Genomic DNA, 57,671 nt, shown 5'->3' on the forward strand with positions numbered 1-57,671 from the left:
CACCAACATTTCCGACACTACCTGGGTGTACCAGCGGGTGGACCGTTTCGATACAAGACGACCATCTCCTGGAGTCTACAATCACAACAAGCCAGGTTCGGAGCGAATAGGCCGTTACGCAACTTCCCGTAGCCTATCCCCTCATCAATTCTCGCCCCGATAACTCGAGCCAAGCCGTAACGTTCGATTGCCCACACTCCTCGCCCGTCGCACAACCGCCCCCAATTTCCCGCGTACAAAACGCCTGATACGATTCCATATGCTAGGCTCGAACGTCCACTTGGCCATCATGTCCTCAACGGTCATGTCCCCCGCTACATCATGCAGGAACTCATCACGCCTCGGATGCGGTGCCACGCTCCTTGTAAGCGATGGATTGCCCACCATTACTTCATCCCATGTAGCATCGCCATAGGCAACCAAGCCCCGCAACCCCTCCAACACCACACGGCCCTTGTCGCTGTTGCATGTGACGGCAGATACGCCCAGCCCATCCTCAATCTCGGGATGGATATTCTGAATCCCCCAGAAGTCGCCAAGGGTCATATCACTCCCGCAGCATCGCTTCGCCGGACAGTCTAGGCAGCTCTTCCGTAGTGATGCATTGCCCAGGAAGGCCTTCATATACCAGTCCGCGCTAAAGACGGATGTCCTCACCTCCTCTGATGCAGAAGAATACGCAACGGAAAACGTCAGCCAGCCAGATGACTTGCTTCGAAAGTTAATCTCGTCAATTTTGGCCCCCGTAGTGTGACTCATCCAATCAACCCACATGCGCCACAATCTGGGAGACGGCACCCCATGGCAAATGACATCCACCAGCAAAAGTCTCTCGCAAGGCACGCGCCTCAACGACAGATAGTTACGCATCGCCGCAATCTGGCATGCGGTCCCCGAGAACAGCACGCTCTTACCTGCACCAAGATCCCTGCTCACCCCCTCATAGATTGCTCGCGACATAGTGCTTTGTACGTACTTTGAACGCATGAGACGATCGAGCGTGCACTCGTCATCCGCACGTCTGTGCGCGACTGCCCTGCAGCCATCGACAAATGCCGCCCCATAAACGGTGCCACCGTCATCACTCAGGACCTCCTTAGCCAGTAGGCCAAAAATCGCTCCAGAGGAAGAACGCCGCCGCAAGCCATCCTCCGATGCCTTGGCCCAAGCAATCGAAGCGACACCATCTGTCTCCCCCATTTCCAGAACAGGACAGGCCTTGGCGCAGAGCCCACACCCAGTACATCCTCCGTGATACACCGGGTGCACAAAGCCAAGGTCATCAGGGGTCATATCAAGACATGACACGGGGCAGATGGCTGCACATGCCCCACACCCACAACAGCGATCGCCCACACAACTGATAGATGGTACGTTTCTAGCGGCATGACCGCTGGTTTCAGCGCCCGTCATCTACGACCTCCTAGCACACCGCGAAGCCTGCCCAGCATGTCACGTACAATGGAGCGCTCATAGTCGGTAAAGAACTTCGCCCAACCCAGCGCAAAGAACACAGAGACGAAGAACAGAGCCTTGACAAGTACACTGATGTATGAGGGTCCTAAGCCTGACGCATTTGAGAAGAGCATCGTTGACACAGTGGTAAGGGCGACTGGAGCTAGCACAGGAATGACATTGCGCCAGAACGCTAGAGTGTCGATTCCAATCTTTGCATGGTAGTACCAGTTCATGATGGGCCCTGTCCCCACAAAGAGGAACAGTGCTGCAGTAATTGCACAGCCGACAACCCCAAATTGAGCAGAAGCAGGAATTGAAATCAGCAAATCCATCAGCGCTATTACGATATAGACAATTGCTCTAAAGCCCTGCTTGTCCTTTGCCTGCAGAACAGTAATGCCAAGATTTTGCACCAAGGCAACAGAGAGGCCTACCATAAGGATGAGCACAGCCCAAAAGGCGTCACCATATTCGGGACCAGCCCATACATAGATGAACTCTTGGCCGACAGTTGCAAAGCCACCACAAAGCCCCCAGACAATAAGCGCCTGAATATGTCCGATGCGGTCGAACAGATCGTTGATGGCACCCATATCCTCCGTTTCGGCGCTCATGGCTGTCAGCTTAGGCAAAAAGACATTCGTCACACCCGTAGATACCTCCATGTAGCCACTCGTCACCAGCTGGGTGGCAACGCCATAGACACCAACCGCCGCCGCCCCAACGACCGCGCCAAGAACAACCTGTCCCGTTTTCCAAAATATCTGGTCAAAGACCATATTGAGGAGGATGTACCCTGAGAAAGAGAAGATATGAAGCAATAGGCGTCTATCCCAATGATAGAGCTTCGCCCGTACCCGCAGCCTTCCCCTGCAATATACGACATAGGAAAAAATCGTAATGGCATTTATCACAACCTGCACAGCAAGTACCCATAAGGCACTGGCGCGCCACTCAAGCACAGCGATAATGCCGACGAATTGCATGAGATACTTTGCAATGCGTGCAGTTCGAGCAAATACGAATCGCTCATTTGCATTGATAATTGCGAGAAACCAGTTTCCCGGCAGTACGATCACGCAATTGATCACCACAAGGAGCATCATGTGATGGGCGAGCCCGAGCTCACCTGCCGTAAAGGACTGTCCAAAGAGAACCGGCAACAGCAGATCGAATCCAATGCCTACCGCTACAGCCAGCGCTGTGAGCACACCATAGATCACAGCAGCCATGGCAAGCAGATTCTCGACATGGCGCTCATCTTCCTTGACTCGCTCCTCAACATAAAAGCGACTCAAAGTGGTAGAGAGGCCCATGTCCATAACAGAGAGATAGGCGATTATTGAACCGATGAGTTGATAGACACCATACTCAGCAGACGAGAGAAAGCCAAGCAACAAGGGCACATAGACAAACGACGTCACAGCATTGATGACAAGCCCCACATAAGAGAGGATCGCGCCAGCTCTCCTTTGATTAATTCTCACATGCGCCTCCTTAGCAGCCCTTGAGGCAGGATTTGAGATAGCTCATGAAATGATCCTGCTCAAGGCGTATGCGGGAATTGACCCCTCGATAGTCGCCCGCATGATCCAAGCTGAATTGCGGACTTCCATAGATTCGATCTTCAAGCCCCATCATGGTAGACAGGCTGTCAAGGCGCGAGAACATACCACCTCCATTACCTCCACGCTTAACGATAGACAGAGGGGTCTCCATGAGAATGGAGAAGACCGACGCATGAAACGAATCCGTCACGACGTGTTTGGCGTGGTCTATCAGGTCGATAAATTCTGCTGGTCCGGCAGGTAGATCTCCCTTATTCTCCCGATCGTTAAGGGCAATTGTTTGGATACGTCCGCCATCGGTAATCTTATCCAGCAGTGTCCTGTAGGTGCCGTCATCCCTTCCAAGCAAATAGGTAAAAACATATGGCTCGACAGGGGTAATCGCATCCGACGAGAGACTCCGCCACACCCCCTTGTCAATCACGAGTGTAGGATCGCATATCACTTCAGCATCTCTACCTGTACACTCATAGATGAGCTCGGCACCACGCTGCTCCCTCACAGAAAGCCGGTCGAATCCTTGGATTCCATGGCTTATTGCTCGCATTTGCCTTTTGTCAAGCGTGCTTAACCCAATACTTGGTGCCAAAGCAATGCGCTGCGATGGATTGGCAAACTTTAGGAAATACCAGTCTTGATAGTCGTGAAAATAGTACGGATTCCATACCTGATCACTGCCCACGGATACTGCATGGAAACTACGTGCTGTTTTCCTCTCACACCGTTTTGGAACCACAAGGGTATCCATAAGAGACGAGAAGCGTCTGAAGGCATCAAGACGCTCCGGAGACATCATATCCTCAACCTTGCTGGGGGCGCTCTCTTTACCCAAGAATGATTTAGCGGCACCCTTAATGAGGCTTGAAATGCAGGCGCCATCTCTGCCTTCAGGCACAAGTACCGTAGGTTGAAACCCCAGCATGCTATACACAGCATATGAGGCATACAGCTGCAATCTGTTGCCGTAATTGAAGTTACCAGTAAGGGTGACTATTCCAATAGCCTTATTCATAAGTCATCGCAATCCCTGTATACACACCGTTCCTATGCATCCAGACCAGCTCTATTCATGTCATTTGACTCTTGCTCTAGAAATTAAATTCAATATTTTGCATAATACAACCTCAGGCAAGAGAGTGTCGTGCCTGAAAAGGAGAGCTCTCGCCCATACATCGAACCTGCCGTGGCGTTTGTGTTTGGGAAGTGCCAGCCACGTCTTGCAGGCATTGTCACAAAACGGCTCATACCTAAGCTTTCGGATACACGCGATAGACTGTCTAACGCTCTTGTGCATCACTAGGGCCCTCATCTCAAATGCAAGCATGCCCATGTAGTTGTTTATGAGTCCCTCTATGTCATCGTTTGAATGGCCCAAATGAGCGAGAATCGTCGACTCAGCGAACGCTTGCTGAAGGCAGTAGGCTATGTCAAGAGCCTTGTGTGTCGTAGACTCGCCGTTTGAGCGATAGTAGTAGAGAGCTCGATCAAATAGATATATTGACCTTGCCTTTTGGAGGGCATTGAAGACCTCAACCCTATCCTCGGCAACACGAAATACAAAATTTGGAGTCGCAATGTCATCCATCAGCAGCTCTCTCTTTATGGCTTTGCTTGCGAGGTTGTTGAGCCTATAGGTACTCAAAAAGAGCGACAGACACTTCTGTGCATCCAAACTGATGGCCTCACCAGGACAATCTAATGCATTTCCAAACAGTTGTTCATAAGCAATCAGTCGATTGGAGCCATCAGATTTGTCTGATAAGTTGAAGAGGACGACATCCGGATAAACGCCATCGATTATCGTTGCAAGCTGCTGCAACGCATCAGTGCCGATAAGCGTGTCATCAGCATCCAAAAACAGCAGATAGGAACCGTGAGCGTGTGCGATTGCCGCTCTGCGGGCATAGTATGGCCCCCTATTCTGCGCAAAGGACACGACCTCGATCTTATCTGCCGGTATAATGGTCTGGCAGCTAAGAAGATCATACGTCCCGTCCGTCGAAGCATCGTCAACCACAATTACTTCCCAGCTAGGGCAGGTTTGACTCAAGACACTATTCAGGCAATCCACCAAAAAGTGTGAAGCATTTCGAGCGGGCACACACACTGAAAAGAGTGGACAATTTTCAGGAAGATGAGGAGCGTGATTATCTTTCACAGCTGCATATCTCCGCTAGAAAATGAGTAGGGGATGACTTCATGATTTCCCTGAATATCATAGTAACCATAACTCCATCCAAAGCTAAGCATCGAGACGCTGAGACAAAAAACGAGATAAGATCTGCCGTCAGAAATCTCCCTTGACATGAGTGCCATATATACCGGTAGGATATAAATAAAAACTAACCCGACACGATATAAGTACTTAGAAACGACCGTCAGAAGCAGGAGAGCCATACCCAGCAAGATGATAACGAGAAGTGAAAGAATATGTTGATGCGTGAAGCGATTCCTTTCGCACATCAGAAATAGAACCGTCGCTGCTATTACATAAAGTAATGTCATCATAAAAATACTGATAGAGCCATTTTCTGCGAGTCTCCCGTCAATGAGATAGCTGTCATAGACACCAACACCAGCAAATAGTTTTGGCTCCATAAAAATGAGGGACAAGAGGGCTGCCAATAGAACCGCAGTAAGGAGTAATTTCAAGCCGGCGCTAGCACGCGATGACTGCGCGAGCCTTACCAAGGGGTATATAAAAAGAGCGACAGCGGTAGAAGTATGAAATCCTATAGCAATGGAAATCCACACTACAAAAGGTACAATTCGGTTATTAACGGCATAGTAAATGGCAATCAAGACAAAACCCATGGCCATCATCTGTCGCATCATGTTGAAGCTCATGGGGAAGAAGAGCAGGCAGTAGACAAATATGGCTAATGGTTCCATCTCATCGCAAAAGAGATGGATGGAGCAGACTACCGGGACAACAATGACCGTTTCCATTAGAAACAGAAACCAAAACGAACTGTGCGTGGCATTAGCAGCTATCCAGATAAATACCTTGGCTAAAGGAGCCCAAGTTGAATAATACGACTCAAAGAAGAAAGATGTGAAGCTGTTCGATGTGGCGACCCGTAAGGATGGTATCCCATACACCAGCGTGTCCGTACCAACGGTAAAAGCTCGTCTGCCAGCAAAAAAGGATAGCCATACAACAAGGCTGCAAATCAGGAGGCCTTTTATGATGTGATTGCTTGCTCTCTTTTGCATTACGGACAGCAGAACAGCCCCGAGAGCTATTCCCAGATATACTGGCATCGTTAGCTCACCTCTCTCCAGTGCGAATCTCAGTAGGCTCAAGCAGTGCCTGAGCAAAAAGCTGAAGCTTGTCGATTGCCCCATCCACTGAAAAATCCTTTACACGCTCATACGCTTGAGTGGAGTACCTTTGATACATTTCTTTGTCCGTGAGTAGCTCGAACACATGCGCTGCCATTTCATTGGCATCCTGAATTTTGCACAATAAGCCATATTCATTATTACCGAGAATCTCACGGGGCCCTGTCTTGGAGTCGGTTGCAACTACGGGCTTGCCAAGTGACATCGCCTCAAGCATGGCCGTAGGCAATCCCTCCCCCGCCACGCTAGCGTGAATTACCACCGATGCAGCGGCATAGTACGGCAGAGGATTATTCTTATAGCCGACAAAGACAACTTGGCTAGAGATACCGAGGCCTTCTGCCAAACGTCTAGACTTATTCATATCCGGGCCATCACCAATAAACAGTAACTTTGGCTCCAGGCCATATGTGTGTTTTAGAGCATACAGCGCTTTGATAACAGTCGGTTGATCTTTGTGAGGGTAGGAAAAGCGGGCAACCATCAGTAAGTATGAGCCATACTTCTCTCTTAGTTGCTGGACTTGAGCAGCATCAATTGACTGGTTACCGATGGCTATCGGATTGTATATTTTTCTTATCGTAAGGTTCACGTGCTTGTTAGCGTAAAAGAACTCCTCATTGCCCTCATCTACGAGACAGACAAGATTCCGAATTTTTTTATAGAGATTGATATATCCATCACTCATCAATAGATAGCTTGAGATGGCTCCATGCATCCAGCCAATTGATACATGAGACTCTACATATTTATTTGCAACAAAGGTTAGATCGTTGAAGTGCCCCGAGAATGCTATAGAGACATCAACGGCAGGGAGCTTCCTTCTATAGAGGGGGCTCAATATCTTATTGGCAATGGATAGCACCATGAAAACGAGCGGATAGAGATATCTACCCCACCATCCGTATTTAATCAGTTGACAGTAACGCTCAGGCGCTCGACCTCTTCTAAAGTCCTTTTCGATATATGTAATGTCTGGCAAGAGCTGGTCAACAAATTCAGTCCTGGATGTATCGAGGTTTACCACGGTCACTTCGTGTCCACGGCGCACCAATTCGTTGCAATAATCTATGCCAACACGTTCGATGCCGCCGTATCCAAGACCATCAAATACAAAAGAGAATCTCATTTCCCCACCTCGGTAGCCCCGTAGGGATACAGATAGTCCGCCAGCTCCCGCTCAATATACGTAATGTCAGCGGACATTTGGGGGTAGTCCAGCCACTTGCAGGTATTCCCTTTTGACGTCATTGGGTCAAATGCAGTACGTGGATGCGTATGATCCTTCTCGTTGAGTCCCACAAAACTACGAATGCGTGCCGTTTCTTCATCATAGTGATAGATCAGATCTTCAAAGCGAACAAAAAGGGTTGTAGTTGGATCGAAGGTCTCAACGTCACGATGGTGCCTCGTGTAGCGAAACCACTTCACGAAGTCCTGGACGCTTTCATGTGGAATGATGCCGTCTTTCCATTCCATACGCTCGAGCAGATAGAGATCCCTGGGGTCCCTATCCACGATGATTACCTTTATATCATCGAAATAGCGGGTGTACCTAGCCAGATTGGTTGGCGGTACCATCTGGTCTACCATGATGGTTTTCTGTGAGCCATTACTTGCTACCGTCAGCAATTCACGAATATAGTCCCGGGTGGCGTCGACGAATTCTTGGTCAGATGGTGCGGCACAGTAAGTAGTCTCATTCTTCAATGTATTGAGAACACGATCTGGCTGGCTTCTCCATATCGTAGCATGCAACAACTTATTGGGAAGGCGCTTGCGAACATAGAACCAGGTGCCCCGATCGTATAAGTCATACATCCACCAGCCCTTATAGGTAAAGTCAGTCAGGCGGTCTATATATCTGTAGGAGATGTCCTTCCATTGTCCCCGAAAGAAAGGGGCGTATTTCTTACTCAGGAAATTGCCGTTGTAGAAATCCACGAGCCGCTTAAAGCGCTTGATCGCATGCCCGGAATTATGCCTGTTATGATTCTCTACGAGATGAAAGTAGAGGTCGTCGATGCCGTCAGGATCATGCAGGAATCGGAACTCTTCGTTCGTGAGAGAGTAGACATCTGAAAACTCCGACACATAGTCTGTAATGGCACTTGATCCAGTGCCATAGTAGCTGGCACATGAAATAACCCTCATGAAGCACGGTTTCCTTTCCTGCCAGACATATACGACATTGCCATTACATCTTGCCAAGCACACGGCATAATGTGCAAAACGCAGCAAATGGACTTTCACCACAGCATGCCACTGCCGCAGCCAAGCGTTCCCGTTTACGTGCATGACGATCGCACAGCACGGTATATCGATGCCTGGCCAGTACAGCCCAGAGGACTGCAGAGTCACATTTGTCCCTTTCAGTTGCCCGTTTACCCTTTGGTGACTGTGCATAGACCATGCGGCACACAGAGAAACATCGGGACGCCGCAGGCTTGGATAAGTTCGGATACCACTCACATACAGTACGAAAAAGTTCATGGGCAATATGAACTGCAGAAGTCGCTTTAAGGTGATAATTTGCTTGCTTGGTCAATCCGCCATCTCTTACCCGATAGGCATAGAGGTTGCACCCATCAAGCAGCGCGATTTTACTCACTCGATGAATAATACGGTATATGCACGCGAGATCCTCGTAGTAGATACCAGTCGGAAAAGGGTCGGTTCCCAAAAGGTCACGCTGATAAAGCCGCCATTGAGGCCCCGTCTCCATTTGCTGATAAAGCAATAGCCGTAATGCCTCATCGGTGCTACACGTTCGTGCGCTTCGCGTACCTATACTTCTATCATCCAAATGGAGCATGTCTCCATCTTGGAAATTCGTGCCATGAGGAATTGCGACGATTTTGCAATCGAGTTGCTGAGCGGCAGATAGTAGCGCTTCGATAAATGAAGGGGCAATATAGTCATCTGCGTCAACAAATGAAATCCAATCACCATGAGCCCATGAGAGTCCGTTATTGCGTGCTGCTGATGGACCAGAGTTGCTCTGGTGAATAACGCGAATGCGCGCATCTGATACTGCCAGCTCATCACAGAGCTCAGCAGTACCATCGGATGACCCATCGTCTACCAATAGAATTTCTAGCTCTGTATAGGTCTGGCAGCAAATACTTTCAATGCAGTGGCGAAGATATCTCTTTACATTGAAGGCTGGCACTATGACTGAGACAAGGGTTTCATTGATCACTAACCATCACTGCCCTTGTTGTTGAGTCACGTGAAATCCTCCCGCCTATGCAAGAATCCGTAAGTTCAGAGAACGCATCGCAGTAGTATGAGGTGAGCCTTTTTGCCACCCTGTGAATGTCATACTTCTCGTAAGAGCTGGCATTAGCACTGCGATTCCGCAGGATATTGTCGTTGGACAATAGATTCGATATGCTCGCCATCCATTCGTCTACTCCTCGATCAATTGGTAAGGCTATGTATCTTTCAGATAGAATAGCTTCACCCGGTATGCGATTAGAAATAAGACAAGGCAATCCTGCACACTGTGCTTCCAATAGAGCAAGCCCAAAACCCTCATAGAGTGAAGGAAAGGCAAATACATCCATTGCTTGATATATATCTGCCACATCCTCACGCTGCCCCAAAAATAGAACATCCTTTTCCACACCAAGCTGTAACGCCAGATGTTGCAGATTTGCTTGCAGCGCACCAGAACCAACAAAAAGCATTTTGGCATCGATGCCCTGCTTGAGTAGGCCCTGGAGCAGATAGAGAAGGAACCGTTGGTTCTTTGTCTTAACAAGTCGGCCAACATTGCCAATCACAAAATTCGATTGCTTGAGCCCCAGCTCTTCTCTCAATCGTATTCTTGTGCCATAGTTGTAGGCAAATCTGTCTATCTCAATGGCGTTTGGCACTACTGCAAAGGAAGCAGTATCACCAAATAGCCATTTGCCTGCATCACCACTGCAAGCAAATCGTTGTGTCGGATAAACATTTGCAAACATGCGAAACATATGCTTCACGATATTTCGTGAGAATTCCCCTCTGCCCATAGTCGCATGTGAATGCGCGATCCGCACGGGCACACCAGCGCGCTTGGCAGCTCGCAGCGAGAACACCGAGAGCGTGTTCAGATGGGCGTGCACGATTCGGTAGCCCTCATCCCTAAAGAGCCGCTCTAAAGAGCGTGAGTTCGCCGGCTGCCTTTGGTACGGCGGTACCGTGATCACACGTCCGCCCAATGACTCTATCTCGCTCTGCGGACACAGCTGGGAATCCTCGTCCACAATGAAGTCAAACTGCACGCGCGTGCGGTCGATGTGCCGGTAGTAGTTCATGACGACGGCCTCTACGCCGCCGCCGTTCATCTTGCCCATGACCTGTGCGACGCGGATGGGTGCTTCCATGGCGCTAGCAGCCCGTCCCGTTTCCCATGGCCCCAAACGTGCGGAAGAACACCTCAGCGTCCAACCCCAGCGAGGCATGCTCCACGTAGTACAGCTCCAGCTTCTGACGCTCGCCGGTCTCGTAGGTAGCATCATTGCGGGCCATCACCTGCCACCAGCCCGTAATGCCGGGACGCATACTCACGAGCAGCTCGCCGTCATCGCCATACTGCTCCAGCTCCTCCGTCACGATGGGGCGCACGCCAATCACGCTCATCTGGCCCACGAGCACGTTCAGGAACTGCGGCAGCTCGTCGATGGACAGCCTGCGGATGACCCTGCCCACCGGTGTGATGCGCGGGTCGTCCTCCACCTTGCGCTCGAACTGCCACTGCGCCAGCTGCTCGGCGCTCAGGTACTTCTCCACGTCGTCCGCATCGCGAACCATCGAACGGAACTTGAGCACGCCCAGCGGCCTGCCATCGCGCCCCACACGATGGTCCACGTAGATGGGCGATCCCTTGGACTGCAGGGCGATCACCAAGCTCAGGACGAGTCCGGGCACCAGTGCCACGGCCAGCACGATGAGGGAGAAGGCCACGTCAAACGCGCGCTTGACGAAGCGGAACAGGTAGCGCTCGCGGTTGCGCGCCATGACGGCCGCACGATACGCGGGCGTATAGGCCTCTCCCTCGGATGCAGGGACGTACGTGGAGGGCGTCAGCAACGCGCCGATGCCCCTCGAACCGGAGCGGTCGGACACAAGCCCCAGTGAGGGCCACGAGGAGGTGGAAGTGGCGGCGCTTCCCGTCTCGTCGACAACCGTGTCGAGAACATCAATCGCAGACACTGTTCGTCTTGCTCCCCTCGCGCAACACGTCTCATGCGCCGATGGCGAGACATCGACCCGAGCAGGCCATCGGCTCATGAGAAGATTGTTATCAGTAACCTATACGCTTCTATAGATACTTAAATACAATCTAACAGAAAGCGAACGGGCTGGTCGCACATTCAAAAACAAAGTGAAAAACTTCCCGGCGCCCGGGAGCTGCCGGTGGGCTGGCCCGGCCTAGTCCCTGAGCAGGCTGGAATACCTCTTCCAGGCGCGTGCGAAGGAGGCATAGTGCCTCACGACATGGGCGTCACTGGCAAGATAGCTGTAGAGTCCGGCCTTGAGCATACGCTTTGCCGGGCCCTTCTCCGCACCCAGGCGCCCCCCGGTGACGAAGTCCGTGGACGCCTGCAGCTTGCAGCCCATGCGCACGAGCTCCTCCGCCAGCCCCATGTCCCTCTGGATGGCCCTGTAGCGCTCCGGGTGGGCGATGATCACCTGGTAGCCCATGCCCTGCAGCTCGAAGATCGTGCGCTCGTAGTCCCCAAAGCGGCTGGGGCTCGCATTGACGGAGAGCTCCAGCAGAAACTCGTCCGAGCCATCCACGTGCAGGCTTTGTGCCCAGCCCATGCCCAGCTCCATGAGCTTGCGATGGTTGACCTCGAAGCCCATCTGCAGCGGCATGGCGATGCCCCGCGCCGCGGCGGCATCCCGCAACGTGTGGAAGGCCTCCCACATGACGTCGAAGTCGAAGTAGGGGTCGCGGCAGTGCGGCGTGCAGGTGACGGACGTTATGCCCGCCTCCTGGGCCGCCTGCAGCATGGCCAGGGAGTGCTCGAGGTCGGGCGCGCCATCGTCCACGCCGGGCAGTATGTGGCAGTGGAGGTCGCGCACAGGCTAGCCCTCGGGACGTTCCGCGCGTACCTGGGGAGCCACCCCCCTGCCATGGGCGACCGCATGGACATGGCGGGCCGATTGCACGGGTTGCACGCCAACGGCACCACGGGCCGGCGCGGCCTGCGGACGCTGGGCACGTGCGGGGGCTGCGGTGGGGCGCTGGGCCTGGGGCTTGGGCTGGGACGCGCGGGGGGCAGGCCGTGCCGCGGGGCGGGCGGGCTCCATCACGGGCCCCTCGGCCTGGGCGGCGCCCGTGCCCTCCTTGTAGTAGCTCTCGTAGTAGTAGCCCGAGCCCCTCGTCTCGCAGCCATTCATGATGACACCGGCAAAGTTGCAGCCCGCCTGGCGCAGCTGCGTTGCCGCGCTCGCCACGTCCCCACGCTTGGCGAAGCGCTCGCGCACCACCATGAACACGGCGTCCACCATGGTCCCCAGCACGGCGGCGTCCACGAAGGCGTCCACCGGGGGCGTGTCGAAGATCACGTAGTCGTAGGTCTGCCCCATCTGCTGCAGCAGCGCCGCGAAGTGCCTGGAGCCCAGCAGGTCCGAGGGGTTGGGGATGTGGGGCTCCGCGTCCAGAAAGTGGAGGTTCTTGGTCTTGGTGCCGATGACCGCCTGCCTGAGGGGAACCTGTCCCGAGAGCACCGAGTAGATGCCATGGCGCGCGTGGACGTCGAGCACGGCGGCCAGGGAGCGTCGGCGCATGTCGCACTCCACGAGCAGCACGCCCTTGCCCGACGTGGCGATGGCACTCGCGAGGTTGGAGGCGACGAAGGTCTTGCCCTCGTTAGGCACGGATGAGGTGACGACGATGGTCTTGATGGGATGGTCCACGCTCATGAAGCGGATGTTGGCGAGCAGCGTCTTGGAGGCGTTGAGCACCGACTGCATCGCACGGTCCATCGACTTGGCGGTGCGACCGTTGGAAGCTGGGGCAAAGGGCATGGCTACGACCTCCCGAGGTTGGGGAAGTGGCCGATGACGGGCACGCCCAGGAGCTGCTCGGCCTCTTCGGAGCTCTTGACGCGCGTGTCGACGAGGTCCAGGACGACCACGATGACCATGGATGCGAACAGGCCGACCAGCGCCCCCACGAGTGTGTAGAGCGCGCGGCGCGGACCCGAGGGCTCGGTGGGCACGCTGGCGTTGTCGATGACGTTGACGGACTCCACGCCCATGACCTGCTGCGCCACGCCAGACACGTGGCTCACGAAGGCGTTGGCGACGTCCGAGGCGGTCTGGGGGTCCGCACCCGTGACGGAGAGCGAGATGACGCGCGTGGTGGTGGAGCTGGTGACGTCCACCTTGTAGCCGCTCAGCGAGGGGAGGCCCAGGGACTGTGCCACGTCCTGCTCCACGCGATCCGACTTGATGAGGGTCGAGACGTCGTTGGTGAGCATCTGGCCGGCGGAGAGGTCGTTGTAGGCCGTGGCGTTCTTCCCGTCATCGCCCTGAGAGAGCACGTACATGCTGGTGGTTGCCGTGTACTGGTCGGGCATGATGCGCACGGCCACGCCCGTGACGAGCGTTGCCGCCACGGTGAGCGCAACCACGAACGTCCAGTGCTTGCGCAGGAGGCCAAAGAATTCGAGCAGGGTCATCTGTGTTCGCTTTCCGTATGTTCGCTCGGTGGTGGTGAGGCACAGCACGACGTGCCATAAGCCTTGACCAGTATCCCACACCTGGATGGATACAGATATAATTCATGTACATAAATGCTTTCTACATGTTGTTGAAGGTGGGTGACGGCTGGCTCGCGCCGCTCCTGCGCGCTGCCGCTTTCCCTGCTCTCCTCTACTCCCCGCGCTCGCCCTGCTCTCTCCCGCTCCCCACTCCCTTCCGCTCCCCCGCCTTCCAATCGTGCGAGGTTTCCCACGAGTCATGCGAGGGCGTACACGTATCGTGCGAGGTTTTCTCGCCGAGAATGTCTCGTGTGCTGACTAGAGTCCGCATGCGAGACGAAATCGGCCAAAAAACCTCGCACGATTGAGATGGAACCTCGCACGGTCGACATGAGACCTCGCACGACCAAGGAGACCACAAAGAGGCAGCAAGATGGCGACAGGGAGGCGAAACGCCTGAGGCGCCAACAAAGCAAGCAGCTCTTCATAGAGCCTCCACGCGCATCATTCCCGTGTGCCCTTCCTGAAAATACACTCAATAGACATCGCTGGTGAACACCCTTGTGACCCTGATAGAAAACTGCTGTGATTTAAGAAACTAGCAGGTAGACATACTCAAAGGGACGTACCACCTACCAGAGCGTATGATGGGTCCCATCCCTGCGACAGACGGAGGCAGGCATGGAACTCTTCCTCACGGGACCAACGGCATTGGCGGTCATTCGCGCCGCGCGCCGTCCAAACGGACCAATCCTCGAACCATGCGACCGACGCCGACCCAGCACCTTTGCCCGGCTGCCATTTCCCGCAGAGAGAATCGGCTGGCTTCTGGACGGCGGTATGTCGCGTGTCGACGAGCGGCATCCCCTGCACCTGCTCGTGCCACGAGCGGACGCTCGGCGCATACCGCGCGCCATCCTCTGCCATGTCTGTGCGCGCACGCTTCCGGTTGGGTCGTTCCTGCGCATGCGCATGGACCCACAGAGCCTTGACGCGTGCGACCTCCCCTCCGACCTGCAGATTTTTGTTGAAGCACCCGCTTTGTGCATGGTGCACATGTCCCAACTGCTGCACGGCTCCGCCCGAATCAGAACCCGCGATGAATACCTTGCATTCGCACGGCTGGCCAGGCTTGCGGGAGAGCTCTGTGGAACATATGCACGCAGTCCCGAGAACTCCACCATTGGGTCCATGACATGGAATGTCCAACCTGTCCTCTCGGCTGACGATCTGAAAGGATATCTGGCAGAAATCTCGCACATGCAGGGTCTCCCACTCATGCGCGTTGTCGCCACGGTGACGGGAGACGGACATGCCTCCCCTATGGAAACGCTCTGGCATCTTGTGTTCACGTGCCCCACCAGCTTGGGTGGCATCGAGCTTGGCGAGATACGTGAGAACGAACCGCTGGGTATACCTAGGCATCTTGTCCATCGTCTCGCGCATAGCAGCATGAGACCGGACTTCTTCTGGCCACGCCTGCAGGTGGCTGTCGAATACCAGGGAGAGGCCTTCCACGGCTCCGCGCCTGGACACCAGACGCTCGTAGAGGACAGCAATCGCATTCAGGATTATGCGGCATTGGGCATAACGTGCCTCACCATCACATATGAGGACACGAGAACCACAGCCGCAATGGAACGCTGCATCGAGCGCATCCTTATCGCGGCGGAACGCAGGGTAGGAAGGACAGCGGTGGCGCGCTCACGCGCCGCCCTCAAGGATGACCTGGGTCGACGACGTCGCTCACTGCTGATTGCCACTCTCTGCCCCTCGTCTCGGTGCATCTCCTAGCGTACTGGCGATATATTGTGCTGCACTCCTTGGCCGTGCGAGGTTTTGCATAGGCCGTGCGAGGTCGTACACGGATCGTGCGAGGTTTTTTCGCCGAAAACGTCTCGCGTGCGGACTCTAGTCAGCACGCGAGACGAAATCGACCGAAAAACCTCGCACGATTGAGATGGAACCTCGCACGACCAAAAGGGACAGGGAAGGAAGACCTCAAGAGAGGTAGTCTAGGAACACGGACCAAGGCGGAGGGGGCGGTGCATGGACGAGCGGGAGACCATAGTGACGCTGCGGCGGTTGGTGGACATCCTCGCCGAGGAGCGCGGCCGGAAGCGCACGAGCGGCGACGACCGAGATGAGCTCTGGGACGAGTTTCGCGCCTATGTGAACACGCGACAGCCCACACCCGCCACGCAGGAGTTCCTCTCGTTGCAGGACGCGCTGCTCACGAGCGAGATAGCGCGCAAGGGCATCATGCGGGTGGAGGACACCGAGCCTTCCCCCGCCGACGGTCGGCTGCGCCTGTGGCAGGGCGACATCACCTGCCTGGCCGCCGACGCCATCGTCAACGCCGCCAACACGCAGATGCTGGGCTGCTGGGTGCCCGGCCATCACTGCATCGACAACGCCATCCACACCTATGCCGGCGTGCAACTGCGCCTGGCGTGCGCAAAGCTCATGCAGAGGCAGGGCCACGACGAGCCGACCGGTCACGCCAAGGTGACGCCCGCCTTCAATCTGCCCGCGCGCTACGTGCTGCACACAGTGGGTCCCATCTATGCCGGGCGCCCCTCTCCCCGACAGGACCTGCAGCTGACGGACTGCTACCGGAGCTGCCTCGACGCGGCAGAGGAGCTGGGACTTACGTCCGTGGCGTTCTGCTGCATCAGCACGGGCGTGTTCGGCTTTCCGCAGGAGCACGCCGCGCGCATTGCCGTGGACACCGTGCGCTCGTGGCTCGATGAGCAGGGCAGTGGCATGACCGTGGTGTTCAACACGTTCCTAGACGCGGACACGACCATCTACCAGCACATACTGGGGCTGGGATCCTCCGACGACGTCGCCAGCTAATCCTCGCTTCGGTCGTGCGGGGTCTTACGCAGGCTGTGCGAGGTTTTCTCGCCCAGGGCGTCTCGCGTGCTGACTTCAGTCCGCACGCGAGGCGGAATCGATCGGAAAACCTCGCACAGCCGGCATGGAACCTAGCACAACCGGAGGCCGGGGTGGAACCCAGCGTAACCAACCATGCCCGGCAGACACTACCTAGTGCTTGTGCCTGCGGTAGCGGCGGCGCGTGGCATGGGCACTCCCCTTGCGGTCGGTGGCCTTGAGGCGCGCGATCACGTCGTCGGCACTCTTCCCCTCGAGCCGCGAGCGCAGCGCCACGACCTGGTCACGCAGCTGGGCCGCCCGCTCGAAGTCCATGTCGGCCGAAGCCTGGATCATCTCGTCCTCGAGTGACCCCAGCACGCGGGACACCTCGCTGGCCGAGAGGCCCGAGAGCTCCTCGGCCACGGCGTCGGCCGCCGCGCGCTTCTCCTCGCCGTCGCCGGCCTCAGCGCCTGCCGCCGTGAAGAACTCGCCGTCCACGCGCGACTTGTCGCCCAGCGTGGCCGCGGCCTCCTCGATGAAGCTCGCCACGTCGGTGATGGACTTGTGGATGGTCTGCGGCACGATGCCGTGCTCCTCGTTGAAGGCCTCCTGGATCGAGCGGCGCCGGGCCGTCTCGTCCATGGCCTCGCGCATGGAGTCGGTCACGCTGTCCGCATACATGATCACCTGGCCGTGGGCGTTGCGGGCCGCACGTCCCATGGTCTGGATGAGGCCGCGCCGGTTGCGGAGGAACCCCTCCTTGTCCGCGTCCAGGATGGCCACGAGCGAGACCTCGGGGATGTCCAGGCCCTCGCGCAGCAGGTTGATGCCCACGAGCACGTCGATCTTGCCCAGGCGCAGCTCGCGGATGATGGCCACGCGGTCGAGCGTCGCCGTGTCGGAGTGCATGTAGTTCACGCGGATGCCCTCGTCGAGCAGGTGGTCGGTGAGGTCCTCGGCCATGCGCTTGGTGAGCGTGGTCACGAGCACGCGCTCCTTCCTGGCCGTGCGCGCCTTGATCTCGTCGATGAGGTCGTCGATCTGTCCGCGCACCGGACGCAGCTCCACCTTGGGGTCCAACAGGCCGGTGGGACGGATGACCTGCTCCACCTCCTGCTGACTCACCTGTTCCTCGTAGTCGCCGGGCGTGGCCGAGACGTAGATGAACTGCGGGATGCGCTGCTCGAACTCGTCGAAGCGCAGCGGGCGGTTGTCGAGCGCCGAGGGCAGGCGGAAGCCGTGGTCCACGAGGGTCACCTTGCGCGAGCGGTCGCCCTCGTACATGCCGCGGATCTGCGGAACCGTCACGTGGCTCTCGTCGATGATGCAGAGCATGTCCTGGGGGAAGTAGTCGATGAGCGTGTAGGGTGGCTCGCCGGCCGTGCGGCCGTCCAGATGGCGCGAGTAGTTCTCGATGCCGGAGCAGTAGCCCATGGTCTCGAGCATCTCGAGGTCGTAGCTCGTGCGCTGCGAGAGGCGCTGAGCCTCGAGGATCATGTCGTTGTCCTTGAGCTCCTTGACGCGCCCCTCCAGCTCCTCCTCGATGGTCCTGATGGCATGGTTCACCTTGGGCCGCTCGGTCACGTAGTGCGAGGCGGGCCAGATGGGGATGGCATCGAACTCGCGCACGACGTCGCCGTTCAAGGCGTCCACCTCGGCGATGAGCTCCACCTCGTCGCCAAAGAAGCCGATGCGCAGGGGGTTCTCGGCGTAGGGCGGAAACACGTCCACGGTGTCGCCGCGCACGCGGAAGGTGCCGCGGGAAAGGTCGTAGTCGTTGCGGTCGTACTGGATGTCGATGAGCTCGCGGATGAGGTCGTCGCGCTCGAGCGGCTGGGACTTGTCCACGTTGGGGGCGAGGCCCGCGTAGTCCTGCGGGCTGCCGATGCCATAGATGCAGCTCACGGAGGCCACCACGATGACGTCGCGCCGGGAGAGCAGGCTCGAGGTGGCCTGGTGGCGCAGCTTCTCGACCTCCTCGTTGATGGAGGCGTCCTTCTCGATGTAGGTGTCCGTCTGCGGGACGTAGGCCTCGGGCTGGTAGTAGTCGTAGTAGGAGACGAAGTACACGACGGCGTTGTGGGGAAAGAGCTCCTTCATCTCGGACGCCACCTGGGCGGCCAGCGTCTTGTTGGGCTCCATGATGAGCGTGGGCCTCTGCACGGCCTCGATGGTCTTGGCCATGGAGAAGGTCTTGCCCGAGCCCGTGACGCCGAGGAGCGTCTGGTAGCGCAGGCCGCGCTCGACGCCATCCGTGAGCCTGGCGATGGCCTGGGGCTGGTCGCCCGCCGGATCGAAGTCCGAGACCACCTCCAGGCGCTCGGTGCCGTGCGTGAGGCCGAAGCGCTTGAGCTCGGCGCCAAAGCGCTCCTTGGCCTCGGGCGTGCCCGCCAGCGGCTCATAGGTGATGGTCGTTCCCTCGTCCGACACAAAGCTGCGTGCCTCTGCCATGCGACTCCCCTGCCATCCACGGTCATACAGGACAAGTGTACCCACCGTCCTCGCCCGCACGGCTTGGACACATTTGGCTCGTAAAGGGACCCCGGTCTCCGCAGGGTACCGCATCGAGCGGACACGTGCAGGGGATCTCGCAGGCCTGTGCCGGCGCCCACCGCCGTCCTTCCCTCGCCGACGCGCACCACCAACATCGCAGGGCACAGCAGAAACTTGCCAACGAGCTGTTATCCTTCTACATAGGCGGCGGAAGGGGACGAGCATGGCGATCACGGAGGTAAGCGGCTCTGACCTGGACGATTACCTCGACATGCCGGACTGCCCGCAGTGCGGCAGCGACGACGTGGTATGCACGCAGTCGTATCCCGACGGCCTTGGTGGCACCGTCAAGGTCTACCTCTGCAACAGGTGCGGGCACATATGGACGGAGACCGTGAGCTAGCCGCGCGCTTGGGAGCCGCTATCCGTCGTACATGTCCTCAGCGCATACCAGGCGTATGTCATCAGACGTTCGCCGCTGGACAACGTCCTCGCCAACGCGGGCTTTCGTGAAGAGATAGAGCCACTGCCTGCGGTACCTCCCCATCAAGCTGCTCCTGGCCTGCAGCACGGACACTGCTTCGCTCACATTGACCGAGTTGCGCCACGTGCACTCGCCAAGCAGGACATCATGCTCAATCTCATCGGACGCGACCACGTCGATATCAGCCTGCTCATGTGCCACGGGGTCGGTCCCCCACCACGAGCCGACATTGGTCACCGTGAGGGGCAAGGCACCCTTTCGCGCCTGTCTCACCACCCATTCGCGACAGATCCGCTCGAAGACATGCCCCTCGTATTCGAGGCGTCGACTGCCCGAGAGCAGGCGCTCCGCCACCTGAGAGCCAAGGCCGTTCTCCACCGTCGTGACATAGGGCGCCACAAATCGGTACCAGAACGAGAACGCTGGGTCTGCTATGCGATAGATGCTGCGACGGCTCTTGGATGGTTCCCCGTGTGGCACGACCCGCTCCACTATCCCCAGGTCAATCAGCGTCTTGAGGTAGGCGGTTATGCTCGAGGGCGACACCGAGGCACGGTCTGCGATCTGGTTGGAGCGCGTGGCGCCATTCGCGAGGGCCCGCATGACCGAACTGTACACCGCAGGTTCACGCAGCTCCTGCCTCAACAGCATGGACGGTTCCTCGAACATCAAGCCGGTACGATCAAAGAACAGCGCAGTCATGTTCTGCACATAGCCCTTGGTGGGGTCCAACGCCGCCAGATAGTAGGGTGTGCCGCCAAGACCTGCGTAATAGCTCATCCGCTCCTGTGGAGGGCAGGCAGGCATCATACGCGCGGCATCGAGATAGTCAAAGGGCAAGAGCTTGAGCTGAGCGCTGCGCCGGCCATAGAGGGGGCTCTTTTCGCCCAGGACCTTGCTTTCCATAAAACCCTGATCGCTGCCGCACAGGACCATGAGGCAGTTGGTCCCCTTGAAGTCATGATCTATCGCCACCTGGAGGGCAGAAGGCAGGCTCGCGTCCGACGCCGCAGCATAGGAAAACTCGTCAAAGACGAGCAGCAGGTGATCACCTCTGGCCGCCTGTGCGACAAAGCGCAACGCATCACGCCAGCTGGCAAACGAGGGCATGGAGTCGGGCAGACCAACGTGGGCCGCCACTGCCGCCGTGAAGTCCCGAAGGTTGTCCACGTCGGACTGTATCTGGGCAGTGAAGAAGAGCGTCGGCTTATCGCCAGAGAAGCGCTCAAGCAAGGCGGTCTTCCCCACGCGTCGACGCCCATAGACCACCGCTAGCTGAAAGCCGCCCCGTGCCTTGTCGTACAGCTCCTGCAATATCCGCAGCTCTTCATCACGTCCGACGAACATCACGCACCTGCTAACATACTTACTGTAATAATACTTATCGCAACAAGTATGCTAGCACGAATACTTCTTTCTACGGTTCATCAGAGGTGCCATTCGTTCGGGCGGGCAGTCCTCCCTGTATCGTAAGCGTGCGGCACGGGCTAAGGCCCGTAAGGAAGGCCGGGCCGGGAATGGCTTCCCGGCCCGGCCTCTAGTGATGGGCCATCATATCAGCTGGATACCTTACGCGTCGGCGTACATGGCCTTCAGCTTGAGGAGGTGCTGGTAGCGATCCATGGCCGCCTGCTCGCTCTCCTTGAAGAGCTTGGTCGCGCGTTCGGGGAAGCTCTGGGTGAGGCTGGCGTAGCGGGCCTCGTTCATGAGGAAGTCGCGGTAGCCGCCCTTCGGCTCCTTGGAGTCCAGCGTGAACTTCTTGCCCTCCGCGGCCTCGGGGTTGAAGCGGAAGAGGTTCCAGTAGCCGCACTCGACGGCCTTCTTCATCTCCTCCTGGCAGTGGATCATGCCACCCTTCTTGATGGAGTGCATCTCGCAGGGGCTGTAGCCGATGATGAGGGACGGGCCGTCGTAGGCCTCGGCCTCGGCGATGGCCTTGAGCGTCTGGGGCATGTTGGCACCCATCGCAACCTGGGCGACGTAGACGTAACCATAGGACATCGCGATCTCGGCGAGGGACTTCTTCTTGGTCGTCTTGCCGGACGCCGCGAACTGGGCCACCTGACCGAGATTGGACGCCTTGGAGGCCTGGCCGCCGGTGTTGGAGTAGACCTCGGTGTCGAACACGAAGACGTTGACGTCGTTGTTGGATGCCAGGACGTGGTCGAGACCGCCAAAGCCGATGTCGTAGGCCCAGCCGTCGCCACCGAAAATCCAGAAGGACTTCTTGGAGAGGTAGGACCTGTCGGCCAGGATGGACTTGGCGGCATCGGAGCCGTCCTCCTGGAGCGCCTGGACGTAGGCGGCGGAGACGTTCTGGGAGACGCCGCTCTGGTTGCGGCCATCCAGCCAGGCCTGGGCGGCCTCCTTGAGGGAGTCGCTCACGTTGCCGGAATCGATGAGCTGCTGGGTAGCGGTGGCAAGCCTGTTCTGCTCGGCCTCATAGCCCAGGAACAGACCCAGGCCGTGCTCGGCGTTGTCCTCGAAGAGGGAGTTGTTCCACGCGGGACCGTGGCCCTCGGCGTTCACGGTGTAGGGCGCGGTGGCCGCGGGGTTGCCCCAGATGGAGGAGCAGCCGGTGGCGTTGGAGATGTACATGCGGTCACCGAAGAGCTGGGTCACGAGACGCGCGTAGCTGGTCTCGGCGCAGCCGGCGCAGGAGCCGGAGAACTCGAGCAGCGGCTTGTGGAACTGGCTGCCCTTGACGTTCTTGTCGCTGATGAGGTCCTTCTTCTCGGAGACCTCGTTGACTGCGTAGTCCCAGACCTCAGCCTGCGCGGCCTCTTCCTCCTGCGGAACCATGGTGAGCGCACCGCCGTCGGCCTGCGTGCTCTTGGGACACGCGGTGAGGCAGTTGTAGCAACCCATGCAGTCCAGCGGGGAGACGGCGATGGTGAAGGTGTAGCCCGTGCCCTTGGGGACCTTGAGCTCCGTGGTCTTCATGGCAGCGGGCGCCGCGGCGGCCTCCTCGGGGGTCATCGCAACCGGGCGGATCGTGGCGTGCGGGCACACGTAGGCGCAGCTGTTGCACTGGATGCAGAGGTCCGGGTTCCAACGGGGCACCATGACCGCCGTGCCGCGCTTCTCGTACGCGGAGGCACCCAGCTCCCACTGGCCGTCCGGGTTGTCCTTGAAGACGGAGACGGGCAGGCTGTCGCCCTCCATGAGGTTGATGGGACCAAGCAGCTCCCTCACCTGCCTGACGATGGCGTCGCGACCCTTGAGGTCGGGCACCTTGGGCTTGTCCTCGGCCGTTGCCCAGTCGGCAGGTACCTCGAACTTGTGGAACGCGGTGGCGCCGGCATCGATGGCCTTCCAGTTGGACTCGACGATGGCCTGGCCCTTCTTGGCGTAGGACCTCTCGGCGGCATCCTTCATGTACTGGATGGCCTTCTCGGCAGGCAGGACCTTGGCCAGCGCGAAGAACGCGGACTGCAGCACCGTGTTGGTACGCTTGCCCATGCCCACCTTGGCGGCGAGATCGATGGCGTCTATGAGGTAGACGTTGATGCCGTTCTTGGCGATGTAGCGCTTGGCGACCGCCGGCAGGTGGTTGGCGAACTCCTCATCGGACCACTGGCAGTTGACCAGGAAGGTGCCGCCCGGCTTGAGGTTGCGGGCCATGCCGAAGCCCTTGATGATGTAGCTGGGATTGTGGCAGGCCACGAAGTCGGCCTTGGCCACATAGTAGGGCGAGCGGATGGGAGAGTCACCGAAGCGCAGGTGCGAGATCGTGACGCCACCCGTCTTCTTGGAGTCATACTGGAAGTAGGCCTGGACGTACTTGTCCGTGTGGTCGCCGATGATCTTGATCGAGTTCTTGTTGGCGCCCACCGTGCCGTCGCCACCAAGACCCCAGAACTTGCACTCGATGGTGCCGGGGGCGGAGGTGTTGGGGGCATCGGGATCCATGGGCAGCGACAGGTTGGTGAGGTCGTCCACGATGCCAATGGTGAACTCGCGCTTGGGGGCATCCTTCTTGAGCTCCTCGAACACGGAGAAGGCTGCCGCGGGCGGCTCGTCCTTGGAGCCGAGGCCGTAGCGGCCGCCGGTGACGGTGAGGTCGGACGCGCCGGACTCGAACAGAGAGCTCACGACGTCCTGGTAGAGGGGCTCACCGATGGAGCCGGGCTCCTTGGTGCGGTCGAGCACGGCGACCTTCTTGACCGTCTTGGGCAGCGCCGCCATGAAGTCCTCCACGGACCAGGGGCGGTACAGGCGCACCTTGACGAGGCCGACCCTCTCGCCGTGGGCGTTGAGGTAGTCGACAACCTCCTCGAGCGTGTCACAGAAGGAGCCCATGCAGACGACGACGCGATCGGCGTCATCGGCACCGTAGTAGTCGAACAAGTGATAGTCGGTGCCCAGCTTGGCATTGACCTTGTCCATGTAGGACTGCACGATGGCGGGCAGTGCCGTGTAGCGGGCGTTGCAGGCCTCGCGGTGCTGGAAGAAGATGTCGCCGTTCTCATGGGAGCCGCGGGCGCTGGGATGCTCGGGATTGAGTGCGTGGTCGCGGAACCTCTGGAGGGCCTCGGTGTCCACCATGTCGGCGAGATCATCGAAGTCCCAGGTGGCAACCTTCTGGATCTCGTGCGAGGTGCGGAAGCCGTCGAAGAAGTTGAGGAACGGCGTGCTGCCGGCGAGGGCCGCCAGGTGCGCCACGGGCGAGAGGTCCATGACCTCCTGCACGTTGCCCTCGGCGAGCATGGCGAAGCCGGTCTGACGGCAGGCCATGACGTCGGAGTGGTCGCCGAAGATGTTGAGCGACTGCGTGGCCACGGTGCGCGCGGACACGTGGAAGACGCCGGGCAGGCCCTCGGCGGCGATCTTGTACATGTTGGGGATCATGAGGAGCAGGCCCTGTGACGCCGTGTAGGTGGTGGTGAGGGCACCGGCACCGAGGGAGCCGTGCACGGTGCCGGAGGCGCCGCCCTCGGACTCCATCTCGACGATCTTGACGGGGTTGCCAAAGACGTTCTTGACACCCTGCGCGGCCCACTGGTCGACGTGGTCTGCCATGGGACTTGACGGGGTGATGGGATAGATGCCCGCCACCTCGGTGAACGCATACGAGACCCAGCCTGCGGCCTCGTTGCCATCCATGGACTTGAACTTTCTCGCCATATCCTCTCCTTAGAAAAGCGATACGGTCCGTAGGCGTCTGTCTACGGCTGATACCTATAGACAAGCGTGGGCCGCGCCGGCTCCCTTGTGTCCCCGCAGGGCGCGTCCCCGCCACCTCAATAGTACCGCAACGGGACGTCATCGCAGGGCTGGTCGCCGTGCGGTGGCCATAGCCTGTGGGGCGGAGCCACCGAGAATCCCTAGAGACGTAGGCGTAGGCGCCCCATCAATCCAGCTGCATCAGGTTGCAACCGCGGTGCATGTCCCGCATCCCGTAGTCGGCAAGGGCGACAGTTCGCTTCGCCCCCTTGAGGTACTACAGGATGTCCTCCAGCTGGAGGCGCAGCTCCTCGACTGAGTCGACAATCCGCTGCGCCACGAGTGCTGGCCTCATACTTGACCTTGTGCTCCAGACACGCGATCGCAAGTGCGATGATGAGTAGAATCGGGACGGGCAACGTCGCCACGGAGGACTTATGGGATGCAAGGTCATACTCATTCGCCATGGGCTCACCTACTGGAACGCCAGGAAGATGATGCAGGGTCAGGTCAACATTCCTCTCAACGACGTGGGAGTCCGACAGGCAAGGGGCCTTGCAAGGCAGATCTCTCCATTTCCGTTTGACGTCTGCTACGCCAGTCCCCTGGGACGTTCGCTCAAGACGGCACAGCTCGCCCTCGAAGACCGCAACATACCCATAATCAAGGACGAGCGCCTGATCGAGCATGGCTACGGTCTCCTCGAAAGCACCAGCTATCGCCGGACACCCTGGTTTCGGCTCACCTCACAGGCATATAACTACGAGTGCCACCCCGAACGCTACCGCGCGCCCATTGGTGGGGAGACCTTCGAGGACGTCTACGCCCGCGCACGCAGCTTCATAGACGAGGTGCTCCTGCCGGAGGCGGAACGACACGACGGCATCCTGGTGGCGGGACACGGCGGGATCAACTGCGCCATCATGGGATGCCTGTTTGACATACCTCTCAAGGACTTCTGGAGCGTCAAGCAGGCCAACTGCGGCTACACCGTCATCGATGTCGACAACGGAACCCCCGCCATCGAGTACTCGACTCCCGTGGAGGTTAATGCGAGGTAGGTCGAGGTGGGCCGGATGGCCCAACCCAATGCCCCGTCGGTCTGCCGTCGGCTGGACCCGGCGTGCACACGATTTCGAGACGCATGCACGCGATCCTCGTCACGCGCGCATTGTCAGGCAGAACGGCCTGGACCCAAGGCGGCCCTTATGCAGAGGGCCATGGAGACGGCGCCTGCGTCGGGCGTGCCCAGGCTCCGCTCGGCTGCGGGACGGGCGCGGCCGACCCTCGGGACCAGGTCCGCGGTCTCCTCAGCCGACTTCTGCGCAACCTCGGCGGCCACAGACCAGGCGTCCCTGAGGGACCTGCCCTCGACGGCCTGCGCCTCAAGCTCCTCGCCAAACGGAATCAACACATCGAGCATGGTCTTGTCGCCACGATGGGCACCACCTAGGGAGAGCATCCTCTCGTAGGCAGCCTTGACGGCCTTTGCGGCCAGACTTGCGTCGTAGGACTCGGCCTGGTCACCCACGACCTCACCGGCAGCCTCGAGAGCAGAACCCCACAGGACGCCAGAGGTACCACCGGCCTTGGCTGCCCAGGCCCTGCCAGCCTCCTTGAGCACGGAACCTGCGGCAGCGCCCCTTTCGCGCGCGGCCTTGGCGGCGTCGGCGGCGAAGGTGGAGCCCTTCACCATGCCACGGCCGTGGTCGCCGTCACCGGCGACGCCATCGATCCTGGCAAGGTCGTCCTCGGCATCGACAATGGCGGCCTGCATGCGCGCGAACGCGTCGACGATGCAGTCCGCTGCGGCGTTCGAGGCCTCGGAGCCCTCCTCGAAGGTCTCGGCAGCCTCGACAGACTCGGCATAGACCTTGCGCTCGCCAGCAGCCATGGAGCTTGCGCCCTTGCGGAACGAGGCGGTGTCACAGGGGGCGCTCCAAAAGGTCTCGAGCTCATCGTCCAGAAACTCGACGGCAAGGGCGATACCCTCCATGTCGAGGGACGTCACGTACTCGCCCACCAGCGGCTCGACCAGCGTGTAGCCCCTGTCCTCGAGGAGCCCGCGCACGGTACCCCAGACCACGAAGAGCTCCTCGTACTTGGTGGAGCCCAGGCCATCCAGGATGACGGCGATGCGCTTCGAGTCGTCGGCAGGCGCCTCGGCCAGGACGCGGTCGACCAGGATCCGGGCAACCTCGGCGGCAGGCCTCAGGTCATCCTCGCCTACGCCGGGCTCCCCGTGGATGCCCTGGCCGATCTCCATCTTGCCCTCGGGAACGTGGAACAGCGGTGCCGCCTCGCCAGGCAGCGTGCAGCCACGGAAGCCCATGGACATGGTGCGCGTGCGCTCGTTGGCCTTCTCGGTGATGCGGACGAGGTCGTCGAACGAGACGCCGGCTGCCGCAGCGGCACCGGCGGCCTTGAAGACCATGAAGGTGCCCACGTTGCCGCGACGCTTCTCCTTCTCTTCGGCCTTGGCGGCCGCGACGTCATCGGTGATGTAGAAGGAGCGGCAATCGACGCCCTCCCCAACAAGGCGGTCGCGGGCCATGTTGAAGTTCATCTTGTCGCCCGCATAGTTACCGCCAACGATGAAGATGCCCCTGCCGTTGTCGACGGAGCGAGCGACCCCCAGGACGTCCTCGGTGGAGGGGGAGGTGAACACGTTGCCCACCACGGTCCCGTCCATGAAGCCATCGCCCACGATGCCGCAGAACGCGGGATAGTGGCCGGAACCACCGCCGTTGATGACGGCGATCTTGCCTTCGGGCATCTTGGTCGCACGGGCGACACCACCGGGAACCTCGACGACATAGTCAGGATACGCAGCGACATAACCCCTGAGCATGTCCTCGCGGAAGGTCTTGGGATCGTTGTAGAGCATGCGAGTCTCCTTTCGACTGGCTGAGAAGCGGTAGAACGGCACAGAGAGACGCTATCCCACCTACGCCGCTAGGGTTGGTACGCTACTGTTGGTCGGCGAAGTAGTTCTTCAGGCCCTCAAGCATGTACTTGCCTGCAAGGGCACCCTGGTCGACGATACCCTTGGCCTTGGCTGAATGGACGGCCGCCTTGCCGAACTTCGGGAGCATATCCTTAGTGGCTTCACAGCCCTCCTCGGCACCTTCGACGGCGGCGGTCAAAACGTCCAGGAAACTGGCCGAGGCATCGGACTCAACCAAGGCAGCTGCCCGCTTCGCCCCCGCATCGACGGAATCTAGGATGGTGCGGTCGCCAAGCTCGCATTTGCCACGCTTCCTGATGCCGATGGCAAACTGGGTCACGTACGTGACCATGTCAGCAGGGACAAGCTCGGTCTTGCCCCTGAACGCCTTGCCGGCCTCCATGATGCCCGAAGCCATCAGAGTTCCCATGGTAGAGGGTACGGTGTTCTGCATCCTCATGGCACCCTTGAGCATCATCTTGCCGATGTCACCCTCTCCCGTAAGGTCACGCAGGAAGGCAGGAAGAGCACCATAGCCCTTGCTCATCGTGAGACCGAGGTCACCGTCACCCATGACGGCATCCATCGCGCAAAGCTCGTCTCTCTTCTCGGCAAAGAGGGTGCCGACATAGTCAAACATCTGCGGAACGTTTTCAATCGTAAGCTTATTCATCACTCAAACCCTCCCGAGCTTGATACCCACCAACCCCTTTGCGAGCGTGCAAAGACTACTTCTGGCACAGGAAGGGGGTGTCGATGGGGTAGTCAAAGTAACTCTTGAGCTCATCGTCGACCTTGCAGATGGAGATGGAGGCACCCATCATCTCCATGGAGGTGGCGTACTCTCCGGTCCAGGAGCGATAGACACCGATGCCCTTGGCCTCGAGCTGCTTGCGAACCGAGTTGTTGAGGATGTAGAGCTCCTCGACAGAGGTGGCTCCAAGGCCATTGACGAGCAGCGCGACCTCATCACCGTCAGCGAGAGGCATGTCGGTCAGAATCTCGTCCACAGACTCCTCGGCAAGCTCATCTGCGGTCTTGATGGGGCCGTTCCAGACACCGGGCTCACCATGGAGGCCCATACCGAATGCCATCTCGTCCTCGGCGAGCTCGAAGTTGGCATGACCGACCTCGGGGACGACGCAGGGGGTGAGCGCAAAGCCAACGGTGCGGACGTTATCGCCAGCCTTCTTGGCTGCAGCAAGGACCTCGCCCAGGGTGCCCATCTGGTCGGCCCTGGCGCCAGCCGCCTTGTACATGAAGAAGATCCCAGCGACACCACGGCGAGCCTCGGGATTCTTGTTCGAGAGGACGTCATCAGCGCCCACTATGGACCTGGCCTCGATATCGTCCATCTCGAGCATCTCGGCAGCCATATCGAAGTTCATGATGTCACCAGTGTAATTGCCGTACAGGAAGAGGACGCCGGCACCAGCCTCGACCTCAGTGGCGATGTTGTAAATCTGCTCGGCCGAGGGAGACTGGAACACACCGCCCACACCACAGCCGTCAAGCAGCCCCTCGCCAACATAGCCAAGGAAGAGGGGCAGATGGCCCGTGCCTCCGCCCGTAATGATGGCGACCTTGCCCTCCTTCTTCTTGGCGGTACAGTAGCAGCGCAGGTCATTGGCCGCATACGTTACCTGATCCGGATGTGCGGCGTAGATGCCAGAGAGCATCTCGTCCACGTAGCTCTCGGAACTGTTGATGATTTTCTTCATGCTTGCAGTCCTCTCAACCAAGGGAGTAAACGATGTAGTTGGTGACCACGGTCAGAAAGAGGTAGACGGTCTCCATGTACTGGAAGGGCAGGTGCTCCTCTCCCTTGTACTTGGCCGTCCAGATATATCCGAGATAGAAAGCCGTCGCGATATCAATGCCGACCATGTCAAAGTTCGGGCTCGGGAAGAGCCAGCGCATGACAACGAACACCGCAAAGAACGACATTCCTATGTAGAGGGACCACTTCTGATCTCCCTTGATCATCTGGTTGTAATAGAGCAGCGCGTCCTTGTCGGTCCTGCCGTAGCGCCGTTTGGCCTCAAGCGCTGCGCGGACCACATACATGGAGAGTGCCCCCACAAAATACAGGACGGCAACAAGAGCTGTCGTGAGCAGAGTCCCTCCCACGAAGAGAACGCGGGCCGCCAGAACCCAGACGGCGCAGACGGCCGCGAGCTCAACGAGTGATGCAACACGTGATCCCACGGACACCGGCTCCGGATGCCTGCGCTCAGAAACCTTAGGGAGCGAAAAGCCCTTGCGGTTGGTCTGATTCGGGGCGTTGCCCTCTGCCGACTTCTTCCTTGGATTCTTCTTACTCATCTCACAGCTTCATCCCTCTTGGCCACCCATGCGTATCCGTCATCCAATCATGCCGTCAGATGGCCCACCCCCCAAGGAAGTGAGCCATCCTCACGAGGAGGATCACGCATTGGGGAACTTGATCTCCTTCGGGTACTCCCACTTCTGAAGCTCCTCGACGGGGAAGGACTTGGGCTCCTGGCCGCCATTTGCAGTAAGGGCGTGGTAGTAGAGCTCGGCAAGCTCCTCGATGTAGCAGACCTTGAGATAGGCCTCGTCGATGTTGCCCTCGTCAACGGCGACGGATCCATGTCCCTGGAGAAGGAGGACGTCAGCTTCCTTGACAGAGTCGACAACGGAGTCCGCAAGGGCGGGGGTGCCGGGACGGCCATAGGGAGCGACCGGGATGCGAGCCTTGGAGCAGTTCAGGTTTGCGATCTCATAGACGACCGCAGGGATGGGCTTCTCGAGGACGGCGAAGGTTGTCGCAAACTGGGAGTGGGCGTGGGCGATTGCCCTTACGTCCGGACGGATCTGGTAGATCTTGAGGTGCATCAGAGATTCCGAAGTCGGACGAAGTCCCGTCTGGTTCTCAACGACGTTGGCATCAAGATCCATGACGACCATATCGGGAACGACAAGGTCCTCGCGGTCAACGCTCGTCGGCGTGATGACCACGAGACCGGTCTCCTCATCACGGGCGGAGAAGTTCCCGGACTTATGCTTGCACATGCCCTCCCTCTGTGCCTGCTTTGCGACGTTCATGACCCTGAGCTTGAGATTCTCCAGCATTTGATACCTCCATCTAAAGGTGCTTCCCCTAAAAAAGGGACCGACAGGCGCACCCTGACACCTGCCGGCCTGGAACAGCTGCGCAGAGCGTTGTCCACGCCGGCCCGAACTGCCTTTCGCTTACTCGGCCTGTGCCTCGGCAGCGGCCTTCCTGGCCTTCCGCTCCTTGGTGAGGTCGTGATACATCAGAGCATAGCCGCCAATCCAGACAATCAGCATGCCCAGTGGCAGGACGTTTCCGTCCTGGACGGCAAGGAACTGGGAGAACGCGTAGGTAAACCAGGGGCCGTCAATCGAGGAGTTGGAGATGAGGCCGGAGGCACCCAGGGCGTCAGCGGCAACGGCACCCGTAGAGGTCGCGAGTTCGGAGATGAACGGGGCGAAAGCGGTGCCCACGAGCAGGAAGATGGGTACGCCGATGGTGGACAAGATGATCATGCGGGGCAAGTTGCCCTTAGTGACCAAGTAGGCAGGGACGGCCAGGGCGATGTTGACGATGCCGGCGAAGGGAAGAATCTGGTTCTGTGGGAGGATGAACGCAAAGAGGACGGTCACGGGGATGCCGTAGATGACCGCAAGCCAGATCTCGTTGGAGCCACCAAGGAACGGCCAGTCAAGACCAACGACCAGCTGACGACCCTCGAACTTGCCGTGCATGTAGTCTGAGACCGCCTCGGAGATCGGGGACAGCGACTCCATGAAGTACTTGGAGATAACGGGGAACAGCGTCAGGCACATGGCGCATTTGACGCCGAGGGTGAGGAGGGCGCCGAGGTCGTACTGGCCGAGGACGCCGAAGAAGCAGCCCAGAATGAAGCCGAGGACATGATTCTCCGCGAAGATACCGACCTTCTCATGCAAGGCCTCGGCATCGGCCTTGTGGTTGAGAGCCGGAATCTTACGGAGCAGCTTGTCGATCGGATAGTAGATTGCAGACAGGAAGACCATCTTGTGGGTGCAGGTGACACCAGGGATGCCGGTAAGCTCACAGATCTCGTCCGAGAAGAGGTCGGCTGTCTTAAGCTCGAAGGCAATCTGGATGGCGGCGATCACGAAGGCAAGAACGATGTTGCCGGTAAGTCCAACGACACCCACGGCCGTGAAGATCTTCCCCCAGACGTTCCAGAGGTCAGCGTTGAAGGTGTCGGTCTTGTTTGCGACGAGCATGATGATGTTGATGACGATCATCAGGGGGAACATCAGAATCGCATATGGCCAGGACCAGGCGATTGCCGCCATGGTTGTCCACCCACCGTCGAGGATTGGCAGGTTGATACCGATGTTCTTCAGCATTGCCTCGCCGACGGGCGAGATGATCTCACCCATATAGCTGATGAGCATCGACATGCCCGTGAAGGCCACACCGAGCAAAATGCCGGAAGAGATTGCGTCCTTTGGCTTCATCCGGACGACGAGACCCATGACAATCATGATGATGGGCACAAAGACGGCTGCTCCCACCGAGCTTAGGAAGCCGTTAATCCATGCACTTGCGGCTGCGAAGTCCACGCTTCTCACTCTCCTTCAACCATGTTTCTTCTCGCTTGCCTATCTGTCGCGTCCACGGTCGCAAAAATCGACTCGAGAGAACACCTAGCCCCGGTAGCTCTTGATCGCATCGAGCAGCTTCTCGTACTGCTGCTTCTGGCCGACGCCAGTCAGAAACGCAATGCCATCGATGACAGGCAGGTCGTAGGTCTTCTTGTCCCTCACGATGGTGATGTAGGCAGCGGCATCCTTGAGATGGCGGTCGACGGACTTGAGGTCAACGGCCTCGACCTTTGCGTCGACCTTGTCGGCAGCAAGAAGACGATTGACCTTGGATGCAACCGTCTGAGAGGTGGCGACACCACTACCGCACGCAACGATCACCTTGACTGACATGTTCTCCTCCTTTTTGTGTTGCGGGCCCCTTTTGGCACGCACGGCTAAGCCAAGTGGTCAGACGCACTATTCGTGCGCCCATTCCATGCTGTTGAACGCTTCGAAGAACTCGTCCTCGGTCTTCGCAGAGAAGAGCGGATTGGCCCACTCGGACTTCTGGAAGTTGTGCATGAGAATCTGGAGCAGCTCGATATGCTCGCCAGGGTCCTTGAACCCGAGCATGCAGACGAGCTTCACATCAAACTTGTTGTCTGGATCGGACATATCACCCCACTTAACCGTATTCTTCAGGCGCACGGGGGCTATGAAGGGTTTGAGGATGGCGTCTGCCATGGTATGGGGAATGGCTATGGGATACGGCTCGACCGGAAGCGCGGTCGGATACTGCGCCTCACGCTCCTTGATGGTGGGAAGGTACCTCTCATTGACATAACCCTTTTCCAGAAACCTGGCCCCCATGATGTCGAACACCTGCTCACAGCTCTTCGCGTCGAGATCGAGAGCGGTCAGGTCGCGCATGATGATTTCTTTTCCTAGCATGAAATGCTTCACACCCATTCCGCATCTACATGGTCATATGGACTGCTACGTGCTCAAGGACAGCCTATCGTCCGCGAAACCGCCACACTAGCCAAAGGTCTTTCACGAGGAGGCGAAGCATATATACTGGTTGATTCTTTTTCATGTTCTTGTGAAGCCAGGTGGTCTAATGCTCCTCAGAGCCCCCACACCTGCGATCCGCGCGTCAGGACGGCAGACCCGCTCGATTCAACATCTTGGCAAGCTTCCAAAATGCGGGGCTACCTCTGTATGACGAGATACTCATAGCGTTCTATCAGGCTCGCGGCCTCAAGGGGATCGGCGGCCTTGCGCATGTCATCCAAAAACGAGTTCCTCGGCATCACAATCATGTCAAGGAGATCGGCAAACGCCTTCAGATGGGTCTTAACACATGCTACTGAATCACCTGATACTCGCAGCGCTCGATGACGGCCGCCATCTCCTCGGGCGTCTGGGCACGACGGAGCTGTGCGACGAAGTCGACCTCAGGCCTGAAGAGCATGTCCAGCAGGTCGGCAAAGGCCCTGAGATGCATCTTCGCATCCACAGCGCTCAGGGTGCACACGAACTCGATGGGATCGTTCCCCTCGCTGCCAAAGGCCACGGGTGTCTCGAGCTGCACGAGGCTCATGCCCATCTTGGTGGCGCCATCCTCAGGCGAGCTGTGCGGGATGGCAAAGCCGGGGGCCAGGGCCATGTAGGGACCATGCTCCTCGGCCCCCCGTATCATCGCATCCACATAGCGCGGCTCTATGTAGCCCATTTCGAGCAGGGGCTGGGCTGAGGCGCGTATGGCGGAGCGCCAGTTCTCGCATGCCACGCCCTTGCGTATGTGACTCGCCGGCAGCAGCTGGTGCAGGTAGGGTGCGATGATCTGATCCTCAAGCTGCTGCGCCTCCCGGAAGAAGCGTCGAACCTCAAGGCGCACCTCCTGCATCAGACAGTCATCGTCGGGCACGCGCCACCGCACGATGGGCTCCAGCCTATCCAGCAGCTCCTGGGCAGAGAAGTGCTCTGAGTCGGTGTCGAGCAGCCGAACCGTGGACTCGATGGAGCTGAGCTTGGCATGGATCACCTGGCACTCGCGATCGGTGAGAGGCAGCCGTATGACGATGTGTTCCACGGGGCAGTTGTCCAGGGGTACCGTCGAGATCACCAGATCCGCCTGGTACGTCTCTATATAGGGCACGTCATGGGCCGGCATCACCTTGACGATCCTGATGTCGAAGTGCCCCCGGAGATCCTCGGCGAGCAGCTGAGAGGTTCCTATGCCCCCGTCACACACCACCACGACACGAGGTCGCACTCCCCGATTCTTGCGTCGCTCCAAGGCGGCGCAGATGTGGAGCGCCACATACAGGATCTCGACATCCGTGATTGTGCGTCCCGCATACTCCTCGAGCGGACCAAGGTTGTGCCTCACCGCATCGATGACCTCGGGATAGTCGTTGATGACCTCCTCAAGGTCCGGACTCTGCGGGAAGCGGGACGGCTCGGTCGAGAACATCGACTCGAGATGGTTGGAGAGATACTCGAAGAGGTCGTAGTCGTGGTTGAGGTCGATGCCTATCTCGTGGGACATCCGTCGGATGAACGCGCGTGAGACCTTCTGAATCTGCATCGCATCGATGTTGATGTGCAGCTCGTTGTGGTACCTGAGCGTCCGCTTGAGCGCTGCGAGCGCCTCGACCTCACCCCTTCCCAGGCTGACGTTGCAGTACTGGGCGACAAGCTCTATGACGCTGCGCTCGAAGCCGTGGCCTGTCGCGCATGTCTTTGCCGTCTCGCCCGCGCATCCCTGGCGCCCCTCGAGAGCGGCGCCCTTGCGTACCCTGTCCACGGCAATGCACAGATGGCTTGCAGTGATGCCAAAGCTCTGATCAGGCATGTTGATGCCATGAGCATGGCACTGCTCGTTGAGGATCTTTCGGATGACGATGGCGTCTTCCTTGACATGCTCGTTCTCGGGGAAGTGCATCCACTGGTCGACGACAGGGGCATGTCGGCAGATGAAGCCCGTCAGAAACGCCCGTCTGAGTTCCTCTGGCCCCTCGACCATCAACCCGTGGCTCGACTTCGAAACCACCCGCAGGCCCGCCTTCACCACAAGGGCCTTTATGCCGTCAAGGTCATTGAGGACGGTCGCACGGCTCACCGAGAAACGCTCGGCGATCTCCGCCAGGGTCACATAGTCCATCGAACCCACGAGGATTGCGGTGCCGAGCTCCTTGCGCTCCTCGCTTGACATCTTGTAGGCAAAGGTGTCCCGCACGGGAAGCCGACCCATAGCCTGCGAGAAGTCCTCGGGCCGCCGAATGACACCACCGCGCAGGAACTCGAGCTGGCCCAGCCCCTCCTTCCCGAGGAAGTGGTTCAGCGACTTGATGTCGTTGCGTATCGTCCGCTCAGATACGCCAAACTGCTTGGCCAGGCTCGCGAGACTCCATTCGTCACCAGGGCGAGAAAGCCTCTGCACTATCAGAAACGTTCGCTCATTCACGACACGTCAGCCCTCCCCGAGACACGCGCGATGGCATCGCGACGAGAACAGGGGTCACAGACGCGCGGTGATGCAGAGCATGGGCGCCCTGCCGATTGGTCGCCCTCGACCACTCGGGCGGTCAACCACCCTGTGGGTACCGCGCGCGGGCGCAAAGCGCTACACGCCCTGCGCTGCCCCTCCCTACCTACGGTAACCCATGGAATCAGCATCCGTTAAGCCAAAAGGGCTTCACTCATGTGTGAAGTCCTTTGACATGAAGGAGGGCCGACGCCCCTCGGCATTCGCCGCAAGGATGTCCTCGAACGCCTGTGCCACGGCATCGTCCCGCGAGAGGCCTATGTGCCAGGCGGCAGCCTGCTGCACGCTCTCGTCGGCATTGGCGACGGCAACGGAGTTGGGCAGGGCCCGAATCATCGAGAGGTCGTTCTCCGAGTCGCCGAAGGCGCAGGCTTCCGTGGGATCTATACCCAGCTCGTGCGCGATGAGCAGGACCGCGTCGGCCTTGCCCCAGCCCAAAGCACTGACGTCGATGACCCTTGCCACCAGACTTGGCATGACAAAGCCCAGCTCTGGGACGCGCAACCGCAGGAGGTCGCGCACCTTCGTCATCTCCTGGCGGCTGCAGGAGCACTGGAGGTTTGCCTTCACGTAGCTGCCTGTGGGAACGCGGGGAAGGATGCACTGCGTGTGCCCATCCCAGGTATCCGGTGGGTTTGCGAGGATGCGGTCGGGATGGGGACTCACCAGGCTCACATGGGCGGGGTCGGTAAGGCCATAGAGCGCGAGCCAGACGTCGAGGCACTCGCCATCGAGAACGTCCACCACCTGCTGCAGGAGCCCAGACTCGATGGCAACCCACTTCACGGTGCGCCCATCGACGCGCACGACCTGGCCGTTGGCGAAGGCCCCCGTCGCGTAGCATGTCTCATCGTCCCCGAACATCCAGCTCATCGCCGCCGGGACCCGTCCCGTCACCGGTGCAAAGTGCACACCCGCCACCTGCAGGGCACGGATGTCCCTGAGGGCGCGCGCACTGGCACGCGGTGCCCCAAAGGGAATGAGCGTGTCATCGAGGTCGCTCAGCACAAGCTTGATCATGACATCATACCTTTCGACGACGAGTCCCTTCGATGGGCGAATGGGGCCATGCACATCCCAAGGGCATGGTAGCGGAACGGCCAGCACCCCACCATTCTGACGTACCTGTCCCTCTCGATATCATCCACCTGCGTGAAGCCTCCCAGGCCTAGCGCGGCAACGAGAAGGGTGACCTGGAATCGCCCGACCCCGCAGCCCTATTAGACCGAGACAACACCTCGCCCGTTACAAACAACACCTCGCCCGTTACAAAAGTGTAAGCAAGCGGCCCCACCGCTCCGCTCTTACGAGCCAACCCATAGTATGAGAAAGCATCCGCATCGCGCAGCGCTGTACCGCATTGCCGGACGGCATGCCGTTCTAAGGAGTTCTCATGAGCAAGAACATCACGCGCCGCGAGACCATGGGCCTCTTGGGACTGGCCACGTTCGGCCTTGCCGGCTGTTCGGGCGCCGGATCCACGAGCGGCACGGACAAGACCTACAAGATCGGCGTGCTCCAACTCACGGAGCACGACGCCCTCGACAACGCCAACAAGGGCTTCGTGAAGGCATTGGACGAGAGCGGCATCACGTACACCATCGACCAGCAGAACGCCCAGAACGACCAGTCCGCCTGCCAGACCATCGCCACCAAGCTCGTGAACGATGGCGATGACCTCATCCTGGCCATCGCCACGCCCGCCGCGCAGGCCGTAGCCGGTGCCACCACGGACATCCCCATCGTGGGCACCGCCATCACCGACTTTGCCGCCTCCGGCCTCGTGAGGAACAACGACAAGCCCGCCACCAACGTCACGGGCACCTCGGACCTCACGCCCGTCTCCGACCAGTTCGACCTGCTCGTGCAGCTCTTCCCCAACGCCCAGGACGTGGGCATCCTCTACTGCACCGCGGAGTCCAACTCCGACGTGCAGGCACAGCTCGCCGAGGAGGCGGCCTCCAGCCACAGCCTCAAGACCAGCCGCTACTCCGTCTCCAGCTCCAACGAGATCCAGCAGGTGGTGGAGTCCATGATCGGCAAGGTGGACGTCATCTACTGCCCCACCGACAACACCATCGCCGCGGGCATGCAGACCGTATCCATGATCGCCAACGACAACGGCCTGCCCACCATCGTGGGCGAGCAGGGCATGGTGGAGAACGGCGGCCTGGCCACCTACGGCATCGACTACGAGCAGCTGGGCAAGATGGCCGGCGAGATGGCCGTCAAGATCCTCAAGGGCGAGTCCAAGCCCCAGGACATGGCCATCGAGCACGAGGATGCCAGCGAGTGCGCCCTCGTCACCAACAAGGCGACGGCAGACAAGCTGGGCGTGGACCTCTCCGTGCTGGGGGACACGCAGACACAGGTCTAGCGAGCCGCCGCCGCAACGCGGAGTCCCTGGTGCCATAATCAGACAGGCCGACGGTCGCGTGCCCCTCGGCCTGTTCTCCTTTTTGAGGAACCACGACCAACACGCAACGGAGGGAACGCCATGTCACGGAGTATGCCATGTTGATGAGCCTGCTGACCGTCTTGCCGGGAGCCGTTTCCCAGGGAATCATCTGGGGCATCATGGTGCTGGGCGTCTTCATCACCTTCAGGATGCTCGACATCGCCGACCTCACCGTGGACGGCAGCTTTGCCCTGGGCGGCTCGGTGGCTGCCGTCGTCTCGGTCAATTTGGGGCTCGACCCGCTCGTGGCCATCCTGCTCGGCATGCTTGCGGGCGTCGCCGCCGGCTTGGTGACCGGCATCCTGCACTCCGTGCTCGACATCCCCGCCATCCTCGCGGGAATCCTCACGCAGATCGCCCTGTGGTCCATCAACCTGCGCGTCATGGGCAAGTCGAACACGCCGCTGCTCAACGTGGACACCGTGTTCACCCGCCTGGCGTCGCTGCTGGGCGTGTCGCAGGCGGTGGCCACGCTCATCATCGGCATCGTGTGCGCCACCGTGGTCATCCTGCTCATGTACTGGTTCTTTGGCACCGAGATCGGCTCGGCGCTGCGCGCCACCGGCAACAACGAGGACATGTGCCGGGCCCTCGGCATCGACGTGCGCGTGACCAAGCTCATCGCGCTCGCCTTCTCCAACGGCCTCGTGGGCCTCTCCGGCGCCCTCATCTGCCAGAGCCAGAAGTATGCGGACATCAACATGGGCACGGGCGCCATCGTCATCGGCCTGGCGGCCATCGTGATCGGCGAGGTGCTGGGGTACTTTGCCAAGGCCTTCGGCAGCAGGCTGGTGTCCGTGGTGGCAGGCTCGGTCGTGTACTTCCTCATCCGCGCGCTCGTGCTGCAGATGGGCCTGGACGTCAACGACATGAAGCTGCTCTCCGCCGTGATCGTCGCCTTCGCCCTCGCCATCCCCGTCATCGCGAAGCGACACAGGATACGGAGCGGGTACCGAAGGGACACGGCGAGTGCCATGAGGGAAGCGCCCGACGCGCCCGCCATGCCCGAGCAGGCCGATGAGGGAGGTGAGCGGTGATGCTGGAGCTCAGGCACGTCACCAAGACGTTCAACCGCGGCACCGCCAGCGAGAAGCCCGCCCTCACGGGCGTGGACCTCACGCTCGACGACGGGGACTTCGTCACCATCATCGGTGGCAACGGTGCGGGCAAGTCAACGCTGCTCAACATGATCGCAGGCGTCTACCCGCTCGACAGCGGCCAGGTGATCCTAGGTGGCGTCGACATCAGCATGCTGCCCGAGCACGCGCGCGCGAAGTATCTGGGCCGCGTGTTCCAGGACCCCATGCGCGGGACCGCCGCCGACATGGAGATCGTGGAGAACCTGGCGCTCGCCAAACGTCGCGGCGCACGTCGCGGGCTGGCCTGGGGCATCACCAGGGAGGAGCAGGCGGAGTATCGCACGGCCCTCGCCTCGCTCGACCTGGGGCTCGAGGAGCGCCCGACGGCCAAGGTGGGCCTGCTCTCCGGCGGCCAGCGCCAGGCCGTCACGCTGCTCATGGCAACGCTCCAGAAGCCACGCCTCCTGCTGCTCGACGAGCACACGGCGGCGCTCGACCCCAAGACCGCCCAGAAGGTCCTCGACCTCACGCAGCGGCTCGTCGACGAGCACCATCTGACCACGCTCATGGTGACGCACAACATGAACGACGCCCTCCGCCTGGGCAACCGCCTCGTCATGATGAACGAGGGCACCATCATCTACGACGTCGCGGGTGCGGAGAAGGAGCGTCTCACAGTGGCCGACCTGCTGCAGAAGTTCGAGGATGTGGCGGGCAGCGAGTTCGCCAACGACCGCGTGCTGCTGTCGTAGCCACGCCGGGGCGGCTGTTGTGAGCTTGTGGGTGCCAATCGCACGCATGTGGGTGCCAATCGTCGCGTGTGGGTGCTTTTCTCCCGTTCTGGCTCCTCGCGACCTGGGATTTTGTCGGCCTCTTTCGGGAGAAAGACACCCACGCGAATCGATTGGCACCCACACGGTTTAAGCCGCATCGAATCTGAAGTCGTGCATGTTGAGACAGGTTTCCGATCTGCATGGCGGCAGGACCGTCATCACATCCCGACCGGCACGGCTGAGCCAACCGTTGGCCAGGACCGTCCCTCCCGAGCCACTCCTCTCAGGGAGTATGCTAGGTGTGGCGAAGCGTGGACGAGGGCACGGGCGCCATCCCTTACCCGGTCCTGACCACTCCTTACAAAGCGATTACACGTGTCGGATGCGTCTGGTGAGGGCGCACCACACGGACATGGCAGACAGCGAGTCCGCCGACGACCGCGTGCCGCCGTCCTAGCCACGCCAGCGCGTCGTGGCTGCGGGGAGGGTCACCACATCCCCTCGCGGCGTCCCCTGGCGAACTCGTCATCCAGTCGGGCGAGCCGTACGCGACAGTCGTCGATGACCTCCTGCAGGCGATCCTCCGCCTCGCGGCGCCGTATGTCGCGACTGCGCCCCTCGTCCTCGGCAGCGCCCTGGAACCATCTCAGTTGGGCAGCCGCGGCATCGACCTTTGCCATGAGGGAGGCCGGGAGCAGCCCGGAGGCGACGCGCTCGCTCACGCCGAAGAGCTCTTGGCCCGTGAGGGACGCGGCCTCCTCCACGCGCTCGGCAAGTCTCTTGTCCTCGTCGCGCATGGCGTCGAGCTCGCGCTCCAGCGTGCTGCGCCGTGCCACACCCTGCCGGCCGATGGCCTCCCGCCTGTGCTCGTACTCCACTCTGTTCATCGGTGCCCCTAGAGCGTCCGCGCGCGTATGTCATCCACCACGTGGAGCGCGCCGTCTGCGGCGACAAGCGCCTTCGCGTCTGCCTCGACGAGCTCGGCGAGCTTGGCCGACGCCGCCTCGGCGACCTCAGCCAGACCGTCATGGTCGCTGCTGCCAGGAACCGGAGCGAGGGAGGAAAGGCGTGTCACGTTTGCCTGGGTTCTCCCCACCTCGGCCTGAAGCAGGTCGCCCGTCGCGGCCTCGGCGGCCGCCTCACTGGTGCGTATGGTCCCCTCTGCCATGAGGTCCCTCCGTTCCCGCTCGTGCGTCGCTAGTTGCCGGCAAGCTCCCTCTCGAACTCGTCGTTTTCCTATGTGGTCGTGGGATTATCGTGCAGGAATATCTTCACCGGATAGCCCAAAATGTCGGAAAACTTCTTCTCATAGGCAGGGATGACCTCGTTCTGGATGTAGAAGTGCCACTCGGTGTCGTCCCGTTCGTAGATCTCGTTCCTTTCCTCAACACTGAGCGACTCATCACTCAGTCTCCCATCCTGGAAGGTAAGCCACAGAACAAGACAGCGAGCCGGAGCCGGATCCGCCAAGTCATCCTTTACGTTGCCACTCCCGACATCATAGTACCAAGTCAAGGCAACCCCACTGCTACTCTGCCAAACGTGCTCGCCCTCGTAGCTCGTGAGCTCCTGGTAGGTACGCGCGGCGAGGACAGCGAGCGCCTGCCTGCCCTCATCCGTGTCGAGCGATTCGGTGCGCAGAGCCTCTATGTCCTCCTCCGATAGGCGCTCGATGCGCAGGTTGCTCCTCAGGTAGAGATAGGGGGAGGAGAGGTGCGAGCGGCTGCGGAACCACTCGCAGAGCGTGCGCGCCGGATCGCCGGACCTCACGTCGTAGCCCGGGATGCCCCTGACCTCGAACTCGGCATCGAGGCTCTGCATGTCGAGCGCCTGCTCCAAGTAGAGCGACAGGGCCCGGTCGTACTTCCCCTGGAGCTCGAGATAGCCCAGGTCCGGTCCGTCGTCCCTCGAGCAGATGCCTCTCTCCTTCGCGAGCTTGAAGTCGTAGTCGTAATCACCGACTCCTCTCCCAAGGAGCGCAAAGCCCTCGAACTCATTGGTCTGACCATCCGTAGACCCTATGCGCATCGTCGTTTCCATGGAATCCTCCCCGCCCTCCGTGATGAGGAGCCTCACAAAGATGGCCCCCAAGACCACAACGGCACAGAGCACCAACGCAAGCAGCACGCGCCCGTGTTCTCTCCTCATGTTACTCATAGTCCACCGTCTCATACGCAATGGTGTCATCTGGCCCATAGTCCTGCGGATCCACGTAATAGCGCTTCCCCCAAGAGGAGACGATGATCCTACCCTTGTCGTCAACACCGAGCACCGTGACGGCATGACTGCCCTCTGGATTAGGGTACTTCTCTCCCGTCTCGCAGTCGTACATGTACAAAGGCGAAATTCTCAGAACAACATGCCGATGGGTAATCTTCCCGACTAAGAGAGTGAGCGCTATTGCAACTACGCCGAAAGAACCTTTCACACTTTTTGATTGAGACATGTGGACAGTGATTCCATACGTCTTCAACCAGCGAGTAAAGCGATACTTTCGGTCACCGGGTGAGGTACCCCTCCCTTGAGTGCTGGAGGGGTCCTCATTCGGATCCATCTCGTCCCCACCATTCGGCCCAGGGTTGTGGTTGTCTTGGCTCGCATAATAGTCGAGCAGTAGCCAATCCTTAACACATTCATCCGGCACTTCGTCGGGAATGCCAAATTTGGTACGCAAGTCTGGGATCGAGTACTCCTGCATGAGCGTGTTGATATCGGCTACGTAGCCGCACCCCTCATCGCTAAGCTTCTCAAGATAGTCAGAAATCTGCTTGTCAGTCCAGTCCGGATGCTCCTTCCGTATGCGCTCCGATATCCATTTTCTTGCCCGTGCGCGCTTCTCGGGATCCTTATCCCACCACAGGTGATACAGCTCTGCCTGGTCACCGTCCTCGCCCTCTGGGAGGTCCTGCATAATCCCGTTCGAGTCTTTCTGCGCGTCATCCACCACCGAGGCTGCGCCCACATAGAACGTCGAGGACTTGGCCGCATACTCCTCCACGAGGCGTATCTTGCGCTCGTACTCGGCTGCCTCCGCCTCCTTGAGCTGGCGCATGCTGTCGCACACACGCCGCCATGGCTCGCCGAGCGGCCCTGCCCAGGAGAGGTCGTCCGAGCGCTCGCCCCACTCCTCAGCGCCCCCCCCCGAGCGTGCGAGAGCTCGTCGGCGAGGTGGTCGGTGTCCACGCTGCCGTCGGGCTCGGAGGGCTCGAGCAGCGCCGCGGCATCGAGGTTCCTCGCACAGCCCTCCGAAAGCGAGCGCAGAAGAGACGCCTGGGACCTGACTAACGGCGCGCGAGAGGCGATGCGCCCACGCAGGGCACTGTAGCCCTCGCCCTCCAGACCGAGGGAGGCTGGGTCGAAGGCCTCGAGGCGGGCGGCGAGACGCTCGGCCTCCTCGGCCTTGACCTCCCACACCCCCACGTTCCTCTCGAGGGCATCCTTGAGACCGACGATGTCAATCCTCATGCCGTGTCACTCCCTTGGATAGGCCTTGGACGTTGACCATGCATATATAGTCTATCACGGTGGCCGGCCTGCTGCAGGAGTCCAGGGACGTGATGGGCAGCGAGTCCGCCGACGACCGCGTGCCGCCGTCCCAGCCACGCCGGCGCGGCGCCTGGCCCGCAGGGTGGGTCAAGCTGCGGCCGCGCGACGTTGCGCCCCGCGGCTGCGTACTGTGGGTGCCAATCGCACGCATGTGGGTGCCAATCGTCGCGTGTGGGTGCTCTTCTCCCGTTCTGGTTCCTCGCGACCTGGGATTTTGTCGGCCTCTTTCGGGAGAAAGACACCCACACGAATCGATTGGCACCCACAGGGCCTGGACCTCAAAGGAAAGGAAAGGGACGCCGAGGCACCCCCATGAAGCCGTATGGTGGCCTCCGCCACGATGCCCTCCTTGTTCCCTCTCGCATGTCGCTATGCGCCGGCAAGCTCCCTCTCGAACTCATCGTTTCCCTCCTTGGTCATGGGGTTGTCGTGCAGGAAGATGTGCACGTCGTAGCCAAGTGCGTCGGAGAACCTCCCCTGGTAGAGAGGAATGACCTCATTCTGGATGTAGAAGCGCCGGTCCAGGTTTCTGCCGTAGATGTCGTTCCTCTCTTCCACGCTGCGCGACATGTTGAGGATGACGTGCTTCCCCTTGCATAGGTCATCCTTCATTGCATCCATCCCTCCAGGAATGTTTACTGGACGGGGAAGCGACACACTGGCATTGATGCCATACCCCTCAAGCCAACGGTGAAGGCGATACTGCTCGTCAAAGAAGTTCATGCCCCTCCCGTCCGTCTCTTTGGGATCCTCGTGCTCGTCGTACGTGTCCTCCCCCCACGACCACGGCCAACGGCTGGGGTTGTGGTTGTCCCGGCTCGCGTAGTAGTCGAGCAGAAGCCAGTCCTCCACCTGGCTATCGGGCACGTCGTCCGGAATGCCGAACCTCTTGCGTAGATCCGTAATCGAGTACTGCTGCATCAGGGCATTGATGTCGGCCGCATAGTTGCAGCCTTCATCATTGAGCTTCCAAAGAAAGTCTTCAATCCTATTATCAATCTGGTCACTGCCCCAGTCCCACTCGGGATGGTATTTCCTCACAAGGTTGCGAATCCAGTCCAGCGTTGCCTGGGCTTGCTTCCGCCTTTCCTCATCCTTGCCATACCTAAGCGTGTTTTGCGCATTGACCCACAGGTGATGCAAGGGCCGTGAGATCAGCTGGAAGGCCCTGGAGCACTACAGAAGACACACAAGCGAAAAGAGACCATCCTCCCAGGTCATCACAGGGAAAATGGCCTCTTAAAGTGCAAAGGTCAAAGTGCAAAGGTCAGAATATGTCCACGGCACGTTCCACGGGCTGCCGAAGTCCCATGCGGACTCCTTCAGCTGGAGGTACAGCTACAAAGATTCTGCAGATGCATACACAGAGCACCTGCATGGGATGTGCCTCATGCAGGTGCCACTCTCCGGAATCGCCGCGATCGCCACGGTACAGCTAAAGTTGCCTAAGCTACTTACAGTTCAGGAGACCTAACTATGCTGCAAATACTCAGCCATTAATTGCTATTCTCGCTCTTGGAGTCGAGTGCATCTTTTGCCTTTTCACCCAACTCACTTGCTGTGTCTTTTATATCCGATGCGATCTCTTTAGTTTTTCCGACTGCCTTATCCATGATTCCCTCTGCCTTCAGGGAATCATCACCTGTCGAATTTCCAACAGCCTCTTTTACCTTGCCTTTTACTTGATCTGTAAATCCTTTATCAGTCATCTTGTTCTCCTTAGGGGAATATATACTAACTTTATAGTTTTGCTTCTCCTTTCTCTAGGAAAACTCATTGTGTAATGGTACTGGAAGTAAATCGGACGATCAAGCTTTTCAAGTATATGGGACCTCGGACATTTTGCCGGACCAACCGCCTATGCCGCGTAGCCCAGTTCCTGTCTGTGCCGTCTGATCGTCTTCCATCCTGTCGACTTCTTCAGCCTGGCGTCACGGTACTACTCGATGTAGGCGTCGAACTCCCTCGAGAACCTCTCGAAGGGGACGCCATCCAGCCCCCGCCCTCGAAGAGGTCGCTCTCGAGCGTGCCGGAGGACGGGCCAGGGGAGAGCGCATGTCCGGCACGGAGCAAAGGCGGGTGGCGGTAGAGGCCCTCGTCGAGTTCGGACCGAGCGCGCGAGAGCTCGTCGGAGAGGTGGTCGGTGTCCACGCTGCCGTCGGGCTCGAAGGGCTCGAGTAGCGCCGCGGCATCGAGGTTCCTCGCGCAGCCCTCCGAAAGCGAGCGCAGAAGCGACGCCTGAGACTTGGCAAACGGCGCGTGAGAGGTGACGCGCTCACGCAGGGCACTGTAGCCCTCGCCCTCCAGACCGAGAGAGGCTGGGTCGAAGGCCTCGAGGCGGGCGGCAAGACGCTCGGCCTCCTCGGCCCTGGCGTCCCACACCCCCACATTCTTCTCGAGGGCGTCCTTGAGACCGATGATGTCAATCCTCATGCCGTGCCGCCCCCTTGGACGAGCCCTGGACGTTGACCGCACATGTATAGTCTATCATGGTGGCTGGTCAATCGCAGCAGTTCTAGGGCATGACCGGCAACGAGTTCGCCAACGACCGCATGCTGCTGTCGTAGCCGAGCCGACGCGATGCCTTGTCAGTAGGGTCAACCTGCCGTCCCGCGACGTCGTGGGTCGCGGCTGTGGGTGCCAATCGCACAGCCAGAGGTCATGTGGGTGCCATTCCCCACCCGTGTGGGTGCCTTTCTCCCGCCAGGGGGCATGTGGGTGCGATTCGCTGCATGTGGGTGCGATTCGCATCCTGCCGCTTCCACTGACCTGGGACTTTGTCGGCCGCGTCCGGAAGAATGACGCCCACACGAATCGATTCGCACCCACACGGGTGGAGAAAGGCACCCACACGGCTTAAGCCCCAAGAGAGGGAACGTCGTATGTGGCAGCGGCCTCCATTCCTTGGGCCGCCCCGGTATCTAGCCCTTGCAGACGTAGCCGGTCGCGCGGCCCGCGCCGACCTTCTCGACCCTGCCGTGCGCAAGCAGGTCGTGGCGCGCGCGTTCGATGATCATGAGCGAGATGTCGGGGCATTCGCGCGCGATGTCCGACTTCGCCGCCTTCGTTGTGTCATCGGGTCTGAAGCTGTGCGTGTCGTGCCCTCTCTATCATAAGCTAGGTAGCTGAGCCACCCCCTTGGACGTTAACCATGCATACACAGCCTACCAAGGTGACCGACCCCAAGTATGCCACTGACCACACGCAATGCCTCAGCGGCTCACCTCAAGGAGGGTCCTGCCGCCTTGGCTGATCGTTGCCTGCGGCGCCGGGTCGAGGCGCAGGTCCACATGCAGGGTCTCTCCCCCACGGCCCGTCGCGTCATAGGAGTAGCTGCGGTTTTTGAGATGAGTGGGCCGCGTGGTGGCATGGGTGAGCCAGGGGTTGCTCCGGCGCAGGCCGATGAGGCGCCGGCACAGGCCATACATCCGCTCCCCCTCTGCCGTCATCCAGGTTGGGGCGGCAGGAAAGGCGGGACGCACCGCATCGTCGCCGCCCAGGCCCTTCGTCTTGACGCCCTGCAGGGCCTGCTCGTCGCCGTAGTAGAGGCACGGGACGCCTCCCACGGTGAGCAGGATGGTCACCGCCAGGGCGGCCAGGTCGTCGCCGACCATGCTCGCTATGCGCGTCACGTCGTGGTTGCCCACGAAGGTGAGCGGTGCGAACGTCCCCATGCAGGCGTTATGCCGCTTGAGGCACCAGTCGAGCTCGAAGAAGTTGCCATCCTTGAGCGAGCTCCAGATGGCCTTCCACAGCTCGTACTGCGTCACCGCGTCCATCCCGGAGCGCCGCACGATGGTTGCGTAGTCGCCATGGATGACCTCGCCCACGAACCAGGCGTCAGGAAATGCGCGCCGCACCTCGGGCAGGACGCGGGCCCAGAAGTCGGGCGGCACAGCATAGGCCGCATCGAGCCGCCATGCCGAGACACCACGGCGCATCCAGTGAAGCATGACGTCCCGTACGAGGTCCGCGACCTGCTGCGAGCTGTGGTCGAGCGCCGGGAGCTCGCGGAAGCCCTCGAATGTCGCATAGTCCGCGGACCCATCGGGACGGCGCGTGATGGAGAACAGGTCCTCGTGCCCCCGTCCGGCGAGGGCATCCTGGAACAGCGGGTGACTGCGCCCCACGTGGTTGAACACGCCGTCGAGCATCACACGCAGGCCCCGCTCATGACAGGCGGCGACAAGGCGGTCGAAGGTCGCGTCATCGCCGAGGCGCGGGTCAATGTGGAAGTAGTCGGTGGTGTCGTACCCATGGGTCTCGGAGGCGAACACCGGGTTGAGCATCAGGCCGCTCACGCCCATGTCGGCGGCATAGTCCACCCATGCGGCCAGCCGGTCGAGCCGGGGTGTCAGTGCGCGCTCCCCCTCCGAGGCCGGGCGCACGGGCGCGCCGCAGAAGCCCAGCGGATACACCTGCCACCAGATGGTGCCCTCGTTGATGTCGTTGCCCATGGATGCCTCCCGATGTCCCTCGCCAGCCTGGTGCATCCGCTCGAATGGCCAGGCCGTCATGTATACCGTTCGGTAGATACTATACCGTACGGTATAGACAAGGGCAAGTGGAAATCATGCGATTCCCCGCCGGTCGACTCGGCCGCTGGCGGGACGGACCTGCAGCCCCTCTCGATATATACTGCTCCCATGGGAAACGAGACCAACAGCAGAGACGCCATCCTCGGCCGCGCCCTGGAGCTGTTCGCACGGCGGGGCTATGACGGCGTTGGCGTCGCACAGGTCGCCGAGGCGGCAGGCGTCACCAAGCCGACGCTGTACTACTTCTTCCACAGCAAGGAGGGGCTGCTTGCAGCCGTCCTCGAGGAGCAGTACGCCTCGTTCAACCATGCCTTGGCCGAGGCGTGCGTCTATGAGCCGCACCCGCATGAGTATGGGCGCGACGTGCGCCCGGCCCTGCTGCGCGTGGCACAGCTCTACTACTCAGCCGCCAGGACGAACACCGACTTCTACCTCCTCAGGCTGTCCCTGTCCTTTGCCCCGCCCGACTCCGCGATCACCAGGATGGCGGAGCCGTACATGCACGAGCAGTACGCCATCGTCACCCGGCTGTTTCACGACATCGGCGCGTGTCATGGGGGTGTGCGTGGCCGGGAGCTGTCCTGTGCGGCCCACCTCGTCGCCATGCTCAACGCCGACGTCGCGTTCTGGCACCAGGGCAGGGGGAGCCTGGATGACGACCAGGCCGAGGCAACCGTGCGCCAGTTCATGCACGGCATCTTCTCGTAGGTCGGAAAGACTCGCATCATGCGGACGACGTCAGGATGGCCTGTCCGAATATCATGATGGGCACCATTGCTTGACTGACTGCCTCCCAAATTTGCGAGGCAGGTATAGAAGACGAGGTCAAGAGCGGCCGGCGAGGCAGACGGGCGGGCCGGTCGCATTCTCCCTGCGCTTCCCCCATACCCGTACGCTCGTCGTGGGATCTGCCACGTGCAGCGTGGAGAGCTTCTTCCTTGCCGGAGAGCACGAGCTCTTCGCCATCTGATGGTGCAGACGCCTGCCCCAAGGGTCTGGACCCTCTTGCCGTGCGCAAAAGGGGACAAGGGGGCTGGGCTGGCGCTCGTCTGCGCCAGCCCAGCCCCCTCGGAGACACGCACACCGTCAGACGCCCTATGCCACCTCACGAGCATCCGACAGGCTATCCAGGATCCTCTCGTCCTTCCGCTCCCACTTGGGCATCGGACGGAAGAGCTGGAAGAGCATGGCAGCCAGGAGCACGAAGGCCACGACCGTCCAGAGGCCAAAGCTCCCGAAGGCGACGAGCTCATAGAGCTGGTTTATGAGCAGGCCGATCACCCAGCCGAACACGCACTCGTAGCCGATGGCGAAGGCCGTCCACCTGCCAGAGTCCATCTGCCGGCGGATGGTGCCCATGGCGGCAAAGCACGGTGCGCAGAGCATGTTGAACGCCACGAACGCGCACATGGCACCCACGTGCAGCGTGCCGCCCACAGTGAACATGTTGGCAAAGCCCTGCCACATGGTGACGGCGTTCTCGCTGGCGTCGGAACCTATGCCGTACAGCACGCCGAACGTGGAGACGAGGTTCTCCTTGGCGATGAGGGCCGAGACGGACGAAGCCGTCGCCTGCCAGCTGCCAAAGCCCAGGGGCACGAAGATCCAAGCCAGGGCGTTGCCCACACCGGCGAGGAGGGAGTAGTCCATGAACTCCTTGGGTACGCCCTCCATGCCTGGCAGGAAGCCAAAGGTTCCCGGACCACCATCCCAGCCGCCGATGCCGAAGTTGGACAGGAACCAGATGCCCACGGCTGCCGCGAAGATGATGGTCCCGGCCTTCTTGACGTAGGCAGAGACGCGCTCCCACACGTGCAGGAACCAGGAGCGGACGGAGGGGACGTGGTAGTCCGGCAGCTCCATCACGAAGGGCACGGGCTCTCCCGCGAAGGGCCTGGTCTTCTTGAGCATGACGGCGCTCACGATGATGGCGACGATGCCCATGAAGTAGAAGAGCGGGGCCACCCACCAGGCACCGTTGTCCGCACCGATGAGCACGCCCATGACCAGGGCAATGATGGGCAGCTTGGCCGAACAGGGGATCATGGTGGTGAGCATGGCGGTCATGCGGCGGTCACGCTCGTTCTCGATGGTCTTGGTGGCCAGCACGCCCGGCACGCCGCAGCCCGAGGAGACGATCATGGGGATGAACGACTTGCCCGAGAGGCCGAAGCGACGGAACACGCGATCCATGACGAAGGCCACGCGGCTCATGTAGCCACAGTCCTCAAGGAGGCACAGGGCGACGAAGAGCACGAAGATCTGTGGGATGAAGCCCAGGACGGAACCCACACCGCCGATGATGCCGTCAACGACGAGCGACTGCACGACGTCGGACGCGCCGGCCTCGGTGAGCCAGCCCCTCACGGCGTTGGGCACGGAGTCCACCCAGCCCTCGTAGTCGTGCTGGTCGGGCTCGGGCGTGTCGAGCGCGGTCTCGAAGTCGTCGAGCGTGACCGAGGGAATGGTGTCGAGCTCCTGTCCCGCGGCGAGGACGGGGTTGCCGTCGGCATCCTCCTTGTCGATGATGTTGCCCTCGGTGTCAAGGAAGTTGCCGTCATCGTCCGTTATGGGGACGTCGGTCGCGGTGATGCCCGCCTCCTCGGCGGCAGCCTCGAAGTCCTCGATGGTAGCCTGGTCATCGTCTGTCTGGGGATCGGCGTTGATGGCGTCCTGGACGCCCTCGGTGTCCACGCCCGCGTCGGCCGCGGCGGCAAGGTAGCCCGAGATCTGGTCGGCGTAGTGGTTGTCCTTCCAGGCGTCATCGGCCTCCTGCCATTGCGCGGAGCCGCTGGCGCTCACGAAGAAGCCGTCGGAGAACAGGTTGTCGTTGACCCAGTCGGTCGCCGGCGTGCCCACGGCCATGAGGGCGAACCAGTACACGAAGACCATCACCGCGATGAAGATGGGCAGGCCGAGGATGCGGTTGGTGACCACCCGATCGATCCGCTGCGAGCGCGTGAGCTGCTTGGGGGCCTTCTTGACGCAGGCGTCCATGACCGTGGCGATCCAGTCGTAGCGATCGGAGGTGACGATGGACTCGGCGTCGTCGTCGCGATCCTCCTCGACGGCGGCGATGAGGGGCTCGATCTGGTCAAGCTGCCGTTGGGAGAGCTTGAGGGGCCTCATGGCCTCCACGTCGCGCTCGAACACCTTGACGGCAAACCATGTGAGGTGCTCGGCATCACAGGAACCCTTGATGATGTCGGCAATGCGGTCGAGGGCAGCCTGGACCTCGGGCGAGAAGCACCTGACGCCCTTGGGCGCGACACCCTTCGCGCCCGCCGTGACGGCAGCCCTCACGAGGGCGTCGAGGTTCCTGCTGTGCAGCGCGGAGACCTCGAGCACGGGGACGCCCAACATCTGGGAGAGTCGCTTGGCGTCGATGACGTCGCCACGCTCCGTGAGCAGATCGCACATGTTGAGGCCCACGACCACGGGAGCTCCCGCCTCCAGCACCTGCGTTGTGAGGTAGAGGCTGCGTTCCAGGTTAGTGACGTCGACGAGGTTGATGACGGCGTCGGGACGGTCGTTCACGACATAGTCGCGCGAGACGACCTCCTCGGGCGAGTAGGGTGAGAGGGAGTAGATGCCCGGGAGGTCCACGAGGGTGACGTTGCGATCGGCACGCCAGCTGGCCATCTTCTTCTCGACGGTGACGCCAGGCCAGTTGCCTACGTAGCCGTTCGAGCCCGTGAGCTCGTTGAACAGGGTCGTCTTGCCACAGTTGGGGTTGCCCGCGAGAGCGATGTTGATCTGATCTGCCATTAGTCGCGCGTCACATCCTTCACGTCGATGCACCCGGCCTCGTCCTTGCGCAGGGAGAGCTCGTAGCCACGCACCGTGACCTCGATGGGGTCACCGAGCGGGGCTACCTTGTGCACCAGGACGCGCGTGCCCTTGGTGAGGCCCATGTCCATGATGCGGCGCTTGATGGCGCCGGCGCCATCAAGCCGTGCCACCGTGGCACTCTCCCCCACCCTCACGTCTCTCAGAGTTGCCATTGTTCAACTTCACCCTTCATTCATGCCGTAGATAGACTCTCGGCCCGTTACAGAACGCCTGTGTGACGCCACGTGAGTCACGTCAGTATAACCAATCGTCCGGCCTAGGTCGTCACGATGCGCATGGCCATGTCGCGGCCGATGCCAAACGTGGCGCCCTTGACGCTCACGACCATGTCGCCCGAGACGCGCGAGACCACCTTGACGGGTGCACCAGGAACAAATCCCAGTTCAAAGAGGTGCTGGCGGAGATCCTTGCCTCCGCGCACCTTGAGCACGGTCGCCGTCTCGCCTGCGCTCACCATGGCTAGCGGCAGCTGGGCGCCCTGTGCCTGCACGACCTTCTGTGTCGGCTCATGTGCCACATTGTCTACGACAGCCTCCATGGTCATCTTTCCCTCCCTACGACGCAGCAGTCATATGTAGTATAGAGCTAACTGTCTCGTTGAGGAGTGAGTTTAACAACTTCGGTAAACTTTCATGGAGAGATGGGGAGAGGACACACGGTTGCCGTGGGTGCGGTTCGCTACCCGTGAGTGCGACTTTCCTCGCGCGGCCTTACACAACCTGCACCTTTATCGACCCGAAAGAGAAGAAGGGCACCCACGGCAGGACGAGACCCACAAGGACAAGACCTCGTGCCGCATGGCATGGGTCACGTGCCTGGCGTCGTGTCCTGTGGCAAGCAACGTGGCCGCATGCGCATCGCCCTCACCTGCGACAGAGGCCGCAACGTGCCGGGTTGCCAGAGGACAGAGGCCTGGCGCGCCCCTGTCCCTCTCCTCTCGGCCCATCGTGCCACGGTCTCCCCTCTCCCCTCGGCATGGCCTTGCGCGACAGCCTGGGGTCGGAGATGGGATGGCCCTGCGCGTAGGGGCACAGGGGTAGGCGAGGCCTTCCCACGGCCATATGAGGAGGGGAGCGTGCCCTTACAGCATTCCCCTAGCACCAGACGTACGCCACAGCCTCCCATGGGCGCAGGGTGCCCGCGACGGGGGCGTCATCGTAGTTGCCCACAAGGACCTCCCCGCCCGTGACGAGTGCCACATCAATCGCAGGGGTCTTGTCTCCTGAGAAGTTGCATGCCACCACCAGGCGCTGGTCGCCCAAGGTCCGCTCGTACGCGATGACCTTCTCCGCCCCCGCCGGCACGTCCAGGAAGCGCACGTCCCCCCGCTGGACGAGGGGCAGCTCCTTGCGCAGCCGTATGAGCCGTCGGTAGAACGACCACACGGATCCGGGGTCATCGACCTCCGCCCTGGCGTTGAGCCAGGTGTGGTTGGCGGCCACCTCGATCCAGGGTGTGCCCGTCGTGAAGCCTGTCGTCGCCGAGGCGTCCCACTGCACGGGCGTGCGCGCGTCGTCGCGCGAGCGCTCGCGCACCACGGCCAGCGCCTCATCGGCAGAGAGGCCCCGCTCCTGCAGGATGTGGTAGTAGTTGACGCTCTCCACGTCACGGTACTGCTCGATGCGGTCGAAGCCGGGGTTGGTCATGCCCAGCTCCTCGCCCTGGTAGATGTAGGGCGTGCCGCGCATGAAGTGGGTGCAGACGGCCAAGAGCTCGCTGGAGCGCTGCCACAGCTCGCGCGTGGAGGTGTCACCGAAGCGGGAGTTGGGCCGCGGCTGGTCGTGGTTGGACCAGAAGAGCGCGTTCCAGCCGCCGCCCGCGCACATCCGCTCCTGCCAGTCGCGCAGGATGCGGCGCAGCTCGGGAATGTCGGGCTCCATGAGCGCCCACTTGTCCCCACCGGCGTAGTCCACCTTGAGGTGATGGAAGCTGAAGACCTGCGAGAGCTCATGGCGGCTGGGGTTGGTGTAGCGAACGCAGTTGTCAATGGAGGTTGAGCTCATCTCGCCCACCGTGGGCATGTCCTCGATGCCGCCCTCCCGCACGAGCTCCCGCAGGTACTCGTGGACGTGGGGGCCGTCGGTGTAGAGGCGCCTGCCATCGCCCTCGTTGTCGTCCTCCCAGGTGGCGGGCTTGGAGATGAGGTTGGCCACGTCGAAGCGGAACCCCGAGACGCCCTTGGCCTTCCAGAAGCGCACGACGTCCGCCAGCTCCCTGCGCACGGCGGGGTTGTCCCAGTTGAGGTCCGCCTGCGTGCGGTCGAACAGGTGCAGGTACCACTTGTCGAGGCTGGGCAGGTAGGCCCAGGCGCTGCCACCGAACTTGGACTCCCAGTTGGTGGGTGGCTCGCCGGGGTTCGTGGCCGTGGCGCCGGGCGCCGCATCCACGAGCTTGTAGTAGGCCTGGTAGCGCGCGTCCCCCGCAAGCGCCCGCTGGAACCATGCGTGCTCGGTGGACGTGTGGTTGAAGACCATGTCCAGCATGAGGCCGATGCCGCGCGCCCGCGCCTCGCGCGAGAGCTCCTCGAAGTCGGCCATGGTGCCAAAGAGGGGGTCGATGGCGCGGTAGTCCGCCACGTCGTAGCCGTTGTCGTGCTGAGGCGAGACGAAGAACGGCGTGATCCAGAGGTAGTCGACCCCCAGGCGCTGCAGGTAGTCCAGGCGCTGCGTGATGCCCCTGAGGTCACCGACGCCGTCGCCGTCGGAGTCGTTGAAGCTCCTGATGTAGACCTGGTACACGACCTTGTCGCCCAGCTGCGTCGCCCTGTCCATGCGTCCCCCGTGTCCTTCCGTCGGCTTGGTCGCAGGGGGCGGTGCGACGCGTCGCACCGCCCCCTCTTGCGTCCGTCCTGTCCTAGTACGTGATGACGGTGGTCTCGCCCGCCGTGGCGCTGCCCTGCTCCACCAGCTCGACCTTGCCGGCCTGGCCGGTGCCCGTCACGACCATCATAACGGTGTCCGGATGGTCGGCCGCCTTGATGGTGTCGCGGTCGAACGTGATGAGGCGCTGCCCGGCGTGGACCACGTCGCCCTGGCGCACGTGGGCGGTGAAGCCCTTCCCGTGCATGTCCACGGTGTCAAGGCCCACATGGATGAGCAGCTCGAGGTCGTTGGGAAGTTTGAGCCCCACCGCATGGCCCGACTCGGCCATCATGACCGTGACCTCGCCGTCGCACGGTGCCACGACCTCGCCCGCACTGGGGTCGATGGCGATGCCGGGGCCCATCATGCCCGAGGAGAACACGCCGTCGTCCACGGAGGCGAGCGTGCGGATGGTGCCGCTCACAGCCGCCCTGATGGTGCCATCGGCCACGAGGTCGGAGGCGGCGGGCGCGGCGACGGGCGCCTGGGTCGCGGGAAGGTCCTCGCCCTCGAGCGAGACGTTCTCGACGCCCTCGCCCCTGTCGATGCCCTTGCGCTTGCCCACGACGAAGGTGAGCGCGAACGGCACCACGATGGCGACGAGCATGCAGACGGCAAAGCTCAGGAAGTACTTGGAGTTGATGGAGAGGATGCCGGGCAGGCCACCGACGCCGATGGCGTTGGCTGCCGTGGAGGTGGCGGTGCAGAGGATGCCCGCGAGGGCGGAGCCGATCATGGCGCAGGCGAACGGGAAGACGTACTTGAGGTTGACGCCGAACATGGCGGGCTCGGTGACGCCCAGGTAGCAGGAGAGGCACGCGGGGATGTTGACCTGCTGCGCATCCTCGTCCCTGCGCTGGAGCACGATCATGGCGAGCACGGCGGAGCCCTGCGCGATGTTGGAGAGCGCGATCATGGGCCAGAGCATCGTGGTGCCGGTGTCGGCGATGAGCTGCAGGTCGATGGCGTTGGTCATGTGGTGCAGGCCGGTGATGACGAGCGGGGCATACAGGCCGCCGAAGAGGGCGCCGAAGATGACGCGGAGTTGGCCCGAGATGCCGGCCATGACCACGTTGCTGACCAAGGTGCCGAGCGTCCAGCCGATGGGGCCGACGATGAAGTGGGCCGTCATGACACCCAGCAGGATGGAACAGAAGGGAACCACGATCATCTGAACCACGGCCGGCGTGATCCTCTTGAAGAAGCGCTCGTAGTAGTTGAAGCAGACGGCAGCCAGGATGGCCGGGATGACCTGGGCCTGGTAGCCGATCATGTGCACTTGGGCGAAGCCGAAGTCCCAGGTGTGGGTGGCCCAGTCCTCCGCCGTGGCGCTGGCGACGCCATAGGCGTTCATGAGCTGGCCCGAGACGAGCGTGAGGCCCAGCACGATGCCCAGCATGGGCGTGCCACCCATCTTCTTGGTGATGGAGTAGCAGATGCCCACCGGGATGCCCAGATGGAACACGGCCTCGCCGATGAGCCACAGGAAGTTGTACACGCCCGTCCAGAACACGGAGAGCGATGCGAGCGTCTGCGTGCCGTCGGGCCCGAAGTAGGGCATGTCGCCTAGGACGTTGCGGAAGCCCAGGATGAGACCGCCGGTGATGATGGCGGGAATGAGTGGCGCGAAGACCTCCGCGATGGCGCCCATGGCCCGCTGGAAGGGGTTCTGGTTGCCGGCAGCGGCCTTCTTGACGTCGGCCTTGCTGACCTCCGACACGCCCGAGACGGCCGTGAAGTCGTCATAGAAGTCCGCCACGTCGTTGCCGATGATGACCTGGAACTGGCCGGCGTTGGTGAAGCTCCCCTTGACGGCCTTGAGCCTCTCGATGCCGGGGACGTCCGCCTTGCCGGGGTCGACCAGCGCAAAGCGCATGCGCGTCACACAGTGGGTCACCGCGACGATGTTCTCGCGGCCACCAACGAGCCGTAGCAGCTCCCTGGCGTCTGACTCGTATTTGCCCATCGCTCCTCCTGTCAGCTGACGGTCGCAGGGGCCGTCCCTCTCGTAACCTATTTGCATAGGTTGTTCACCCAATATCATGGCACGGCTATGTGCATAGGTATGTGAGAGCTGCGAGCGTTCCGCGAACGGTAGTATTCTTGGCGTGGGAGAAGACCGCGCGAGGCGGGGGCATCGTCTGGTGACCCCGACCACGCGCGGTCGGGACTGGAAGGAAGGTCACACTCGTCCCATGAAGGCGATCTATAACATCATCTACCAGGACCTCCTCGACCGTATCCAGACGGGCGAGTATCCCTACCAGTCCCTCATCCCGCCCGAGAGCGCGCTCACGGAGCGGTACGGCTGCTCCCACAACACCCTGCGGCGCGCCTTGGGGCTCCTGGCGCAGCAGGGCTACGTGCAGCCCATCAACGGCAAGGGCGTGCGCGTCAT

General features: G+C 60.6%; 48 protein-coding genes and 1 pseudogene (1 of these 49 running past the window's edge). 9 read left to right on the forward strand and 40 right to left on the reverse strand.

The annotated features are described in order from the left end of the window. Positions 1–144: 144 nt before the first annotated feature. The 14 genes and pseudogenes from HMPREF1316_RS08760 to HMPREF1316_RS08820 all read right to left on the reverse strand — a co-directional run bounded on the left by HMPREF1316_RS08760 (position 145) and on the right by HMPREF1316_RS08820 (position 14,053). Positions 145–1,200 carry a Coenzyme F420 hydrogenase/dehydrogenase, beta subunit C-terminal domain gene (locus HMPREF1316_RS08760; protein ID WP_051332983.1) on the reverse strand — a complete coding sequence of 352 codons (1,056 nt, stop codon included), beginning with the start codon at positions 1,198–1,200 and terminating at the stop codon, positions 145–147. A gap of 18 nt (positions 1,201–1,218) precedes the next feature. Beyond that, a pseudogene (locus HMPREF1316_RS15100) lies at positions 1,219–1,413 on the reverse strand (NADH-quinone oxidoreductase subunit I); the annotation flags it as partial. Then, complete coding sequence (locus HMPREF1316_RS08765; protein ID WP_021726759.1) at positions 1,410–2,945, reverse strand: lipopolysaccharide biosynthesis protein; 1,536 nt, start codon at positions 2,943–2,945, stop codon at positions 1,410–1,412. The gene HMPREF1316_RS08765 and the pseudogene HMPREF1316_RS15100, both read right to left, overlap by 4 nt. 10 nt (positions 2,946–2,955) lie before the next feature. Next, positions 2,956–4,038, reverse strand: a complete 1,083-nt coding sequence (locus HMPREF1316_RS13790; RefSeq protein ID WP_021726659.1) for a polysaccharide pyruvyl transferase family protein — start codon at positions 4,036–4,038, stop codon at positions 2,956–2,958. Between the two features lie 60 nt (positions 4,039–4,098). Beyond that, positions 4,099–5,184, reverse strand: coding sequence for a glycosyltransferase family 2 protein (locus HMPREF1316_RS13330; RefSeq protein WP_084620922.1), 1,086 nt, complete (start codon positions 5,182–5,184; stop codon positions 4,099–4,101). Next, a complete protein-coding gene (locus HMPREF1316_RS08780) occupies positions 5,181–6,290 on the reverse strand; it encodes an EpsG family protein (RefSeq protein WP_040651986.1) in 1,110 nt (369 codons plus the stop codon). The genes HMPREF1316_RS13330 and HMPREF1316_RS08780 overlap by 4 nt, the downstream gene beginning before the upstream one ends. Before the next feature lie 7 nt (positions 6,291–6,297). After that, positions 6,298–7,500, reverse strand: coding sequence for a glycosyltransferase (locus tag HMPREF1316_RS08785; RefSeq protein WP_021726763.1), 1,203 nt, complete (start codon positions 7,498–7,500; stop codon positions 6,298–6,300). Further along, on the reverse strand, positions 7,497–8,525 hold the full coding sequence (locus HMPREF1316_RS08790; protein ID WP_040651988.1) for a hypothetical protein: 1,029 nt from the start codon (positions 8,523–8,525) through the stop codon (positions 7,497–7,499). The genes HMPREF1316_RS08785 and HMPREF1316_RS08790 overlap by 4 nt, the downstream gene beginning before the upstream one ends. A 43-nt stretch (positions 8,526–8,568) precedes the next feature. After that, positions 8,569–9,573 carry a glycosyltransferase family 2 protein gene (locus tag HMPREF1316_RS13795; protein ID WP_084620924.1) on the reverse strand — a complete coding sequence of 335 codons (1,005 nt, stop codon included), beginning with the start codon at positions 9,571–9,573 and terminating at the stop codon, positions 8,569–8,571. Further along, positions 9,563–10,744 (reverse strand): glycosyltransferase family 1 protein, encoded by a 1,182-nt coding sequence (locus tag HMPREF1316_RS13800; protein WP_021726689.1) that lies wholly within the window; start codon positions 10,742–10,744, stop codon positions 9,563–9,565. Before HMPREF1316_RS13800 ends, HMPREF1316_RS13795 begins: the two co-directional genes overlap by 11 nt. A 4-nt stretch (positions 10,745–10,748) precedes the next feature. Further along, positions 10,749–11,573, reverse strand: a complete 825-nt coding sequence (locus tag HMPREF1316_RS08805) for a sugar transferase (RefSeq protein WP_021726643.1) — start codon at positions 11,571–11,573, stop codon at positions 10,749–10,751. Between the two features lie 219 nt (positions 11,574–11,792). After that, positions 11,793–12,449 carry a tyrosine-protein phosphatase gene (locus HMPREF1316_RS08810; RefSeq protein ID WP_021726710.1) on the reverse strand — a complete coding sequence of 219 codons (657 nt, stop codon included), beginning with the start codon at positions 12,447–12,449 and terminating at the stop codon, positions 11,793–11,795. Positions 12,450–12,452: 3 nt separating this feature from the next. Beyond that, on the reverse strand, positions 12,453–13,397 hold the full coding sequence (locus tag HMPREF1316_RS08815) for a CpsD/CapB family tyrosine-protein kinase (RefSeq protein WP_021726682.1): 945 nt from the start codon (positions 13,395–13,397) through the stop codon (positions 12,453–12,455). A gap of 2 nt (positions 13,398–13,399) precedes the next feature. After that, entirely contained in the window at positions 13,400–14,053 is a 654-nt protein-coding gene (locus HMPREF1316_RS08820) for a YveK family protein (protein WP_040651994.1), read from the reverse strand. Positions 14,054–15,526: 1,473 nt separating this feature from the next. Here HMPREF1316_RS08820 and HMPREF1316_RS14500 point away from each other — a divergent pair. Then, a complete protein-coding gene (locus tag HMPREF1316_RS14500) occupies positions 15,527–15,868 on the forward strand; it encodes a hypothetical protein (RefSeq protein WP_198009638.1) in 342 nt (113 codons plus the stop codon). Between the two features lie 255 nt (positions 15,869–16,123). After that, positions 16,124–16,933 carry a protein-ADP-ribose hydrolase gene (locus HMPREF1316_RS08830; protein WP_021726698.1) on the forward strand — a complete coding sequence of 270 codons (810 nt, stop codon included), beginning with the start codon at positions 16,124–16,126 and terminating at the stop codon, positions 16,931–16,933. Positions 16,934–17,125: 192 nt separating this feature from the next. Here HMPREF1316_RS08830 and uvrB read toward each other — a convergent pair whose 3' ends face one another. Beyond that, a complete protein-coding gene (gene uvrB / locus HMPREF1316_RS08835; protein WP_021726661.1) occupies positions 17,126–19,405 on the reverse strand; it encodes an excinuclease ABC subunit UvrB in 2,280 nt (759 codons plus the stop codon). Positions 19,406–19,670: 265 nt separating this feature from the next. On the opposite strand from uvrB, the gene HMPREF1316_RS08840 reads away from it, so the two are divergent. Continuing rightward, positions 19,671–19,850: a zinc ribbon domain-containing protein gene (locus HMPREF1316_RS08840; protein ID WP_021726741.1), complete on the forward strand. Its 180-nt coding sequence runs from the start codon at positions 19,671–19,673 to the stop codon at positions 19,848–19,850. Positions 19,851–19,868: 18 nt separating this feature from the next. Here the strand turns inward: HMPREF1316_RS08840 and HMPREF1316_RS08845 are convergent, their stop codons facing one another. Both HMPREF1316_RS08845 and nifJ read right to left on the reverse strand, forming a co-directional pair. Further along, the gene (locus HMPREF1316_RS08845; protein WP_021726719.1) at positions 19,869–21,278 is read right to left on the reverse strand and encodes an ATP-binding protein; all 1,410 of its coding nucleotides are present in this window, start codon (positions 21,276–21,278) and stop codon (positions 19,869–19,871) included. A gap of 222 nt (positions 21,279–21,500) precedes the next feature. Next, positions 21,501–25,058 (reverse strand): pyruvate:ferredoxin (flavodoxin) oxidoreductase, encoded by a 3,558-nt coding sequence (nifJ, locus tag HMPREF1316_RS08850; protein WP_021726748.1) that lies wholly within the window; start codon positions 25,056–25,058, stop codon positions 21,501–21,503. 476 nt (positions 25,059–25,534) lie between these two features. On the opposite strand from nifJ, the gene HMPREF1316_RS08855 reads away from it, so the two are divergent. Then, positions 25,535–26,158: a histidine phosphatase family protein gene (locus tag HMPREF1316_RS08855; RefSeq protein WP_021726678.1), complete on the forward strand. Its 624-nt coding sequence runs from the start codon at positions 25,535–25,537 to the stop codon at positions 26,156–26,158. Positions 26,159–26,271: 113 nt separating this feature from the next. Here the strand turns inward: HMPREF1316_RS08855 and HMPREF1316_RS08860 are convergent, their stop codons facing one another. The 10 genes from HMPREF1316_RS08860 to HMPREF1316_RS08905 form a co-directional block, all read right to left on the reverse strand. Then, positions 26,272–27,984: a dihydroxyacetone kinase family protein gene (locus tag HMPREF1316_RS08860; RefSeq protein ID WP_021726705.1), complete on the reverse strand. Its 1,713-nt coding sequence runs from the start codon at positions 27,982–27,984 to the stop codon at positions 26,272–26,274. Between the two features lie 82 nt (positions 27,985–28,066). Next, positions 28,067–28,717, reverse strand: coding sequence for a dihydroxyacetone kinase family protein (locus HMPREF1316_RS08865; protein WP_040651998.1), 651 nt, complete (start codon positions 28,715–28,717; stop codon positions 28,067–28,069). A 55-nt stretch (positions 28,718–28,772) separates the two neighbouring features. Beyond that, a complete protein-coding gene (locus tag HMPREF1316_RS08870; RefSeq protein WP_021726720.1) occupies positions 28,773–29,765 on the reverse strand; it encodes a dihydroxyacetone kinase subunit DhaK in 993 nt (330 codons plus the stop codon). A gap of 13 nt (positions 29,766–29,778) precedes the next feature. After that, a complete protein-coding gene (locus HMPREF1316_RS08875; protein ID WP_040652000.1) occupies positions 29,779–30,369 on the reverse strand; it encodes a hypothetical protein in 591 nt (196 codons plus the stop codon). Positions 30,370–30,471: 102 nt separating this feature from the next. Beyond that, positions 30,472–31,140, reverse strand: a complete 669-nt coding sequence (locus HMPREF1316_RS08880) for a class II aldolase/adducin family protein (protein ID WP_021726740.1) — start codon at positions 31,138–31,140, stop codon at positions 30,472–30,474. Positions 31,141–31,260: 120 nt separating this feature from the next. Next, positions 31,261–32,649 carry a PTS galactitol transporter subunit IIC gene (locus HMPREF1316_RS08885; RefSeq protein WP_021726679.1) on the reverse strand — a complete coding sequence of 463 codons (1,389 nt, stop codon included), beginning with the start codon at positions 32,647–32,649 and terminating at the stop codon, positions 31,261–31,263. Between the two features lie 84 nt (positions 32,650–32,733). Then, on the reverse strand, positions 32,734–33,024 hold the full coding sequence (locus tag HMPREF1316_RS08890; RefSeq protein ID WP_021726642.1) for a PTS sugar transporter subunit IIB: 291 nt from the start codon (positions 33,022–33,024) through the stop codon (positions 32,734–32,736). Between the two features lie 66 nt (positions 33,025–33,090). Continuing rightward, entirely contained in the window at positions 33,091–33,543 is a 453-nt protein-coding gene (locus HMPREF1316_RS08895; protein ID WP_232204502.1) for a PTS sugar transporter subunit IIA, read from the reverse strand. A 436-nt stretch (positions 33,544–33,979) separates the two neighbouring features. Further along, positions 33,980–36,085 carry a BglG family transcription antiterminator gene (locus HMPREF1316_RS08900; protein ID WP_021726663.1) on the reverse strand — a complete coding sequence of 702 codons (2,106 nt, stop codon included), beginning with the start codon at positions 36,083–36,085 and terminating at the stop codon, positions 33,980–33,982. A 231-nt stretch (positions 36,086–36,316) separates the two neighbouring features. After that, positions 36,317–37,186 (reverse strand): HAD family hydrolase, encoded by an 870-nt coding sequence (locus tag HMPREF1316_RS08905; RefSeq protein WP_021726647.1) that lies wholly within the window; start codon positions 37,184–37,186, stop codon positions 36,317–36,319. Between the two features lie 373 nt (positions 37,187–37,559). Here HMPREF1316_RS08905 and HMPREF1316_RS08910 point away from each other — a divergent pair, with 373 nt between their 5' ends. The 3 genes from HMPREF1316_RS08910 (at position 37,560) to HMPREF1316_RS08920 (ending at position 40,455) form a co-directional block, all read left to right on the forward strand. Then, on the forward strand, positions 37,560–38,543 hold the full coding sequence (locus tag HMPREF1316_RS08910; RefSeq protein WP_021726747.1) for an ABC transporter substrate-binding protein: 984 nt from the start codon (positions 37,560–37,562) through the stop codon (positions 38,541–38,543). A gap of 149 nt (positions 38,544–38,692) precedes the next feature. Further along, the gene (locus HMPREF1316_RS08915; protein ID WP_415752646.1) at positions 38,693–39,661 is read left to right on the forward strand and encodes an ABC transporter permease; all 969 of its coding nucleotides are present in this window, start codon (positions 38,693–38,695) and stop codon (positions 39,659–39,661) included. Continuing rightward, a complete protein-coding gene (locus HMPREF1316_RS08920; RefSeq protein WP_040652004.1) occupies positions 39,661–40,455 on the forward strand; it encodes an ABC transporter ATP-binding protein in 795 nt (264 codons plus the stop codon). The genes HMPREF1316_RS08915 and HMPREF1316_RS08920 overlap by 1 nt, the downstream gene beginning before the upstream one ends. Positions 40,456–40,964: 509 nt before the next feature. Here HMPREF1316_RS08920 and HMPREF1316_RS08930 read toward each other — a convergent pair. From HMPREF1316_RS08930 to HMPREF1316_RS08970, 8 genes are all read right to left on the reverse strand, one after another. Further along, on the reverse strand, positions 40,965–41,363 hold the full coding sequence (locus HMPREF1316_RS08930; RefSeq protein ID WP_021726714.1) for a hypothetical protein: 399 nt from the start codon (positions 41,361–41,363) through the stop codon (positions 40,965–40,967). A gap of 8 nt (positions 41,364–41,371) precedes the next feature. Continuing rightward, positions 41,372–41,644, reverse strand: a complete 273-nt coding sequence (locus HMPREF1316_RS08935) for a hypothetical protein (protein WP_021726657.1) — start codon at positions 41,642–41,644, stop codon at positions 41,372–41,374. 68 nt (positions 41,645–41,712) lie between these two features. After that, entirely contained in the window at positions 41,713–42,624 is a 912-nt protein-coding gene (locus HMPREF1316_RS08940; RefSeq protein ID WP_021726713.1) for a hypothetical protein, read from the reverse strand. A gap of 1 nt (position 42,625) precedes the next feature. Beyond that, positions 42,626–43,528: a hypothetical protein gene (locus HMPREF1316_RS14115; RefSeq protein ID WP_156901043.1), complete on the reverse strand. Its 903-nt coding sequence runs from the start codon at positions 43,526–43,528 to the stop codon at positions 42,626–42,628. Between the two features lie 863 nt (positions 43,529–44,391). Continuing rightward, the gene (locus HMPREF1316_RS08950; protein WP_021726764.1) at positions 44,392–45,165 is read right to left on the reverse strand and encodes a hypothetical protein; all 774 of its coding nucleotides are present in this window, start codon (positions 45,163–45,165) and stop codon (positions 44,392–44,394) included. 353 nt (positions 45,166–45,518) lie between these two features. After that, the gene (locus HMPREF1316_RS08960) at positions 45,519–45,731 is read right to left on the reverse strand and encodes a CsbD family protein (RefSeq protein ID WP_040652014.1); all 213 of its coding nucleotides are present in this window, start codon (positions 45,729–45,731) and stop codon (positions 45,519–45,521) included. Positions 45,732–45,942: 211 nt separating this feature from the next. After that, entirely contained in the window at positions 45,943–46,455 is a 513-nt protein-coding gene (locus tag HMPREF1316_RS08965) for a hypothetical protein (protein ID WP_021726702.1), read from the reverse strand. Between the two features lie 779 nt (positions 46,456–47,234). Next, a complete protein-coding gene (locus HMPREF1316_RS08970) occupies positions 47,235–48,479 on the reverse strand; it encodes an alpha-amylase family protein (RefSeq protein WP_021726683.1) in 1,245 nt (414 codons plus the stop codon). Positions 48,480–48,668: 189 nt separating this feature from the next. Between HMPREF1316_RS08970 and HMPREF1316_RS08975 the strand changes: the two genes are divergently transcribed. Then, entirely contained in the window at positions 48,669–49,268 is a 600-nt protein-coding gene (locus tag HMPREF1316_RS08975) for a TetR/AcrR family transcriptional regulator (protein WP_021726726.1), read from the forward strand. A 387-nt stretch (positions 49,269–49,655) separates the two neighbouring features. Here HMPREF1316_RS08975 and feoB read toward each other — a convergent pair whose 3' ends face one another. From feoB to treP, 5 genes are all read right to left on the reverse strand, one after another. Further along, complete coding sequence (feoB, locus tag HMPREF1316_RS08980) at positions 49,656–52,328, reverse strand: ferrous iron transporter B (protein WP_021726696.1); 2,673 nt, start codon at positions 52,326–52,328, stop codon at positions 49,656–49,658. Then, the gene (locus tag HMPREF1316_RS08985) at positions 52,328–52,564 is read right to left on the reverse strand and encodes a FeoA family protein (protein WP_021726693.1); all 237 of its coding nucleotides are present in this window, start codon (positions 52,562–52,564) and stop codon (positions 52,328–52,330) included. Before HMPREF1316_RS08985 ends, feoB begins: the two co-directional genes overlap by 1 nt. Before the next feature lie 104 nt (positions 52,565–52,668). Next, positions 52,669–52,956, reverse strand: coding sequence for a FeoA family protein (locus tag HMPREF1316_RS08990; RefSeq protein WP_021726743.1), 288 nt, complete (start codon positions 52,954–52,956; stop codon positions 52,669–52,671). Between the two features lie 550 nt (positions 52,957–53,506). Continuing rightward, positions 53,507–55,183, reverse strand: a complete 1,677-nt coding sequence (locus HMPREF1316_RS08995; protein ID WP_021726666.1) for an alpha,alpha-phosphotrehalase — start codon at positions 55,181–55,183, stop codon at positions 53,507–53,509. An 82-nt stretch (positions 55,184–55,265) separates the two neighbouring features. Further along, positions 55,266–57,239, reverse strand: coding sequence for a PTS system trehalose-specific EIIBC component (gene treP, locus HMPREF1316_RS09000; RefSeq protein ID WP_021726730.1), 1,974 nt, complete (start codon positions 57,237–57,239; stop codon positions 55,266–55,268). A 229-nt stretch (positions 57,240–57,468) separates the two neighbouring features. On the opposite strand from treP, the gene HMPREF1316_RS09005 reads away from it, so the two are divergent. Further along, positions 57,469–57,671 carry the 5' end (the start) of a UTRA domain-containing protein gene (locus tag HMPREF1316_RS09005; RefSeq protein ID WP_021726675.1) on the forward strand. 517 nt of this gene lie beyond the right edge of the window, so 203 of the gene's 720 nt are visible here — the first part of the coding sequence; it begins with the start codon at positions 57,469–57,471; its stop codon lies off the right edge, out of view.

It is taken from the genome of Olsenella profusa F0195 (assembly GCF_000468755.1).
In the GTDB taxonomy this organism is placed as follows: Bacteria; Actinomycetota; Coriobacteriia; order Coriobacteriales; family Atopobiaceae; genus Olsenella_F; species Olsenella_F profusa.

What these genes read in the sequence shown, in the direction of transcription:
- HMPREF1316_RS08875 (WP_040652000.1), bottom strand. Translation starts at nt 30,369, where the DNA reads ATGAGTAAGAAGAATCCAAGGAAGAAGTCGGCAGAGGGCAACGCCCCG.
- HMPREF1316_RS08785 (WP_021726763.1), bottom strand. Translation starts at nt 7,500, where the DNA reads ATGAGATTCTCTTTTGTATTTGATGGTCTTGGATACGGCGGCATCGAA.
- HMPREF1316_RS08970 (WP_021726683.1), bottom strand. Translation starts at nt 48,479, where the DNA reads ATGGGCAACGACATCAACGAGGGCACCATCTGGTGGCAGGTGTATCCG.
- HMPREF1316_RS14500 (WP_198009638.1), top strand. Translation starts at nt 15,527, where the DNA reads ATGAGACCGGACTTCTTCTGGCCACGCCTGCAGGTGGCTGTCGAATAC.
- HMPREF1316_RS08845 (WP_021726719.1), bottom strand. Translation starts at nt 21,278, where the DNA reads ATGTTCGTCGGACGTGATGAAGAGCTGCGGATATTGCAGGAGCTGTAC.
- HMPREF1316_RS08990 (WP_021726743.1), bottom strand. Translation starts at nt 52,956, where the DNA reads ATGACCATGGAGGCTGTCGTAGACAATGTGGCACATGAGCCGACACAG.
- HMPREF1316_RS08965 (WP_021726702.1), bottom strand. Translation starts at nt 46,455, where the DNA reads ATGAGGATTGACATCATCGGTCTCAAGGACGCCCTCGAGAAGAATGTG.
- HMPREF1316_RS08890 (WP_021726642.1), bottom strand. Translation starts at nt 33,024, where the DNA reads ATGTCAGTCAAGGTGATCGTTGCGTGCGGTAGTGGTGTCGCCACCTCT.
- HMPREF1316_RS08940 (WP_021726713.1), bottom strand. Translation starts at nt 42,624, where the DNA reads ATGAGGAGAGAACACGGGCGCGTGCTGCTTGCGTTGGTGCTCTGTGCC.
- HMPREF1316_RS08960 (WP_040652014.1), bottom strand. Translation starts at nt 45,731, where the DNA reads ATGACTGATAAAGGATTTACAGATCAAGTAAAAGGCAAGGTAAAAGAG.
- treP (WP_021726730.1), bottom strand. Translation starts at nt 57,239, where the DNA reads ATGGGCAAATACGAGTCAGACGCCAGGGAGCTGCTACGGCTCGTTGGT.
- HMPREF1316_RS08855 (WP_021726678.1), top strand. Translation starts at nt 25,535, where the DNA reads ATGGGATGCAAGGTCATACTCATTCGCCATGGGCTCACCTACTGGAAC.
- HMPREF1316_RS13790 (WP_021726659.1), bottom strand. Translation starts at nt 4,038, where the DNA reads ATGAATAAGGCTATTGGAATAGTCACCCTTACTGGTAACTTCAATTAC.
- HMPREF1316_RS08870 (WP_021726720.1), bottom strand. Translation starts at nt 29,765, where the DNA reads ATGAAGAAAATCATCAACAGTTCCGAGAGCTACGTGGACGAGATGCTC.
- HMPREF1316_RS08840 (WP_021726741.1), top strand. Translation starts at nt 19,671, where the DNA reads ATGGCGATCACGGAGGTAAGCGGCTCTGACCTGGACGATTACCTCGAC.
- HMPREF1316_RS08905 (WP_021726647.1), bottom strand. Translation starts at nt 37,186, where the DNA reads ATGATCAAGCTTGTGCTGAGCGACCTCGATGACACGCTCATTCCCTTT.
- HMPREF1316_RS08790 (WP_040651988.1), bottom strand. Translation starts at nt 8,525, where the DNA reads ATGAGGGTTATTTCATGTGCCAGCTACTATGGCACTGGATCAAGTGCC.
- HMPREF1316_RS08880 (WP_021726740.1), bottom strand. Translation starts at nt 31,140, where the DNA reads ATGCTGGAGAATCTCAAGCTCAGGGTCATGAACGTCGCAAAGCAGGCA.
- HMPREF1316_RS08830 (WP_021726698.1), top strand. Translation starts at nt 16,124, where the DNA reads ATGGACGAGCGGGAGACCATAGTGACGCTGCGGCGGTTGGTGGACATC.
- HMPREF1316_RS08860 (WP_021726705.1), bottom strand. Translation starts at nt 27,984, where the DNA reads ATGCTCTACAACGATCCCAAGACCTTCCGCGAGGACATGCTCAGGGGT.
- HMPREF1316_RS08995 (WP_021726666.1), bottom strand. Translation starts at nt 55,183, where the DNA reads ATGGACAGGGCGACGCAGCTGGGCGACAAGGTCGTGTACCAGGTCTAC.
- HMPREF1316_RS14115 (WP_156901043.1), bottom strand. Translation starts at nt 43,528, where the DNA reads ATGCGCCAGCTCAAGGAGGCGGAGGCAGCCGAGTACGAGCGCAAGATA.
- HMPREF1316_RS08975 (WP_021726726.1), top strand. Translation starts at nt 48,669, where the DNA reads ATGGGAAACGAGACCAACAGCAGAGACGCCATCCTCGGCCGCGCCCTG.
- HMPREF1316_RS08895 (WP_232204502.1), bottom strand. Translation starts at nt 33,543, where the DNA reads ATGCGCGACCTGACCGCTCTCGATCTCGACGCGAAGAGCTGTGAGCAG.
- HMPREF1316_RS08820 (WP_040651994.1), bottom strand. Translation starts at nt 14,053, where the DNA reads ATGACCCTGCTCGAATTCTTTGGCCTCCTGCGCAAGCACTGGACGTTC.
- uvrB (WP_021726661.1), bottom strand. Translation starts at nt 19,405, where the DNA reads ATGGCAGAGGCACGCAGCTTTGTGTCGGACGAGGGAACGACCATCACC.
- HMPREF1316_RS08935 (WP_021726657.1), bottom strand. Translation starts at nt 41,644, where the DNA reads ATGGCAGAGGGGACCATACGCACCAGTGAGGCGGCCGCCGAGGCCGCG.
- HMPREF1316_RS08920 (WP_040652004.1), top strand. Translation starts at nt 39,661, where the DNA reads ATGCTGGAGCTCAGGCACGTCACCAAGACGTTCAACCGCGGCACCGCC.
- feoB (WP_021726696.1), bottom strand. Translation starts at nt 52,328, where the DNA reads ATGGCAGATCAGATCAACATCGCTCTCGCGGGCAACCCCAACTGTGGC.
- HMPREF1316_RS08780 (WP_040651986.1), bottom strand. Translation starts at nt 6,290, where the DNA reads ATGCCAGTATATCTGGGAATAGCTCTCGGGGCTGTTCTGCTGTCCGTA.
- HMPREF1316_RS08910 (WP_021726747.1), top strand. Translation starts at nt 37,560, where the DNA reads ATGAGCAAGAACATCACGCGCCGCGAGACCATGGGCCTCTTGGGACTG.
- HMPREF1316_RS08865 (WP_040651998.1), bottom strand. Translation starts at nt 28,717, where the DNA reads ATGAATAAGCTTACGATTGAAAACGTTCCGCAGATGTTTGACTATGTC.
- HMPREF1316_RS08760 (WP_051332983.1), bottom strand. Translation starts at nt 1,200, where the DNA reads ATGGGGGAGACAGATGGTGTCGCTTCGATTGCTTGGGCCAAGGCATCG.
- HMPREF1316_RS08930 (WP_021726714.1), bottom strand. Translation starts at nt 41,363, where the DNA reads ATGAACAGAGTGGAGTACGAGCACAGGCGGGAGGCCATCGGCCGGCAG.
- HMPREF1316_RS13800 (WP_021726689.1), bottom strand. Translation starts at nt 10,744, where the DNA reads ATGGAAGCACCCATCCGCGTCGCACAGGTCATGGGCAAGATGAACGGC.
- nifJ (WP_021726748.1), bottom strand. Translation starts at nt 25,058, where the DNA reads ATGGCGAGAAAGTTCAAGTCCATGGATGGCAACGAGGCCGCAGGCTGG.
- HMPREF1316_RS08985 (WP_021726693.1), bottom strand. Translation starts at nt 52,564, where the DNA reads ATGGCAACTCTGAGAGACGTGAGGGTGGGGGAGAGTGCCACGGTGGCA.
- HMPREF1316_RS08815 (WP_021726682.1), bottom strand. Translation starts at nt 13,397, where the DNA reads ATGCCCTTTGCCCCAGCTTCCAACGGTCGCACCGCCAAGTCGATGGAC.